At 61.6% G+C, this 55194-nt stretch carries 58 protein-coding genes and 1 tRNA gene (1 of these 59 only partly in view); 27 read left to right on the top strand and 32 right to left on the bottom strand.

What is annotated here, in order from left to right:
- The 4 genes in view from glp to DXY02_RS07565 are tightly spaced (at most 52 nt apart) and all read right to left on the bottom strand, a layout consistent with a single transcriptional unit that may run on beyond the window.
- Window positions 1-923: the 5' portion of a gephyrin-like molybdotransferase Glp gene (gene glp / locus DXY02_RS07580; RefSeq protein ID WP_114988771.1), read on the bottom strand. It extends 328 nt beyond the left edge of the window; the window shows 923 of its 1251 coding nt (coding positions 1-923); it begins with the start codon at window positions 921-923; the stop codon falls past the left edge of the window.
- Window positions 907-1383: a cyclic pyranopterin monophosphate synthase MoaC gene (gene moaC / locus DXY02_RS07575; RefSeq protein ID WP_114988770.1), complete on the bottom strand. Its 477-nt coding sequence runs from the start codon at window positions 1381-1383 to the stop codon at window positions 907-909. Before moaC ends, glp begins: the two co-directional genes overlap by 17 nt.
- A complete protein-coding gene (locus tag DXY02_RS07570; protein WP_114988769.1) occupies window positions 1380-2081 on the bottom strand; it encodes a carbonic anhydrase in 702 nt (233 codons plus the stop codon). Before DXY02_RS07570 ends, moaC begins: the two co-directional genes overlap by 4 nt.
- A gap of 52 nt (window positions 2082-2133) precedes the next feature.
- Window positions 2134-2445 (bottom strand): hypothetical protein, encoded by a 312-nt coding sequence (locus tag DXY02_RS07565; protein ID WP_114988768.1) that lies wholly within the window; start codon window positions 2443-2445, stop codon window positions 2134-2136.
- Window positions 2446-2723: 278 nt separating this feature from the next.
- Between DXY02_RS07565 and DXY02_RS07560 the strand changes: the two genes are divergently transcribed.
- Window positions 2724-3191, top strand: coding sequence for a nitrate reductase associated protein (locus tag DXY02_RS07560; RefSeq protein WP_114988767.1), 468 nt, complete (start codon window positions 2724-2726; stop codon window positions 3189-3191).
- Here DXY02_RS07560 and DXY02_RS07555 read toward each other — a convergent pair.
- Both DXY02_RS07555 and DXY02_RS07550 read right to left on the bottom strand, forming a co-directional pair.
- The gene (locus DXY02_RS07555; protein ID WP_114988766.1) at window positions 3172-5403 is read right to left on the bottom strand and encodes a nitrate reductase; all 2232 of its coding nucleotides are present in this window, start codon (window positions 5401-5403) and stop codon (window positions 3172-3174) included. The genes DXY02_RS07560 and DXY02_RS07555 overlap by 20 nt on opposite strands.
- Window positions 5404-5485: 82 nt before the next feature.
- The gene (locus DXY02_RS07550) at window positions 5486-7027 is read right to left on the bottom strand and encodes a NarK family nitrate/nitrite MFS transporter (protein WP_114988765.1); all 1542 of its coding nucleotides are present in this window, start codon (window positions 7025-7027) and stop codon (window positions 5486-5488) included.
- Between the two features lie 262 nt (window positions 7028-7289).
- On the opposite strand from DXY02_RS07550, the gene DXY02_RS07545 reads away from it, so the two are divergent.
- The 3 genes from DXY02_RS07545 (at window position 7290) to DXY02_RS07535 (ending at window position 9497) form a co-directional block, all read left to right on the top strand.
- Window positions 7290-7886, top strand: a complete 597-nt coding sequence (locus tag DXY02_RS07545; RefSeq protein ID WP_256377310.1) for a molybdenum cofactor guanylyltransferase — start codon at window positions 7290-7292, stop codon at window positions 7884-7886.
- Window positions 7883-8926 carry a GTP 3',8-cyclase MoaA gene (locus DXY02_RS07540; protein ID WP_114988763.1) on the top strand — a complete coding sequence of 348 codons (1044 nt, stop codon included), beginning with the start codon at window positions 7883-7885 and terminating at the stop codon, window positions 8924-8926. The genes DXY02_RS07545 and DXY02_RS07540 overlap by 4 nt, the downstream gene beginning before the upstream one ends.
- Window positions 8927-9005: 79 nt before the next feature.
- Complete coding sequence (locus DXY02_RS07535; RefSeq protein ID WP_114988886.1) at window positions 9006-9497, top strand: redox protein; 492 nt, start codon at window positions 9006-9008, stop codon at window positions 9495-9497.
- Here the strand turns inward: DXY02_RS07535 and DXY02_RS07530 are convergent.
- Genes DXY02_RS07530 through DXY02_RS07520 form a run of 3 tightly spaced genes read right to left on the bottom strand, consistent with a single transcriptional unit; the run spans window position 9485 to window position 12821 of the window.
- Complete coding sequence (locus tag DXY02_RS07530; protein ID WP_114988762.1) at window positions 9485-10384, bottom strand: transglutaminase family protein; 900 nt, start codon at window positions 10382-10384, stop codon at window positions 9485-9487. The genes DXY02_RS07535 and DXY02_RS07530 overlap by 13 nt on opposite strands.
- Complete coding sequence (locus DXY02_RS07525; RefSeq protein WP_114988761.1) at window positions 10357-11352, bottom strand: alpha-E domain-containing protein; 996 nt, start codon at window positions 11350-11352, stop codon at window positions 10357-10359. Before DXY02_RS07525 ends, DXY02_RS07530 begins: the two co-directional genes overlap by 28 nt.
- Window positions 11346-12821, bottom strand: a complete 1476-nt coding sequence (locus DXY02_RS07520; protein ID WP_114988760.1) for a circularly permuted type 2 ATP-grasp protein — start codon at window positions 12819-12821, stop codon at window positions 11346-11348. The genes DXY02_RS07525 and DXY02_RS07520 overlap by 7 nt, the downstream gene beginning before the upstream one ends.
- Window positions 12822-13137: 316 nt before the next feature.
- Here DXY02_RS07520 and DXY02_RS07515 point away from each other — a divergent pair, with 316 nt between their 5' ends.
- The 6 genes from DXY02_RS07515 to DXY02_RS07495 all read left to right on the top strand — a co-directional run bounded on the left by DXY02_RS07515 (window position 13138) and on the right by DXY02_RS07495 (window position 20079).
- Window positions 13138-14568 (top strand): sodium:solute symporter family protein, encoded by a 1431-nt coding sequence (locus tag DXY02_RS07515; RefSeq protein WP_114988759.1) that lies wholly within the window; start codon window positions 13138-13140, stop codon window positions 14566-14568.
- Between the two features lie 17 nt (window positions 14569-14585).
- Window positions 14586-14714, top strand: a complete 129-nt coding sequence (locus tag DXY02_RS13080; protein ID WP_256377309.1) for a hypothetical protein — start codon at window positions 14586-14588, stop codon at window positions 14712-14714.
- Window positions 14715-14874: 160 nt separating this feature from the next.
- Window positions 14875-15990 carry an aspartate carbamoyltransferase gene (locus DXY02_RS07510; protein ID WP_114988758.1) on the top strand — a complete coding sequence of 372 codons (1116 nt, stop codon included), beginning with the start codon at window positions 14875-14877 and terminating at the stop codon, window positions 15988-15990.
- Between the two features lie 9 nt (window positions 15991-15999).
- Window positions 16000-18024: an asparagine synthase (glutamine-hydrolyzing) gene (asnB, locus tag DXY02_RS07505; protein ID WP_114988757.1), complete on the top strand. Its 2025-nt coding sequence runs from the start codon at window positions 16000-16002 to the stop codon at window positions 18022-18024.
- Between the two features lie 181 nt (window positions 18025-18205).
- A complete protein-coding gene (locus DXY02_RS07500; RefSeq protein ID WP_244276197.1) occupies window positions 18206-19408 on the top strand; it encodes a Zn-dependent hydrolase in 1203 nt (400 codons plus the stop codon).
- Entirely contained in the window at window positions 19405-20079 is a 675-nt protein-coding gene (locus DXY02_RS07495) for a DUF1028 domain-containing protein (RefSeq protein ID WP_114988755.1), read from the top strand. The genes DXY02_RS07500 and DXY02_RS07495 overlap by 4 nt, the downstream gene beginning before the upstream one ends.
- 84 nt (window positions 20080-20163) lie before the next feature.
- Here the strand turns inward: DXY02_RS07495 and DXY02_RS07490 are convergent, their stop codons facing one another.
- The 7 genes from DXY02_RS07490 to DXY02_RS07460 form a co-directional block, all read right to left on the bottom strand.
- Entirely contained in the window at window positions 20164-20382 is a 219-nt protein-coding gene (locus DXY02_RS07490; RefSeq protein ID WP_114988754.1) for a hypothetical protein, read from the bottom strand.
- 80 nt (window positions 20383-20462) lie between these two features.
- Complete coding sequence (locus DXY02_RS07485) at window positions 20463-20630, bottom strand: DUF4278 domain-containing protein (protein WP_114988753.1); 168 nt, start codon at window positions 20628-20630, stop codon at window positions 20463-20465.
- 191 nt (window positions 20631-20821) lie between these two features.
- On the bottom strand, window positions 20822-21580 hold the full coding sequence (locus tag DXY02_RS07480) for a type 1 glutamine amidotransferase (RefSeq protein WP_114988752.1): 759 nt from the start codon (window positions 21578-21580) through the stop codon (window positions 20822-20824).
- On the bottom strand, window positions 21577-23286 hold the full coding sequence (gene ureC, locus DXY02_RS07475; RefSeq protein WP_114988751.1) for an urease subunit alpha: 1710 nt from the start codon (window positions 23284-23286) through the stop codon (window positions 21577-21579). The genes DXY02_RS07480 and ureC overlap by 4 nt, the downstream gene beginning before the upstream one ends.
- Window positions 23287-23289: 3 nt before the next feature.
- On the bottom strand, window positions 23290-23610 hold the full coding sequence (locus DXY02_RS07470; protein ID WP_114988750.1) for an urease subunit beta: 321 nt from the start codon (window positions 23608-23610) through the stop codon (window positions 23290-23292).
- A gap of 10 nt (window positions 23611-23620) precedes the next feature.
- Window positions 23621-23923, bottom strand: coding sequence for an urease subunit gamma (locus DXY02_RS07465; RefSeq protein ID WP_006851427.1), 303 nt, complete (start codon window positions 23921-23923; stop codon window positions 23621-23623).
- 18 nt (window positions 23924-23941) lie between these two features.
- Window positions 23942-24877, bottom strand: a complete 936-nt coding sequence (locus DXY02_RS07460; protein WP_114988885.1) for an urease accessory protein UreD — start codon at window positions 24875-24877, stop codon at window positions 23942-23944.
- Window positions 24878-24982: 105 nt separating this feature from the next.
- Here DXY02_RS07460 and ureE point away from each other — a divergent pair, with 105 nt between their 5' ends.
- The 8 genes from ureE (at window position 24983) to urtE (ending at window position 31949) form a co-directional block, all read left to right on the top strand.
- Window positions 24983-25435, top strand: coding sequence for an urease accessory protein UreE (gene ureE / locus DXY02_RS07455; RefSeq protein WP_114988749.1), 453 nt, complete (start codon window positions 24983-24985; stop codon window positions 25433-25435).
- On the top strand, window positions 25432-26103 hold the full coding sequence (locus tag DXY02_RS07450) for an urease accessory protein UreF (protein WP_114988748.1): 672 nt from the start codon (window positions 25432-25434) through the stop codon (window positions 26101-26103). The genes ureE and DXY02_RS07450 overlap by 4 nt, the downstream gene beginning before the upstream one ends.
- On the top strand, window positions 26103-26708 hold the full coding sequence (gene ureG, locus DXY02_RS07445; protein ID WP_114988747.1) for an urease accessory protein UreG: 606 nt from the start codon (window positions 26103-26105) through the stop codon (window positions 26706-26708). The genes DXY02_RS07450 and ureG overlap by 1 nt, the downstream gene beginning before the upstream one ends.
- A gap of 109 nt (window positions 26709-26817) precedes the next feature.
- A complete protein-coding gene (gene urtA, locus DXY02_RS07440) occupies window positions 26818-28110 on the top strand; it encodes an urea ABC transporter substrate-binding protein (RefSeq protein ID WP_114988746.1) in 1293 nt (430 codons plus the stop codon).
- A 93-nt stretch (window positions 28111-28203) separates the two neighbouring features.
- Complete coding sequence (locus DXY02_RS07435) at window positions 28204-29358, top strand: branched-chain amino acid ABC transporter permease (protein WP_114988745.1); 1155 nt, start codon at window positions 28204-28206, stop codon at window positions 29356-29358.
- A gap of 4 nt (window positions 29359-29362) precedes the next feature.
- Window positions 29363-30490 carry an urea ABC transporter permease subunit UrtC gene (gene urtC, locus DXY02_RS07430; RefSeq protein ID WP_114988744.1) on the top strand — a complete coding sequence of 376 codons (1128 nt, stop codon included), beginning with the start codon at window positions 29363-29365 and terminating at the stop codon, window positions 30488-30490.
- Window positions 30487-31242, top strand: coding sequence for an urea ABC transporter ATP-binding protein UrtD (gene urtD, locus DXY02_RS07425; RefSeq protein WP_114988743.1), 756 nt, complete (start codon window positions 30487-30489; stop codon window positions 31240-31242). Before urtC ends, urtD begins: the two co-directional genes overlap by 4 nt.
- Complete coding sequence (gene urtE / locus DXY02_RS07420) at window positions 31239-31949, top strand: urea ABC transporter ATP-binding subunit UrtE (protein ID WP_114988742.1); 711 nt, start codon at window positions 31239-31241, stop codon at window positions 31947-31949. Before urtD ends, urtE begins: the two co-directional genes overlap by 4 nt.
- A gap of 33 nt (window positions 31950-31982) precedes the next feature.
- On the opposite strand, the gene DXY02_RS07415 is transcribed toward urtE, so the two are convergent.
- Entirely contained in the window at window positions 31983-32237 is a 255-nt protein-coding gene (locus DXY02_RS07415; RefSeq protein ID WP_114988741.1) for a DUF1830 domain-containing protein, read from the bottom strand.
- A gap of 169 nt (window positions 32238-32406) precedes the next feature.
- Between DXY02_RS07415 and DXY02_RS07410 the strand changes: the two genes are divergently transcribed.
- The gene (locus tag DXY02_RS07410) at window positions 32407-32685 is read left to right on the top strand and encodes a hypothetical protein (RefSeq protein ID WP_371640032.1); all 279 of its coding nucleotides are present in this window, start codon (window positions 32407-32409) and stop codon (window positions 32683-32685) included.
- Window positions 32686-32702: 17 nt separating this feature from the next.
- Here DXY02_RS07410 and DXY02_RS07405 read toward each other — a convergent pair whose 3' ends face one another.
- A complete protein-coding gene (locus DXY02_RS07405) occupies window positions 32703-33953 on the bottom strand; it encodes a glycosyl transferase (RefSeq protein WP_114988883.1) in 1251 nt (416 codons plus the stop codon).
- Between the two features lie 69 nt (window positions 33954-34022).
- Here DXY02_RS07405 and DXY02_RS07400 point away from each other — a divergent pair, with 69 nt between their 5' ends.
- Window positions 34023-35750, top strand: a complete 1728-nt coding sequence (locus DXY02_RS07400; protein ID WP_114988740.1) for an alpha-amylase family glycosyl hydrolase — start codon at window positions 34023-34025, stop codon at window positions 35748-35750.
- Window positions 35747-36538, top strand: a complete 792-nt coding sequence (locus tag DXY02_RS07395; RefSeq protein WP_114988739.1) for an HAD-IIB family hydrolase — start codon at window positions 35747-35749, stop codon at window positions 36536-36538. The genes DXY02_RS07400 and DXY02_RS07395 overlap by 4 nt, the downstream gene beginning before the upstream one ends.
- Window positions 36539-36557: 19 nt before the next feature.
- Here the strand turns inward: DXY02_RS07395 and DXY02_RS07390 are convergent, their stop codons facing one another.
- The 9 genes from DXY02_RS07390 to gcvT form a co-directional block, all read right to left on the bottom strand.
- Window positions 36558-37370: an aminotransferase class IV gene (locus tag DXY02_RS07390; RefSeq protein ID WP_114988882.1), complete on the bottom strand. Its 813-nt coding sequence runs from the start codon at window positions 37368-37370 to the stop codon at window positions 36558-36560.
- An 11-nt stretch (window positions 37371-37381) separates the two neighbouring features.
- Window positions 37382-38680: an anthranilate synthase component I family protein gene (locus tag DXY02_RS07385; protein WP_114988738.1), complete on the bottom strand. Its 1299-nt coding sequence runs from the start codon at window positions 38678-38680 to the stop codon at window positions 37382-37384.
- Entirely contained in the window at window positions 38677-39357 is a 681-nt protein-coding gene (gene queC / locus DXY02_RS07380) for a 7-cyano-7-deazaguanine synthase QueC (protein WP_114988737.1), read from the bottom strand. The genes DXY02_RS07385 and queC overlap by 4 nt, the downstream gene beginning before the upstream one ends.
- Entirely contained in the window at window positions 39354-40208 is an 855-nt protein-coding gene (locus DXY02_RS07375) for an NAD(P)-dependent oxidoreductase (protein ID WP_114988736.1), read from the bottom strand. Before DXY02_RS07375 ends, queC begins: the two co-directional genes overlap by 4 nt.
- Before the next feature lie 68 nt (window positions 40209-40276).
- Window positions 40277-40894, bottom strand: a complete 618-nt coding sequence (locus tag DXY02_RS07370; RefSeq protein ID WP_114988735.1) for a 7-carboxy-7-deazaguanine synthase QueE — start codon at window positions 40892-40894, stop codon at window positions 40277-40279.
- 9 nt (window positions 40895-40903) lie between these two features.
- The gene (locus tag DXY02_RS07365; protein ID WP_114988734.1) at window positions 40904-42553 is read right to left on the bottom strand and encodes a CTP synthase; all 1650 of its coding nucleotides are present in this window, start codon (window positions 42551-42553) and stop codon (window positions 40904-40906) included.
- 64 nt (window positions 42554-42617) lie between these two features.
- Window positions 42618-43751, bottom strand: coding sequence for an RpoD/SigA family RNA polymerase sigma factor (locus DXY02_RS07360; protein WP_114988733.1), 1134 nt, complete (start codon window positions 43749-43751; stop codon window positions 42618-42620).
- Window positions 43752-43853: 102 nt separating this feature from the next.
- A complete protein-coding gene (aspS, locus tag DXY02_RS07355; protein WP_114988732.1) occupies window positions 43854-45683 on the bottom strand; it encodes an aspartate--tRNA ligase in 1830 nt (609 codons plus the stop codon).
- Window positions 45684-45732: 49 nt separating this feature from the next.
- Window positions 45733-46836 carry a glycine cleavage system aminomethyltransferase GcvT gene (gene gcvT, locus DXY02_RS07350; protein ID WP_114988731.1) on the bottom strand — a complete coding sequence of 368 codons (1104 nt, stop codon included), beginning with the start codon at window positions 46834-46836 and terminating at the stop codon, window positions 45733-45735.
- A gap of 130 nt (window positions 46837-46966) precedes the next feature.
- Between gcvT and DXY02_RS07345 the strand changes: the two genes are divergently transcribed.
- The gene (locus DXY02_RS07345) at window positions 46967-47179 is read left to right on the top strand and encodes a hypothetical protein (protein WP_114988730.1); all 213 of its coding nucleotides are present in this window, start codon (window positions 46967-46969) and stop codon (window positions 47177-47179) included.
- A gap of 83 nt (window positions 47180-47262) precedes the next feature.
- Entirely contained in the window at window positions 47263-47658 is a 396-nt protein-coding gene (locus DXY02_RS07340; RefSeq protein WP_114988729.1) for a cyclic nucleotide-binding domain-containing protein, read from the top strand.
- Here the strand turns inward: DXY02_RS07340 and speB are convergent.
- Window positions 47655-48542: an agmatinase gene (speB, locus tag DXY02_RS07335; RefSeq protein ID WP_114988728.1), complete on the bottom strand. Its 888-nt coding sequence runs from the start codon at window positions 48540-48542 to the stop codon at window positions 47655-47657. The two genes, DXY02_RS07340 and speB, sit on opposite strands and share 4 nt — an antisense overlap.
- Entirely contained in the window at window positions 48539-49381 is an 843-nt protein-coding gene (speE, locus tag DXY02_RS07330) for a polyamine aminopropyltransferase (protein WP_114988727.1), read from the bottom strand. The genes speB and speE overlap by 4 nt, the downstream gene beginning before the upstream one ends.
- A gap of 269 nt (window positions 49382-49650) precedes the next feature.
- On the opposite strand from speE, the gene arfB reads away from it, so the two are divergent.
- Complete coding sequence (gene arfB / locus DXY02_RS07325) at window positions 49651-50082, top strand: alternative ribosome rescue aminoacyl-tRNA hydrolase ArfB (RefSeq protein ID WP_114988726.1); 432 nt, start codon at window positions 49651-49653, stop codon at window positions 50080-50082.
- Here arfB and mazG read toward each other — a convergent pair.
- Both mazG and DXY02_RS07315 read right to left on the bottom strand, forming a co-directional pair.
- Window positions 50079-50912 (bottom strand): nucleoside triphosphate pyrophosphohydrolase, encoded by an 834-nt coding sequence (gene mazG / locus DXY02_RS07320; protein ID WP_114988725.1) that lies wholly within the window; start codon window positions 50910-50912, stop codon window positions 50079-50081. The genes arfB and mazG overlap by 4 nt on opposite strands.
- A 32-nt stretch (window positions 50913-50944) precedes the next feature.
- Window positions 50945-51427 carry a metal-binding protein gene (locus DXY02_RS07315; RefSeq protein ID WP_114988724.1) on the bottom strand — a complete coding sequence of 161 codons (483 nt, stop codon included), beginning with the start codon at window positions 51425-51427 and terminating at the stop codon, window positions 50945-50947.
- Window positions 51428-51485: 58 nt separating this feature from the next.
- Here DXY02_RS07315 and DXY02_RS07310 point away from each other — a divergent pair.
- The 3 genes from DXY02_RS07310 to DXY02_RS12835 all read left to right on the top strand — a co-directional run bounded on the left by DXY02_RS07310 (window position 51486) and on the right by DXY02_RS12835 (window position 52780).
- Window positions 51486-51557: transfer RNA gene (locus DXY02_RS07310), tRNA-Val, on the top strand.
- A gap of 391 nt (window positions 51558-51948) precedes the next feature.
- Window positions 51949-52083, top strand: a complete 135-nt coding sequence (locus tag DXY02_RS13075; RefSeq protein ID WP_256377308.1) for a hypothetical protein — start codon at window positions 51949-51951, stop codon at window positions 52081-52083.
- Window positions 52084-52558: 475 nt separating this feature from the next.
- A complete protein-coding gene (locus tag DXY02_RS12835) occupies window positions 52559-52780 on the top strand; it encodes a hypothetical protein (RefSeq protein WP_136987660.1) in 222 nt (73 codons plus the stop codon).
- Between the two features lie 852 nt (window positions 52781-53632).
- Here DXY02_RS12835 and DXY02_RS07300 read toward each other — a convergent pair.
- Window positions 53633-53881 (bottom strand): DUF3104 domain-containing protein, encoded by a 249-nt coding sequence (locus tag DXY02_RS07300; protein ID WP_114988722.1) that lies wholly within the window; start codon window positions 53879-53881, stop codon window positions 53633-53635.
- Window positions 53882-55194 lie beyond the last annotated feature (1313 nt).

Raw genomic sequence — 55194 nt, 5'->3', positions numbered from 1 at the left:
GGATTGCCCGGCAGTCCGAAAAACGGCACGCCCTCACCGATGCTGCCGAAGGCGAAGGGGCGCCCCGGGCGTAGGAACAGTTTCCAGAAGTCCACGGCACCCAGCTCCGCCACCAGTGGTCGGATCCAATCGGTGTCGCCAGCGGAGACGCCGCCGGTGCTCACCACCACGTCGCAGTCATGGGCCAGATCCAGCAGGGCCTGGCGCAGGGCGTCGGGTTGATCGGCCACCACCCGTCGCTGGGTCACCGATTGCCCGAGGGCCCGGAGCATCGTCTCCAGAAGCGTGCCGTTGCTCTCCCAGATGGCACCGGGTTGCCGCGCTGTTCCGGGTGGCACCAGCTCGTCCCCGCTGATCAGCAGCCCGATGCGGGGTTGCTGCGCAACGGTTAGGTCGGCGATGCCGCAGCCGGCGAGGCGTGCGAGATCGGCGGCACCGAGGCGCTCTCCAGCGGCCAGCAGCAGGTCTCCCGGTCGGCATTCCTCATCCTCGGGGCGAATCCAGGGACGATCCGACGCCTCTTTCACCAGCTGGACGCTGGTGCCGTCCACGCTGATCAGCTCCTGGGGCAGCACCCAGCCGGCACCGTCCGGCAGTGGAGCGCCGGTGAGGATGCGGATCGCATCGCCGCTGGCCAGGGTTCCGTTGAAGGGCTGGCCGGCGGCGGAGTGTCCCTTCAGCTGCCAGGTGTCCCCAGGTTTGGGCTGGTGGCTCTGCCCCAGGGCGTAGCCGTCCATGATCGAAGCCCGGAATCCCGGAACGGCCGCGCTGGCCAGCACATCCGCAGCGCTCACCCTGCCGAGGGCCTGCTGCAGCGGCACTGTGTTGCTGGCTGTGATCGGCTGAAGCGCCGCCAGAACCCGTCGACGTGCCTCTTCCAGAGGTAGCCCTTCGCGTCCGTAGGGCTCAGCGTTTCCAGACACCGTTCCTCCCTCCTTCCTTGAACTCCAGCTGGATCGCCTCGATCGTCATGGCTGGATCAACCGCCTTGAGCATGTCGTAAAGGGTCAGCAGCCCGACGGATACGGCCGTCATCGCTTCCATTTCCACCCCGGTCTGACCTGTGGTGCGGCAACGGCAGTGGACCACCAGGCCAGGCAGGGAGGCGTCGGCGTCGATCGACACATCCATGCCACTGAGTGGCAGCGGATGGCACAGGGGAATCAGCTCCCAGGTGCGTTTGGCGGCCTGGATCGCTGCCACCCGGGCGACCGCCAGAAGATCTCCTTTCGGTGTCTCGCCCCGCTGGATCAGGCCGAGGGTTGAGGCGTCCATGCGAATGGCGCCACGGGCATGGGCTTCTCGGTGGGTGGCCGGACGGTCCCCCACGTCCACCATGTGAACCTCGCCTTGCTGGTTCAGATGACTCAGGTCTTGCGTCATTCGATCAAGCTCACAACACCGCTGCTGAGTTGGAAACAACCCACCACCAGTTTCAGCGCACCACTGTCTTTGGCCTCAGCCAGAACAGCGCTGCGTTGAATCAAGGTGGAGGCGCTGGCGAGGGCGTTGCGCTTCACGGCGTCCTCGAGATCGCTGCTGCCGTTGATGTTCTCCCGGATGGGTTGGATCAGTCGCTCCAGGGAGGGGGTCAGCGGGTTGGTGTCCATCGCCGCCGTCACGGCTCCGCAGCCACTGTGTCCCATCACCATCAACAGTGGCGTCTTGAGAACGCTGACGCTGTATTCAACCGAGGCAATGGCTTCGGTGAATGCGGTGTTGCCGGCGTTGCGGATCACGAACAGCTCGCCAGGCGTGGTGTCGAACACCCAGCTCGGCGACACCCGTGAATCAGAGCAGGTGAGCACGGTGGCCCAGGGATGTTGGCTGGTGGCCAACGCCCTGGGGGAGTTGAAGCAGCGCGGGTTAGCGCCCGCCGTTCGGGGTGTCGTTCCGTCGTCTTGTTTGCCCAGGCGCCAGGCCTCGGCAAATCGGCGGTTCCCCTCCATCAGGGCCTCGAGTGGATCATTCGGGCTGCAGAAACCCTCCTCCTCTGCTGCCTCAACGGGGCGCGCTTGGATCAGGGCGGCCAAGGCCAGACCGCCCGTTTGCTGGAGGAAGTGACGGCGCTGAATCCCCATGCCGGCACCTTATGCGGGCCGGCTGGTGGGTTGTGCCACGTGGGCAGTGCGATCAGCGCTCGCCGAAGGGAGCCCAGAGGGTGGCTTCGGAGCCCACAACAGGCTCAACGGCGGGCTGGATGGCAGCAGTGGGTTGGGCTGTTGCGCCTGCGGTGGCACTGGCGATGTCGCGCTCGGCCAAGGGAGCCCAGAGAGCGGCAGGCCCGGCGATCACCGGCTCCACGCCAGCTGCACCGGTCTGAACGGAAGCCGTCTGGCTGCGTACCAGTTGCACGGCGAGGGAACCCACGATGAAGGCACCCAGGAAACCGGCGGCCAGGGTGATGGGGCTGCGGCCGGAAGCGGACGAGATGCTGCTGGTCACGGCAGAAACTCTTTGAACAGAGCTTCAGTATGGAAAAAATTGGTGTGAACGACTACTAAACGGGTTGAATTGTGTAGCGGTATTAACAGTTTCTACGGGATCAAAGCCCTGCATGGGCTGCTGTTGGAGTGCTTCAGCCGTGACCCATCCATGGGACATTCCCAGCAGCATTCCGAGGGAGAGGGCGAAGCGCACAGACCAACATTTGTATCGGAGTAAACATCTCTGTTTTCATGGGCTTTCGTTGTCATCATTGACACCGATCAAGGCTTTGGTTGATGTCCAGCCGTCGTAATTCCGCCTGCCATTGCTTTGCCTTTGAACAGGACTTCATTGGCAACTGGCGCTGCATCCCTCTGTGTGTACGACGCAAATTGGATCTGTGTGGGGTGAAGTTAAAGCTCAACCACTGGCTTGAACTTTCCCAGGAGCAACGTCAAGCCCTGGTGGATTGGCCGGATGGGGCCGATGCTCTTGAGCAGCTTCGCCAACACCTGCGCGATTGCACGCGTTCCATGGCCGATGGCATGGCCAAGGATCTGCCACCGGTGAGTGGTGCCCCCTGGCAACAGCAGGCGGAGCTGCCCGCTGTGGTGCAGGAGGCGGCCACAGTGCGGGGTGTGGCGCTGACCCTGGAGCAGTGGACCCAGCTCAGTGAGCTGGATCGCTTTGCCTTGTGCAAGTTGGTTCGGCCTGGGCACGACCACCACAACCTTGAGGCAGCCTTCAGCGAAGTGCTGGTGTGAGCAGCCGGCGCAGGGCCTCCAATCGTCCTTTCTGTTGTTCAACGGGCTTCACCACCGAGACGGCGGGAGCCACGATCACCGCGCAGGCCTTGAGTTCAGGCTGCTTCGACACAGGGCAGGCCTCGTCGTGCATGAGGGTGTTGGCTTCGCAGGCCTTCTCCTGGGTGAATCCCCAGTGCATCGGCAGGAAGACCGACCCACGCCGGATGCGATCGGTGACTTTCACCGTGGCGGTGAGGTGGCCGCGGCGTGAGCTGATCGCCGCCAGTTCACCGTTGCGCAGTTTCAACTCCTGCGCGTCACCGGGGTGAATCTCCAGCAGCGGCTCGGGATGCTGTTTCATCAGCCGTTCCACCTTGCCGGTGCGGGTCATCGTGTGCCACTGGCCCAGGTAGCGGCCCACCGTCAGCACCAGCGGATAGGTGTCGCAGGGGGGTTCCGCCAGTCCCAGCGGTTGATCGGTGCTGAAGCGGGCGCGTTTGTTGGGGGTGGCGAATTGATGGTCTTCGTAGAGGCGTTTGGCTTCTGTGGTGGGGTTGCTGCCGCTGGGATAGGGCCATTGCTGCGGTCCTTCGCCTTCCAGCAGTTCATGGCTGAGGCCGCTCACATCGCAAAGCCTGCCCTGGGTGAGAGCCGTGAATTCGGCGTACACCTCAGCTGCTGATTCGAAGTTGAACTGTTCGCTGTAACCCAGGCGCCGGCCCACCTCGGCAAACACCTCCCAGTCGGGACGGCTCTCGCCGAAACGACGCCGGTAGGCCGGGCAGTAGGTGACCCGCCGTTCGGAATTGGTCATGGCGCCGGCCTTCTCGCTCCACTGGGCTGCGGGCAAAAGCAGATGAGCGTAGTGGGACGTTTCCGAGTCGGCGTAGGCCTCGCTCACCACCACCAGCGGGCACTTCTGCATGGCTGACTTCACCCGGTCGAGATCCGGGAGGCTCACCAGGGGGTTGGTGGCGGCCACCCACCACAGATCCAGCGCCTCCTGGTCCATGGCTTCGATCTGCTGCCAGGCCGCCAATCCGGGCTTGGCGTTGATTCGTCCTGCCGGCAGCTGCCAGGCCTGCTCCACTTCGGCGCGGTGTTCGGCGTTGGCCACGAGGCGGTAGCCCGGCAGCAGGTGGGCTAGGCCTCCGGCCTCGCGTCCGCCCATGGCGTTGGGTTGGCCGGTGAGGGAAAACGGGCCCGCGCCTTGCTTGCCGATCTGTCCGGTGAGCAGATGCAGATTGATCAATCCCTGCACCACGGCCGTTCCTTCACGGCGTTGGTTCACCCCCATCGACCAGAGGCTGAGCACCTTCTCGCGCCGGTGGAACAGAGCCGCCACTTCCCGCAGGCGTTTTTCGGGGATGTTGCAGAACAGGGCCACCCGTCTTGGGGTCCAGCGGGCGGCGACGTCAAAAAAGGCGTCGTAATTCTCGGTGTGGTCGTCGATGAAGGCCGGATCCTGGCCGTTTTCGCGCAGCACCAAGTGGGCAATGCCGTGCAGCAGGGCAAGGTCGCTGCCCGGTGCTATCGGCAAGTGGATATCGGCGGCTTTGGCGGTGTCGGTGCGGCGTGGATCCACCACCACGATCTTGACGCTGCCGGGGTTTTTGCGTTTTCGCTTCAGCAGCCGCTGGAACAGCACCGGGTGGCATTCGGCCGTGTTGGTGCCGATCAGAAACGCCACTGTGCAGTGGTCGAGGTCCTCATAGCTGCAGGGGGGACCATCGGAACCCAGGCTGCGGGTGTAGCCCGCCACCGCTGAGCTCATGCACAGTCGCGAGTTGGCGTCGAAATTGTTGGTGCCCAGGGCGCCTTTGAGCAGTTTCTGGGCGAGGTAGTAATCCTCGGTGTGGAACTGACCGGAGCCGTACATGGCGATGCCATCGGCGTTGCCGCGCCGGGCCACGCTCGCCTGGATCTGGCTGGTGATTTTGTTCAGGGCGTCGTCCCAGCTGATCGGCGCGAAGTCGTCCTCAAGGGTTGGGCGGAAGAGGGGTTGGCGCAGGCGGCCTGGGGCCAGGGTTTCGCCGACGGTGGCGCCCTTGATGCAGACCTGGCCAAGGCTGGAGGGGTGTTCGCGATCGCCGCGGGCGGTCCACATCGGGTTGCCCTCGGCATCCCGTTTCACGGCCTCACCCTTCACGGCAGGAGGCAAAAGCTCCAGACCACAACCCACGCCGCAGTAGGGGCACTGGCTGCGCACGCTGCGGGGTGAGTTGGTCATGCAGGAACCAAAAAAAGAACAAAACCCGGAGCCGAAGCTCCGGGTCGTTATGCAGCGACAGGGTGCTGCGGAGGGAGATGGATCAGGCGGTTTCGCCTTCGTGCAGGTCTGCGAAGGACCCCTTGGGCTCCTTCAGGAAGAAGAAGCAGAAGAAGGCCACGATCAGACCGGCTACGCCCAGGATCTGGAAGAAGGCACTGTTGGAAGCCGCGATCACCTCGGGGGTGGGTTCGCCGCCGCCGCCCATCCACATCGGCAGGAGGCTGAAGATGGTCAGGTAGGTCACAGCACCAACGTTGCCGTAGGCACCCACCAGGCCGGCCACCTGACCGGTGACGCGACGCTTGACCAGGGGCACCAGCGCGAAGGTGGCGCCTTCACCAGACTGCACGAAGAAGGAGGCGAGCATGGTGATCACCACGGCAACGGCAATGCCGGTGGTGCCGGTGAAGGTGCCGGGCTTGATCATGCTCATCACCAGGTAGCCCACGCCGAGACCGGCGGTGAGGAAGCCCATGGTGTTCTTGCGGCTGCCAACGCGGTCGGAGATCAGACCGCCAGCAGGACGGGCGACCAGGTTCACGAAAGCGAAGCAGGACGCCAGGATTCCGGCGGTGGCCTTCGGCAGATCGAAGGTGGTTTCAAAGAAGGTGGGCAGCATCGAAACCACGGCCAGTTCGGAGCCGAAGTTCACGATGTAGGTGAGCTCGAGGATCGCCACCTGGCGGAACTCGTAGCGATCTTCCTTGGGATAAACCTTGTTGCCGAGGATCAGGTCGCGGTTGGTGCGGATGATTCCCCAGGTCTGGAAGGCAAACCAGACGGCAACGGCACCGAGGGCCAGGGGGTAGGTGCTTGCGGTGAGGAAGCCAACCTTGGACAGGCGCCAGCAGAGCACGCAGAGGATGGCTGCGAAGGGCACGTTCATGCCCAGCAGACCCCAGAAGTCGCGCATCGAGGTGACTTCCAGACCTGCGGTTTTCGCAGGGCGCTGATACGTCTTGCCGGGGGGGGTGTCGGTGACGTTGAAGAAGTAGAAGCAGCCGTAGAAGGCGGAGACGATGCCGGTCAGAGCGATCGCACCGCGCCAGTTCAGAACAGCGCCGGTGGGCAGTTCGAAACCGCCGGAGAAGGAGAGGAAGCCAGCGAGGGCCACCATGGTGAGGGCGGAGAAGGCGGAGCCGAAGTTGCCCCAGCCGCCATAGATGCCTTCTGCCAGGCCGATTTCCTTGGGTGGGAACCACTCGGCCACCATGCGGATGCCGATCACGAAGCCGGCGCCAACGATGGAGAGCAGCAGACGGGCTACCACCAGCTGGTTGAAGTCCTGAGCGGACGCAAACAGCAGGCAGGGAATCGCCGAGAACACCAGGATCGAGGAGTAGGTGATCCGGGGTCCGAATTTGTCCAGCAGCATGCCGATCAGCACGCGCGCCGGAATGGTGAGGGCCACGTTGCAGATGGCCACTGTGCGGATCTGACCAACGGTCAGACCCAGGTCCGCTTTCACGGTGGTGGCCAGAGGGGCCAGGTTGAACCAGACCACGAAGGTCAGGAAGAAGGCGATCCAGGTCAGGTGAAGGGTTCGGTACCTGCCCTGGAACGACCAAAGGTCGCCAAGCATTGAGGAGAAGAGAAGGAACCTCGGGCTTCAAAAGGAAAGGTGCCCGGGGATGGCAAAACGGTCGAAAAGAGAATCCGTTTGACCCGCGCAGTTAATCAATTCGCCGGCCCCTTGTTTGGTCAGATTGGTTACCGATTTGTGTTTTTGTGTTTCCGGGCAAACATCAACGGGGCTGATTGATCGGATCAGGTGATCTTGTGCCGCAGCGGTTTGGTAGCGGTTGCAACTTTTGTGGGTTGTTGGACTTTGCTGGTGCAGATTGTTGGTCGACGATGTGAATCAAGGCTTGCGGGTTTGTGTGCTCAGTGGCGGAAGCAGCCGTCGCATGGGGCGTGACAAGGCCCTCTTGCCGCACCCCTCCGGTGGTGTCTGGCTCACGGCCCTGGTTGACCAGCTGTTGCCGCTCGGTCATCCGGTGCAGGTGTTGAGTCGTCATGCCGCCCACGCAGAGCTGCTGGCCCACCGGCCGGGATGTTCCGTGGTGCTGGAGCCCCCTCCCTGGAATGGCCCTCTGCAGGCGCTGGCCAGGCTGTTGCCGTCTCGGCCTGGGGAGGCTTTGTTGGTGCTGCCGGTGGACATGCCCCGTTTGCGCACCGCCGTTGTCCAGCAGCTGATCGCAGCCTGGAATCGTGCCCCGGATCAAGCAGCGGTGGCCCATGACGGGCAACGGCTGCAGCCGTTGCTGGCGGTGATCCCCTCCGGTTCTCCCTTCCGCTCCTGCCTTGATCAGCAACTGCAACGCGGAGAGTTGCGCTGGATGGACTGGTTGACCTGCGTTCCCCATCAGGCGGTGCGCTTGCCTCAAGAGGCGTTGGTCAATGCCAATTGCCCTGCAGATCTGGCAGCGTTGGAGGGATGAGCACGTCGTTGCCGCTCGCAGACCGCCTCAACCGGCCCATCGGGGTGTTGCGGTTGTCGCTCACGGCCCGTTGCAATCTCGCCTGTCCGTACTGCTGTCCGGATGTGGAGGAGCCCCCTGGCTTGCTCACGCTGGAGCAGCAGATGCGCGTGATTCGTGTGGCCGCGCGCCTGGGGGCACAGACGCTGCGGCTCACCGGTGGAGAGCCGTTGTTGAGCCGGCGCTTGTTGCCGTTGTTGAAGGCGGTGGCCCAGGCCCGGCGGGATCGTTCGGATCCGATCGCTGGTTTGCAGGCCGTGGCGCTCACCAGCAACGGGGTGCTGTTGTCGGAACCGATGGCGCGGGCGTTGCGTGCCGCAGGGCTGGATCGAATCACCATCAGCCTGGATGCGGCGGAAGGGGAGGCAGCGGCGCGCATGGCTGGTCTCCAGGGTGGTGCCGTGGCTGGAGACCGCCTGGTGCGCCAGGTGCAGGACGGCATCGCGGCGGCCTGCGCCGCTGGCTTTGACCCCTCATGCGGTGAGCTCAAGCTCAATGCCGTGATCCAACGGGGGATCAATGACGATCAGTTGTTGCCATTGGCCGGTTTGGCCAGGCAGCAGGGGATGGAGCTGCGTTTGATCGAATACATGGATGTGGGCAACCGCAACCAGTGGATGCTGGACCAGGTGCTGCCGGCGGAGCAGATGGTGGAGCGCATTCATGCTCGTTGGCCTCTTGAACCGCTGGGTCGACCGCGGGGTGGGACGGCCCGGCGTTGGCGCTATGGCGATGGCGCCGGATCCATCGGTGTGATCGCCTCCATCAGTGAGCCGTTCTGCGGGGATTGCAACCGCTTGCGTGTCACCGCCGATGGGCAGGCGTTCACCTGCCTGTTCTCCGCTGAAGGCACCGATCTCAAGCCCGCGCTCGCGTCGGAGCTTCAGCTTGAGCAGGCCATGCGCCAGATCTGGCAGCGGCGTCAAGACCGCTATAGCGAGGAGCGTGATCCAGCCGCCGTTGCGTCAACCCATGCGGAAATGGCGTATTTGGGGGGCTGAACCGTCGTGATCGTCACCGTTTTTGCCTGATGCTCTCGGTACAACTGGGCAGCTGAAGGATCCCGAAGGGTCCATCGACATGTTTGAACTGCTGGCCTACGAGCGCTTCCGCGACACTCCGTCGGTTCGTTTTTTCGACGTCACCGTGAACACCTCGAACGCGCGCGACCTGGTGATTCACAGCGGCCCCGCCGTGTCGCCCCCCAACGATCCGGAGAGCGGAGCCTGGCAGTTCTATCTCCATCCTCATCAAGAAGACAATCTGCTCGCGGCAAGCGGCGGCAGAACCTTCTTTCTGGTGAACCTGGCCTGGGAACAGCCGTTCCACATCGTTCGGCTTGAGAGCGGTGGTGACATCCTTCGCATCCCTCCAGGTACTTTCCACCGCTCGATCTCCGATCCCGATGGTTCCGTCGTTCTGAACCAGGCGGTTCGTGAGGAGGGCGCTTCTCTGGTGAGGGAATTCCGCGTCTACAACAGCGCCGAGATCCCGGCCTTGATGGCAGCCACCCACAGCTCAGCGCCGAAGCCCCAGTTGCACGGTGTGGAACCGTTGCTTCAGGCGGCCTGAACCAGGTTGCGTGAGGGGGTTTCCGGTGCGGAGGCGTCCTCGCTGATCTGAATCTGCCAGTTCAGTTCACTGTTTGTTCCTGCCGGACCGCTGAAGCTGCCGCTCACGGCTGCGGTGAGTTCTGGCTTGGAGGAGGTGGCCAGCACCACATAGCGCTCGTTGACTTCCATCCCGGCACTGGGGTCAAAGCCCCGCCAGCCCGCCCCCGGCAGGTAAACCTCCGTCCAGGCATGCAGGTCGTACTCCTTTGGGGGAGGTTCCTGCAGTTGATAGCCGCTCACAAATCGGGCCGGAAGACCCACCACGCGGCAGCAGGCCACCATCAGCATGGCCAGATCACGGCAGGAGCCGATCCGTTCGCGCAGGGTTCGGCCCGCCGGCCAGGCGGGTCCCACATGGCGTTGGGTGTATTTCACCCGCTCTTGAATCAGTTCAATCAGTTGCTTCAGAAAGGCCAGGGTCTGCTGGTTGCTGCCCATCAGGGCTTCCTGGGTGAGGTCGATGGCCGAGGGTTCGTGCTGGCCGTTGGGCAACCAGCCCTCCAGGGCGCCCTGCAGATCGCTGTTGAGCTGGCCGCGTGGGTAGGGCAGGGGTGGTTCCAGTCCGTTGAAGCAGCTCTCCAGCGGGGTTGCCGGTCGGGTCTCCACCAGGCTGCGGGCCTCAAAGATCAGTTCCTCAGTGCTGCCGAGAAAGCGGAGCCGTTGGATTTCATCGCCGCTGGCGGCCACCAGTTCCCGACGTTGCTCCGGTTCCGGCAGCACGTTGAGTTGGTGCTCCAGCAGGGTCTGAAACCCCTGCCCTCGAGGCCTCAGACAAAGGCGATGTTCCCCGAGGAACACCGGGGCGTCATACCGATACGTCAGGCGGTGAACGATGAGAGCGCGCATGCGGGATCGGTGGGGATGGAATGGAGGTCCGCGCTGGTGAAGTAGCGGGTCTGGATCAGGTTGTGGAGTTGGTTGAGGTCCTGCTGAAGCTGGTCAATGGCTTCATGCAGACCGGCTTCGATCAGGTTGTCGATCCGCACATAGCTCCAGCGGGCCAGGAGCTGTCCGCGCAAACAGTCGAGGTCATCCGGCGTGTCTTGGGTCGGGAGCTGCTGGATCTGTTGCAAGGTGTCGTTGATGCCCTGCAGGCAGTACCGCACCGATCGAGGAAAGCTGGGATCCAGTAGCAAAAAGCGGGCCACAGATGCAGGACTGATCGCTTGCTGCATGCTCTGGCGGTACATCTGATAAGCGCCCGCTGTGCGCAGCAGGGTGATCCACTGCAGTTCGTCCAGCACGCCACCCACCTCCTCAGGGGAGGGCAGCAGCAGGAAGTATTTGACGTCGAGGATGCGGGAGGTTTTGTCAGCGCGTTCGATCAGACGACCCAGCTGGCTGAACAGCCAGCTCAGATCGCGGCTCAGTGTGGTGTCGGTGATCCCGTACACGAGCTGGCAGCCGCGGCGGATGATCCGCAGTTGTTCCTGCACCGGTTCGCGCCAGATGTCTTCGTCGTCCTGCAGGCTCCAGTGCAGATCATTGATCTGCTCCCACATCTCCGTGGTGATCACATCCCGGATCTGTCGTGCGTTCTCCCGGGCCACCGCAATGCAGCTCACGATGCTGTTGGGGTTGCTGCGGTCCCGCAGCAGGAAGTGCACCACCTGTTTGGGCGTGGCATCGGGGTAGGCCCTATCGAAGCGGTGGCGATCCCCCGTCACCTCCACCAGCGGCAGCCAGGGTTCGGCGCTGCCCGGAGGACAGTCCAGTGCCATCGCTTCACTCACTTCCAGAAATCGCGAGATGTTTTCGGCGCGTTCCAGATAGCGGTTGATCCAGTAGAGCGAATCGGCAACGCGGCTCAGCACGGCATCACCTCCTGGGGTTGCGGTGCCGCCATCCGTTGGTTGTCGACGATCCAGGTGTCCTTGCAGCCGCCGCCCTGGGACGAATTCACCACGAGCGAGCCGCGCTTCAGGGCCACGCGCGTCAGCCCCCCTGGACTTACCCAGCTGCTTGCGCCGCGCAGCACGTAGGGGCGCAGATCCACGTGGCAGGGGTAGAGCTCCCCGTCGCTGAGGGACGGCACGGTGGAGAGTTGCAGCGTGGGCTGCGCGATGAAGTTGCGGGGATTCGAACGGATCTTTGTGTCGAAGTCCGCCAGCTCCGTTCGGCTGGCCTGGGGGCCGATCAGCATTCCGTAGCCCCCGGCTTCCGCCACCGACTTCACCACCAGCTGCTCGAGGTGTTCGAGCACGTAGCGCTGGTCGTCCGGTCGGGCACAGAGATAGGTGGGAACGTTCTCGATGATCGGCTCCTCATCGAGGTAATAACGGATCATCGCCGGCACGTGGGCGTAGATCAGCTTGTCGTCGGCGACGCCGGTGCCAGGGGCGTTGGCGATGGCGACCCGTCCTTGACGCAGCACGTCGATCAGGCCCGGCACCCCCAGCATCGAGTCCTGGCGGAACACGGTGGGATCGAGAAAATCGTCGTCGATCCGGCGGTAGATCACATCCACGGGCTTGAGGCCGTTGGTGCTGCGCATCCACACCCGGCCGTCTTCGCACACCAGGTCGCGTCCCTCCACCAGAGGAATGCCCATCTGCTGAGCCAGATAGCTGTGCTCGAAATAGGCGCTGTTGAACACCCCGGGCGTCAGGATCGCCACGCGGGGGGTGTCACTCCAGGGCGCCAGGTCCTGAAGGGTGCGCAGCAGATGGGAGGGATAGGCGTCGATCGGTTGAACGGCACGGCCTTCGAACAGGCCAGGGAACAACCGTTTCATCACCCGACGGTTCTCGAGGAAGTAGGCCACACCGGATGGGCAGCGCAGGTTGTCTTCCAGCACCCTCCAGGTGCCATGGCCGTCGCGGATCAGGTCGAGCCCGGAGATGTGGCACCAACGTGTGAGGGGCAGGCTGATTCCCTGCATCTGAGGTCGCCAACCGGAGGAACTTTCAACGTCTTCCCTCGGGATGACACCGTCGTTGAGAATCTGCTGGGGGCCATAGATGTCGGCGAGGAAGCAGTCGATGGCTTCCAGGCGTTGCAGCAATCCCCGCTCCAGGGTCATCCAGTCGCTGCGGCCAATCAGCCGGGGCAAGGGATCGAAGGGGAGGATTCGTTCGCTGCCTTTGAGCCCGGAATCGTTGAGGCGGAACGTGGCGCCGAGGCGACGCAGCAGCTGACTGGCCGAGGCATGGCTGCGGTTGAGCTCGGGCAATCCCATCTGCCCCAGTGATGTGAGCAACGTGGCCAGTTCGTCACGCGGCCTTGCAGTTTCACCGCAGAAATATTCGTCGAAGCCGACCGTGGGTTTGTAGTCGGTGAACATCCTGATCGCACAAGCGAGATGTATCCAAGGCGTCGCCCCACTCCACTTCGGGTGGTGGTTGCTACACATTCCGCAATTTCAGGCAAGAGGACGCTGATCGCCTGTTGTTTGGGTATCCGTAGGCACCTGAATCGAGGGCACAGGGCCAGGGCAGGCTGCCTCCTTTGCTTATCTGTTTCTGGAGTTCAAACGCTCTTCGCCTTGGATGAATTGCTCTGGGCGCGACTGATCTTTGCCCTTGGTGCCGTTGTGACTGCGGCGACGGTGGTGATGATTCTGCGCGGACACCTGTACTGGAACCGCAGGGGGTCGACGGATGTCCGCTGACTCGGTTCCCTTCCTTCAGCCCGGGATCGCCTGGGCGTTGGTGGTGCTGTTCTCTGTTCTTTGGGTGGCGCTGGGGATTGCCTGGGGCCGGCGTGGTCAAGGCAATGCCGACGACTACATGCTGGCGGGGCGCAACATCGGGCTGGCCCTGAGTACGGCCACGTTGATGGCCTCCTGGGTCACCGGCAACACCACCCTGCTCGCTCCTGAATTCGGCTACGAAACTGGCCTTTGGGGCATGTTCAGCTATGCCCTGGCCGGGCTTGGCCTGATTCTGTTCGCCCCCCTGGCCTCGCGGATCAAGCAGTTGATGCCCAACGGGCGCACCAGCGGCGACTTCATTCGCCTGCGCTACGGGCGTCTGGCCTGGTGGGTGTTCATGTTGATCACCGCGATCTACACCCTGGGCTTTCTGATGACCCAGGCGATGGGTGCTGGCCTGCTGCTGCAGGCCCTTTCAGGCTTCGATTACCACGTGGGAATGGTGGTGGTGATTGGTGTGGCCACCGTCTACACCCTGTTCGGCGGAATGCGGGCTGTGATCGGCACCGATTTCATTCAGTCGCTGTTGATCATGGTGTTGCTGGCGGTGGTGGCGGTGCTTGCCTTCCGTCAATTCCCGATGCCTGAGGTGCATGCCTCCTTGCTGGCCCGGCATCCCGATCGGCTTGATCTGCTGCTGCCGGCGGGCTTGTTGATCGCCTGGAATTCCGCTCTCTTTTCGATGGGCGAGGTGTTTCACAACAACATCTGGTGGTCCCGGGTGTTCGCCAGCCGGCGCTCGGTGGTGATGACCTCCTTCGTGTTGGGGGGAATCGCCTGGATGAGCGTGCCGATGGTGACGGGCTCCATTGGCCTCGTGGCCCTGGCCCGTGAGCTGCCCCTCGAGCAGGTGAACATGGTGTTCCCTGTGATGGCAGCCGATCTGCTCGGGGCCGGTGGCGCTGCTCTGGTGTTTGTGGTGGTGTTTGCCTCGCTCACCTCCACCCTGGATTCGTTGCTGGCATCCACCGCCGATCTGTTGGCAGAGGATGTGTACTTCCGCCTGTTGAGGCCCCAGGCCAGCGACCTGCAGCTCAAGCAGGCGGCGCGGCTGATGGTGGTGGGATTGGCCGTCATCACCCTGGCGCTGTCCTGGCCGCGGCTGGATTCGCTGGCGTCGGTGCTCTTCTTCACCGGTGCCCTGGTGGCCTCCACGGTCTGGCCTGTGGCCTGCGGTTTGTACTGGCGCACGGCCAACCGCACGGCTGCTATTGCGGCCATGCTTTCTGGCAGCGTTGTGGGCTTGCTCGCCTATGTGCTGATCGCGCCCTACTGCGCTGCGGTGTTTTCGGCTGCCGTTTCGGCGGTTGTGATGCTGATGGGCAGTCGGATCTGGCCGGAACGCTTCGACTTCACCTTGCTGCAGGAGGAGGGATGATCCAAACGCTTCCTTTAATGGCCGGCCTTGTTGGTCTGTCTGGCTTTCAGGTTTTGCTGGTGGCCAGTCAGTTAGCCCTGGTGCTGTCGGTGCTCGTGTTGCTGCTGATCTGGTGGGTGGAGTGGCGCAATGGCCGGGTTTGGTGATGTCTCCTTGGCCGTCCACCCCAGCACAATCCTTTCCGGATCTTTGCTTAAGAAGCTGCTTCTTCGTGGACGCAGCAGTGTGGTTGTTGTTACCGGTAAAAGATGTAGTTCCTGGCTTTAGCACTCGGTTTGGCAAACAGAGTGTTGATCCGATCCCGCTATGGCACAGGCCAAAACAGCAGTTGTGGACGCGTCTTCGGTTCAGATTCGGTTTGAGCCGATGGGGCCCGATGTCTACGGGCAGAACCAACCCCAGGAGCTGCTGGCTGCCATTGCTGAAGATGTTGAACCTTTGAAGGATTTGGTGGATCAGCACGTGGTGTCGATCCAACCGTTTCGCCCCGAGGTTTTGTTGCAGGTGTTTCGCCTGGCGGCGAAGTTTGAGAGCAATCCAGATCGCTATTGCCGTCACAACACGCCACTAACCGGCAAGATTCTGATCAACGCGTTTTACGAACCAAGCACGCGCACCCGGCTGTCCTTTGACAGTGCCTGGCACCGACTCGGCGGTACCTCCATCAACATCACCGACAGGGCCACCACAGGGATCGCCAAGGGCGAGTCTCTCGAAGATGTCGCCCATATGTTCAACAACTACGGCGATTGTGTGGTGCTTCGGGATAGCGATCCCGGTGCCGTCTACGCGATGACGTCAACCCTTCGGATCCCGATCATCAACGCTGGTAATGGGATCGATGAACATCCCACCCAGGCGATGGCCGATCTGTACACGATCTTCAAGTGGCGCCCCAAGCTTGCTGAAGCTGAAGTGGCACCCGCTGATCGGATTCGCATTGGGATCGTTGGAATCCCTTCGCGGATGCGAACGGTTCGCTCCCTGTTGAGGATCCTGGCCAAATTCCCGCAGACCGTGGACGAGGTGGTGGTGATTCATGCCCCCGAGTTGGAGCCGGATCAGCCGCTGTTCGACCCAGGACAGTTGGAGGAGCTTGAAGATTGTGGGATGAAGGTGCGCTCCAGCACGGATCTTCAGGCTGAAGTGCCCGACTTGGACGTCGTTTACATCAATGCCATTGCCTGGGTCGGCGACTCCTATGAAGTACACGGCGGAGGATTCCGCCTCACCCGCGACATGCCGTTCAAACCGGAAGCGATCGTGCTCCATCCCTTGGCGCGGGGAGCGGAACTCAGCACCTGCCTGGATGACACGCCCCACAACTGGTATTTCAGCCAGGCCAGGGGAGCCGTGTTCCTGCGGATGGCCCTGCTCACCTGCATGGTGGATCGAGCCGAACGCGTGATGGATGTGATCTGAGGTGGACTGATGTGTGGAATCGGGGGTGTTTTCAATGCCGACCGTCAGCAGACGGTGGATCGCCAGCTGCTGGTCAACATGGCGGCGATTCAGGCCCATCGCGGGCCCGATGGCTTCGGTGTTGAGGTGCTCGATCAGGCCGGCGTCGGCTTCTGCCATGCCCGCCTTTCGATCATTGACCTGAATGAGTCACGGGCCCGGCAGCCCTTCCTCACCGATGACGGTGAGGTGCTGATGGCCCACAACGGTGAGTTCTACGACTTCCAGCGGATCAGGGCTGATCTCACCGCCCAGGGGGTGCGCTTCAGCAGCAAGAGCGATTCCGAGATCCTGCTGCGGCTGTACCAACGCCAGGGTTTGGAGGCGACCCTGCCTCTGTTGCGCGGTGAGTTCGCCTTTGCCTTGTTTGATCGGTCCGAAGACTGCCTTTACCTGGTGCGGGACCGCTTCGGCATCAAACCGCAGTACTGGGCGATGACGCCTGAGGGTCTGGTGTTCGGTTCCGAATTGAAGGTGCTGTTCGCCCATCCGGCGGTGGAGAGACGTTTTACCTCGGAGGGTCTGTTCCACCAGTTGATGCAGACCATGGTTCCCGGGAGCACTGCCTTCGCCGGGGTGCATCAGGTGAAGCCCGGCCATGTGCTGAAGGTGCAACGGGTGAATGGGCATCTGGAGGTGTCGGAGTCGACCTACTGGGACGTCGACTTTCCGCGCAAGGACGAGCGGGACCCCAAGCGAACCGAAGCCGACCACATCACTGCCGTTCGTGCGGCATTGCTGGAGGCCGTTGAACTACGCATGGTGGCCGACGTCCCGGTGGGTTGTTACCTCTCCGGCGGCATCGACAGCTGTTCGATCCTCGGCTTGGCCTCAGCCGTGAGCCAGGCACCGGTGAAGGCGTTCACGATCGGATTTGACGACGCCCGTTACGACGAGTCGCCGATTGCCCGCGAGATGGCCGAAGCCACCGGCGCTGAACAGGATCTGATGCGGCTCTCGGGCCAGGAGCTCTATGGCCACATGGAGCGAACCATCTGGCATGCGGAGAGAACGATCTACAACACCCTGGCGGTGGCGAAGTTCTTGATGAGCCGCCATGTCAATGATGTGGATTACAAGGTGGTGATGACTGGCGAAGGCTCAGATGAGCTGTTCGGCGGCTATCCCGCTTTTCGCCGCGACATGTTCCTCCATGGTCTGGATGACTTGCCGCAGGAGGAGCGCGCCAGCTGGGAAAGCCTGCTGCAGCAGTCCAATGCTCTGGTGAAGGGGGCGATGCTGGCTGAAAACCAGGTGGATGATCCCGATCTGGAAGCGGTGGTCGGCTTCACCCCCAGTTGCCTGCAGCCGTGGCTGGCCTGCGCGCCCTTGGTGCCGGAGCTTCTGGCGCAGTCCCACGCCACAGCCCTGGAGGGTTACTCGCCGGGCAAGGCGATAGCCGCGCAACTGGATGCGGATCAACTGGACGGGCGCCATGCCCTGGATAAGGCCCAGTACGTCTGGATCAAGACCATGCTGGAGGGCCAGATCCTCACCTGGGGTGGCGATCGGGTCGACATGGCCAATTCCATGGAGGCACGACCCGCCTTCTTGGATCACCATCTGGCTGCGGTGGCGGTGCAGGTGCCGCCCGAATTGCGGATCAAGGGGAAAACCGAGAAATACGTGCTGAGGGAAGCCATGGCAGGCCTGTTGCCGGAGGTGCTGTACCGGCGTGAGAAGTTCGCCTTCATGGCCCCGCCAGCCCACACCGAGCCTGAGAAGTGGGAGCAAATGAAGCAGCTCGCCGACGACTACCTCAGTGATGAGGCGATCGATGCCGCTGGTTTGTTGAGCAAAGCCGGTGTGCGCGCCTTGTTTGCCCGTCACGAGGACCCGGCCACCACCGACGCGGAGCGTGTGCAGATGGATGCGGTGATCAATCACCTGCTGGGTGTGCAGATGCTGCACCGCATGTTTGTGGCAGAAGACGTGCCAGCCCTGGCCCGCCGGGAGGCGGACCGTCTGGGCTGGCGGGTGCTGATGCCCGTTTGAATTCTTTGGTCAGGATTAAATCGTTGCGCTAGCTACAGGCTGATCAGCCAGTTCGGGAGAAGGTATTGGTGCGTTTGAACTGAAGGTCACGGCATTGCCAGCGCTCATCTCGGCTTCTCCGACCACCCCTGCAACCGGGATCGAGCCAAGCAAAGTTGTCGCACGTCCGAACCGTGATCGTTTGGTCGCAACGATTGAGCAGCTGGCCAGCATTGGCGCCAAGCCTGACGGCAGCGTCTGTCGGCGTGGGTTTTCGCCGGAGGATGTGCAGGGCCGTGAGTTGCTGGCCCACTGGATGAAGCAGCTCGGCATGCAGGTGCGTGTTGATGCCGCTGGCAATTTGATCGGACGCCTGGAGGGCCTCGATCCCCATCGCCCTGCCTTGGTGACCGGGTCGCACCTCGACACGGTTCCCACTGGTGGACGTTTTGATGGGGCCCTGGGGGTGTTGGCCGGTCTGGAAGCCTGCCGCGCTCTTCAAGACCAGGGCCTGCGCCTGCGGCACTGCATCGAATTGATTGCTTTTGCCGACGAGGAGTCGACCATGGTGGGCTGCAAGGGCTTGGCAGGCACGGCCTCCGATGACCCTGAGAGTTATGCCACCAGCAATGGTCAGCCGATTCAGGACAACCTGGCGCGCATCGGCGGCCATTGGCGCTCCCTGGCCTCAGCTCGACGCTCCGATGAGGCCTATGCCGCTTTCCTGGAGTTGCATGTTGAGCAGGGCGGTGTTCTGGAGCAACGCGGCGATGCCATCGGTGTTGTGGAGGGTGTGGTTGGTCAGCGTCGGTTCAGCATCAGTGTGAAGGGCCAGGCCAATCACGCCGGCACCACACCGATGGGGCTGCGACAGGACGCCCTCGTGGCGGCCTCGCGCCTTGTTCTTGCCGTTGAGGCAATGGCCTCCCGTCATCCCGGAGATCCAGTGGCGACGGTGGGTCGACTAGAGGTTTGGCCCAATGCCGCCAATGTTGTCCCTGGCGCCGTCGCCCTGACCGTTGACCTCAGGGATGTGGATCCCACCGTTCTCGATCAGTTGGTTGAGGAGTTGATGCAGCAGGTGGAACGCATCGGTGTTGAAACCGGCTGCCCGATTGCGGTTGACCCCCAGTTCAGCGTTGATCCCACCCCTGCTGACGCTGTGGTGATGGCCACGATCGCTGAGGCTGCAGCCGATCTCGGCTTGTCCCACAGCCATCTCCCCAGCCGTGCCAGCCACGATGCCCAGGAGGTTGGCCGCCGTTGGCCGATGGGCATGATTTTTGTGCCCAGCCGGGGCGGCCTGAGTCATTCCGCTGCAGAGTTCACCAGTGACGAGCAGTGCTGGGCGGGCACCGCGGTGCTGCTGGAAACCTTGCTGCGGCTCGACCGTCAGCTGCCGTGACTTTTTCGATCCTGGCCCGTGATCCCAGCAACGGTCGCTTTGGTGTGGCTGTGGCCACCTGTCATCTGGCCGTTGGATCCACCGTGCCTCACATCCGCGCCGGGGTTGGTGCTGTCGCCACCCAGGCCCACACAAATCCGTATCTGGGGATTTGTGGTCTTGAGCGCCTGGAGCAGAGTTCGGATGCCGAGAGCGTTCTGGCCAGCCTTCTTGCGGATGATCAACACCGTGACCGTCGTCAGTTTCACCTGATCGATCTGGACGGTCGTACGTCTAGTTGGACGGGGCAGGATTGCGGCCCTTGGGCAGGGCATCGCCATCAGCGTGATCTGTCTGTTGCCGGCAATTGCTTGGTGGATGAGGGCGTGTTGGTAGCCATGGAGCAGGCCTTTCTCACCAGCGACCCCAGCTTGAAACTGGGCCGCCGTCTGATGATGGCTCTCCAGGCCGGGGAAGCGGCTGGTGGTGACCAGCGTTCTCCCTTCTGCACGTCAGCGGCGGTGCAGGTGAGCGGTGAAGCGGCTTTTCCGCTGTTGGATCTGCGCGTTGATTTCCACGAGCGCGCCGTGGAGCAGTTGATGGAGGTGTATGAGCGCAGTCAGGCCCTCTGGGCCCAGGAGTGGCGGGATGAACTTTCGGAATTGCCGATGCTCAACCGCTTGGTGGCTTGAGCCTGCTGCGTCGTTCACGCCATTAAAGAAGCCTTGCAACACAGCCGTGTGCAGGCCTTCTTTAGGGATTCAATTCAGGCGTGTTCAGCTAGGAACGGATGCTTCCCACTCCACGTTCAGGCCGGCCTGACGTGCGTCGGTGATCAGGTCATCAATGCAATCCATGCCAAAGGCGGCTTGTCCAGACAGCAAGGCATCCCATTCCTGAGACGGAAAGTGGGTCTGCAGCCAGAACACGCCATGCACGCTGGAGGGACTCACTTGCACGAGGCCTTGGTCGAGGCGAGAGGCGATGAGATCCAACGTCTTAGCTGAAGCTGGATCTATTACGCCTCAATCCTCGGAAGTGGAATGTTCGAGTTGCTACGGATTGAGAAGTTGGCCTAGCGCGTGTAGCCCACGCCGCGGTAAACGAGCTGCACCGGAGTGCGGTGGTTGTTGATCTGGCGGGCTTGGTACACGTTGCGGCGGTAAACCAGCTGCACCCCGGGCTTGCCCTGAGTGGCGTTGTTTTGCTGGTACTGATGCCCGCGATAGAGAAGGGTGGTCATTGGATGGTCCTCGAAGCAAGCTCAGGTCCCCGTTCCATGGCCTGAGGCGAACTGCGCTTCGCGCGATGCGAAGTGAACGATCGGTAGCTGTTGCTACAGAAATATTGAAGCTCTTGCAAATGCCGAAGTGGTGTTCAGGTTGATACCTCTTCAGAAAAGTTTTTGGTTTTGTTTATTTTTGTGCGTAGGAATTAGTGGGTCTGGCTGATCTCAATCAGTTGATCGAGCACAGCATTGAAGAAGTTTCGGCCTTGTTCCTGGAGCGTGGTGCCCAGCCTGCGCCAGTCCTTCGTCAGGCGATCGGGCCCTTCATCTCCAAGGGCGTTCACCACGTAGTCGTGGTCGTTGGCGATCCAGCTTTCCAGCGCATCGCCGTCGATCTCGAGGTGGCATTGCAGGCCAATGGCGTGGGCTCCGAGTCGAAACACCTGTTCGGCGCAGTGCAGTGAAGAACCCAGCAGGGTTGCATCAGCCGGGAGGTGGATGCGATCACCATGCCAATGCAGCACCAGAGTGCTGCTGGGTTGCCCTTTGAGCAGGGCCTCATCACTGGGATTCGCGACCCAGTGGATCGCGCCGAGCCCCAGTTCCTTCAGTTGCTGCGGTGGTGCTCCCACCTGCAGCGGTTGAACGCTGCCCCCTGCAGCCACAGCCAAGAGCTGCGCCCCGAGGCAGATGCCCAGCACCGGTTGGCGTTGCTGGTGCCAGGCCCTCAACCAGTCCAGTTCCTGCTGCAACCAGTCCATACCTGGTTGGTCGTGATCGTTCACGCTCATCGGGCCACCGAGCACAAGGGCGATGCTGTTGGCACACGCCCTGGGGTCCGGCAGTGGGTCGCCCCGGTCGGGCCTCAGGATCTCGAGTGTCAGGCCCCGCTGCCGCGCCAGCTCTCCCACCAGTGCGGCGTCTTCGTGGTCCACGTGTTGGACCACCAGCAGCGTGGGGCTCAAAGCAGCAGGTAGCGCTGGGCGAGGGGCAGCACCTCGGCGGGCTCACAGGTGAGCAGCTCACCGTCGGCGAACACCTCATAGGTCTGTGGGTCCACGCTCATCTTGGGCAGCGCTGAATTCAGCTTGAGGGCGCTCTTGCCCACGCTGCGGGTGTCCTTCACCGCCATGCAGGTGCGCTCCAGCCCCAGCTGGCGTTGGATGTCGGCATCCATCGCCGCTTCGCTCACGAAGGTGAGACAACTGGGCGCGAGGGCTTTGCCGAAGGCGCCGAACATCGGCCGGCCGTGCACCGGGCCTGGGGTGGGAATCGAGGCGTTGGCATCGCCCATCTGGGCCCAGACGATCGAACCGCCCTTCACCACCAGTTCCGGGCGAATGCCGAAGAAGCCAGGCTTCCAAAGCACCAGATCGGCGAGCTTGCCGGTTTCGATCGACCCCACCTCGGTGCTGATGCCGTGGGCCAACGCCGGGTTGATCGTCACCTTGGCGATGTAACGCTTGAGGCGGTGGTTGTCGTTGCGAGCGGAGTCTTCCGGCAGGGCTCCGCGCTGCACCTTCATCTTGTGGGCGGTTTGGAAGGTGCGGGTGATCACCTCGCCCACGCGGCCCATGGCCTGCGAGTCGCTGGCGATGATTGAGAAGGCGCCGAGGTCGTGAAGGATGTCTTCGGCGGCGATCGTTTCGCGCCGGATCCTCGATTCGGCGAAGGCCACATCCTCGGGGATCTTCGGATCGAGGTGGTGGCACACCATCAGCATGTCGAGGTGCTCCTCGAGCGTGTTGCGGGTGTAGGGCCGGGTGGGGTTGGTGCTGCTGGGCAGCACGTTGACCTCGCCGCAGATCTTGATGATGTCCGGGGCATGACCGCCGCCGGCGCCTTCGGTGTGGAAGGTGTGGATGGTGCGTCCCTTGATGGCGGCGATCGTGTCTTCCACGAAGCCGGCTTCGTTCAAGGTGTCGGTGTGGATGCACACCTGCACATCCATCCGATCGGCCACAGACAGGCAGGCATCGATGGTGGCGGGCGTGGTGCCCCAGTCTTCGTGCAGCTTCAGGCCGCAGGCACCGGCGCGCACCTGTTCTTCCAGCGCTTCCGGGGTGCTGGCGTTGCCTTTGCCGAAGAAGCCCAGGTTCACCGGCAAACCTTCGGCGGCCTGGAGCATCCGTCCGATGTGGAAGGCGCCGGGGGTGCAGGTGGTGGCATTGGTGCCTGTTGCCGGTCCGGTGCCGCCGCCCATCAGGGTGGTAACGCCGCTGGCCAGGGCCGTTTCGATCTGCTGGGGGCAGATGAAGTGGATGTGGGTGTCGATGCCACCGGCCGTGAGGATGTGGCCCTCCCCAGCGATGGCTTCGGTGCCTGGGCCCACCACGATCGTCACCCCTTCCTGGGTGTCGGGGTTGCCGGCTTTGCCGATGCCAACGATGCGGCCGTCCTTGAGGCCGACATCGGCTTTGACGATGCCCCACCAGTCGAGGATCAGGGCATTGGTGATCACCGTGTCGACGGCGCCCTCGGCTCGAGGGGTCTGGGATTGGCCCATGCCGTCGCGGATCACCTTGCCGCCGCCGAACTTCACCTCATCGCCGTAGACGGTGTAATCCTTTTCGACTTCCAGAATCAGATCGGTGTCGGCCAGGCGAACCCTGTCGCCGGTGGTGGGTCCGTAGGTCTCGGCGTAGGCCTGGCGGGAGATGCGGTAGGGCATGGGTCAGGCGTCGAGAGGTCCGTTGATCTGGCCGTTGAAGCCGATGACGCGTCGCGCACCGGCGAAGGGAATCAGGTTCACGTCGCGGCTGTCGCCGGGTTCAAAGCGGATGGCGGTGCCGGCGGGGATGTCGAGCCGTTGACCGCGTGCTGCGGTCCGGTCGAACTGCAGGGCGGCGTTGGCTTCGGCGAAATGGAAATGGGAGCCCACCTGCACCGGCCGGTCACCGCTGTTGGAGACGCTCAGTGTGGTGACGGGCCGGCCTGCATTCAGCTCCAGTTCACCCGGTTCGGGGAGCAGTTCGCCTGGGATGAGAGGTGCCATGGGTTCTGCCTCAGCGAATCGGGTCGTGCAGGGTGACGAGCTTGGTGCCATCGGGAAAGACGGCCTCGATCTGCACCTCATGGACGAGCTCGGGCACGCCCTCCATCACCTGGTCCTGACGCAGCCAGGTGGTGCCTTCCTGCATCAGCTCCGCCACGCTCTTGCCGTCACGGGCGCCTTCCAGCACCAGAAAACTGAGCCAAGCCACCGCTTCGGGGTGGTTGAGCTTCAGGCCACGGTTCAAGCGCCGCTCAGCAAGCAGTGCCGCGGTCACGATCAGGAGCTTGTCCTTTTCCTGGGGACTGAGATGCATGGCGAAGCTCGGTCTTCTTCAGTGTGTCTCCGCTGCAGCCTCGAAAGCGTTCACAATGGACGTTTGTCGGCGCAGAGGCTGTTCCTGCAGGGGCCAGACCCTAGGAATGCGAGGCCGTGTCAGCCCCCGGATCGTTCGCGTTCGCTCCCAGATCCGGCTGAACCAGAAGCGGGCATCACGGCTGGACTCGCCGGAATAGCGGGCGATCAGGCCCTGATTCAGAGCGCCGCAGCGCATTGTGCCCGTCAGGCCTTCGCGGTCGGCCCGCGCTCCCTCCAGCAGTGATGCTGTTGTTTCGGCACCCATGGCCATCGGTGCGGCCCAAACCAGTGTTCCGAACACCGGCGCGCCTCCCAACCCATGCGGGCTGTCCAGACTGGCGCCGCCGAGCTCCACCCGATCCGCCAGCTCCCAGGTTGAGCGGTTGCCTGCGAGGCGCTGAATGGTGAGGCTCGAGCGCCACCGTCCCTGCTGCAGGGTTTCGCCGGCGGCGGTTCGGCCCAAGCGCACGATCTCTGCGCTGAGAAAGGAGGCGTCCTGGGGCAGGGTCACCGTCAGCTGCTGCTCGAACAGGGCATCGGCGTACAGCACCAGTTCCTGTGGCAGCCATTCGAAGTCACTGCCGCTGGCCAGTGAGCAGCGCACCTGTTGATGGGCAAAGCAGCCCTCGGGTTGCAGGCGGCTGCGGCCGATCGATCCGTAAACCTTCTGCGCCGCCACGCTGGTGATCAGCCCGCGGCTGTTGGCCTCAAGCTTGAAGTTCAGGCTGAGTTGATCGCCGCCCACTAGGCCTCCGGCGGTGTGCAGCACCGGCAGCTCGCAGCGTCCGTCTTCACCGCGTTCACTGCGAAGCAGCTTGAACGGAGCCTTGCAGCCCCCCTGGTGTTTGGTGCTGCCGTTGGTGGCACGAAACTGCAGGTCGCAGCGGCCGTGCCAGGGATCGAGACGTTGCATGGCCTCACGCTCCGCCGCCACCGGCTTCAACTCTGTAGCAATGCACACCAAAGCGCTGCTGATTGATCGGCACGCTTTTGTTGTGGAACTGGAGAGGAGCTGCTGGTGACGGATGCGGTGGTCGTGTTGGAGCAGCGCCTTCAGAAAAGCAGTGCCACGGCCACTCTGCAGTTGCCGTTAACGGCCGAAGAGCGCACGGTGCTACGGGGCCGTCGCACCACCTCCTGCGGTCGTCCGGTGCTTCTGCAGTTGCCCCGTGAGGGTTCTCTCCAGCCCGGTGACTTGTTGGGGGATCAGTCCGGTTCGACCGTTGTGGAGGTGACGGCAGCGCCGGAGGCGTTGCTGCGGGTGCAGGGATCGCATCCCCTGGAGCTGTTGCAGGCGGCTTATCACCTGGGCAATCGCCATGTCGCCCTGGAGCTGCATGAGCAGGAGCTGTTGCTGCCGGAGGATTCCGTTCTCGCCACGATGCTGGAAGGGCGGGGATTGACGGTGAGCCGCTGTCAGCAGCCGTTTGCCCCCGAAGGCGGTGCCTATAGAGGCCATCAGCACGGATGACGTCCCTTGCGTTGCTGCAACTGGTCAGCCCTGCCCTGCCCGTGGGTGCCTTCAGCTATTCAGAGGGGCTGGAGGTGTTGATTCAGGCGGGCTCCATCGCCGATGAGCAGGCCATCCAGGCTTGGTTGGAGGCTGAACTGCAACGGGGCGCGGTGCGGCTGGAAGCCGCGGCATTAAGGCCTCTGGCGGAGGCTTTGGTGGGGTGGTCCACCCAGGCCGATGCGGCGGCCAAGGGGCGCCTGATCGATCTTGATGGTTGGCTGTTGGCCACCCGCGAGGCCGCGGAGTTGCGAGCGCAGCAGCGTCAGATGGGGATGTCGCTGCTGCAGTTGATGTCGGATATGGGGCACGACCTGCCTGAACCTGTGGCCCTGAGCTGGCCAGCGGCTTGGGCCTGGGCCGCTGTGCGCCTGTCGGTTTCAGGGGGAGACATGGTGGAGGGGTACCTCTACGGCTGGGTTGCCAATCAGCTCAGTGCCTCGGTGCGACTGCTGCCGTTGGGTCCCTCCCGAGCGCAGGTGCTGCAACAGCGGCTGCTGCCGCTGATTGCCTCCCAAGCGAAGCTGCTCAAGGCGGCCGATCCTCAGCAGCTCTGGAGCAGCGGTGTGGGTGCGGGCATGGCGCAGCTTGCCCATGCTGAGCTGTATTCACGCCTGTTTCGAAGCTGATGAGCAGCAAACTGCGCCTGGGGGTGGCGGGCCCTGTGGGATCCGGCAAGACCGCACTGGTGGAGGCCCTCTGTCGCCGCTTGCGCGACGAGCTCCAGCTCGCGGTGGTCACCAACGACATCTACACCCAGGAGGATGCCCAGTTCCTCACCCGTGCGGGTGCCCTGGATCCAGACCGGATCCGTGGCGTGGAGACCGGTGGTTGCCCTCATACGGCGATCCGTGAAGACTGCTCGATCAACCGAGCTGCCGTGGCGGAGCTGGAGGCGCAGTTTCCGAATCTCGATCTTGTTCTGGTTGAGAGCGGCGGCGACAACCTGGCGGCGAGCTTCAGTCCGGAACTGGTGGATCTCTGCATCTACGTGATTGATGTGGCGGCCGGAGACAAAATCCCCCGTAAAGGAGGGCCTGGCATCACCCGCTCTGACCTACTGGTGATCAACAAGATTGATCTGGCTCCCCAGGTTGGTGCCGATCTTTCAGTGATGGAACAGGACACCCGCCGGATGCGGGGAGACCGGCCTTGGTGTTTCACCAATCTCCACAGCGGCGAAGGCCTGGAGCAGGTGGTGGGGTTCCTGTTGCAACAGCTACCGAATCGTTGATCCGCTGCTGCCGGGCTCGTCATTTAGTTCTTCTTGATACCAAAGCCAGGACGCGCTGATCCGTACCTTCCATCAGCTGCCGTCAGGCACATTCCTGTTTTGGAACACCATGAGCTCTTCTCTCTCTAAGCGTCTGTTCGCCGGCATGGCCGCGGCATCGCTGGGCCTTGCCGTGACCGCATGCGGTGGCGGTGACAAGGCTGCCAACGTTGACTACGACGACAGCGTCACCGTCGGCATCCTGCACTCGCTGACCGGCACCATGGCCATCTCCGAGTCCACCCTGGTGGACACCGAGAAAATGGCGATCGATGAGATCAACGCCGCCGGTGGCGTTGAAGTTGATGGCAAGAAGTACAAGATCGAGTACATCGTCGAGGACGGTGCCTCCGATTGGCCCACCTTCGCTGAGAAGTCCAAGAAGCTGATCGACCAGGACCAGGTGCCCGTGGTCTTCGGTGGCTGGACCTCCGCCAGCCGCAAGGCGATGCTGCCTGTGTACGAGTCGAAGAACGCTTTCCTCTACTACCCGATTCAGTACGAGGGTCAGGAGTGTTCCAACAACATCTTCTACACCGGTGCCACTCCGAACCAGCAGTCGGAGCCTGCCACCAAGTTCATGTATGAGAAGTCGCCTGCCGCTGGCAAGCCCTTCTTCCTCGTGGGTTCGGACTATGTCTTCCCCCGCACCTCCAACACCATCACCAAGGAACAGCTCAAGTCCCTGGGTGGCGAAGTGGTCGGTGAGGACTACCTGCCCCTGGGTAACACCGAGGTTGCTCCGATTATCGCCAAGATCAAGAAGGCCCTGCCTGACGGCGGTGTGATCATCAACACCCTGAATGGTGACCAGAACGTCGCCTTCTTCAAGCAGATCCAGGACGCCGGCATCACCCCCGATAACGGCTACTACGTGATGAGCTACTCCATCGCGGAAGAGGAGATCAGCACCATCGGTTCTGAGTTCCTTGAGGGCCACTACGGCGCTTGGAACTACATGATGTCGATCGACACCCCGGCATCCAAGAAGTTCGCTGCTGACTTCAAGGCCAAGTACGGCGCCGACCGCCAGGTCGCTGACCCTCAGGAGTCGGCCTACAACATGGTCTACCTGTGGAAGAAGGCTGTCGAGAAGGCCAACAGCTTCGACGACGACAAGGTGCGTGAGGCCCTGGTCGGCATCGAATTTGACGCTCCTCAGGGACCTGTGAAGGTGATGCCCAACCACCACCTCTCCCAGACCGTGCGCATTGGCCAGATCACTGCTGACGGCCAGTTCGAGATCCTCGAATCCACCGATGGCCCCGTGGCTCCTCAGGCCTGGAACCAGTTCGAGCCCAGCTCCAAGGGCTTCGCTTGCGACTGGACCGACGCCGCCAAGGGTGAGAAGTACGAGCTCTGATCTTCTGATCACAGCCTGATTGCTCTTCAGGGAGGAGCCCGGTGACGGGCTCCTCCTTTCGTCGTTTCATTGAACGCTTCGTTTCACACGTCCGTGCAACTGCTTCTCGAAAGCCTGTTCAACGGTGTTGCCATCGGCTCGGTGCTGCTGATGGCCGCCCTCGGACTGGCCATTGTCTTCGGCCTCATGGGCGTGATCAACCTCGCCCATGGTGAGCTGATCATGCTTGGGGCCTACACCACCTACGTGGTGCAGCTGATCTTCAAGCTGCCTGCGCTGCAGCCGGTTTACAACGCCTACGTGCTGGTGGCGCTTCCCCTGGCTTTCATCGTCAGCGGTGTGGTCGGCATCCTGCTGGAACGTACCGTGATTCGCCGGCTCTACGGCAACCCGCTGGAGACCCTGCTCGCGACCTGGGGCGTCAGCTTGATTCTTCAGCAGTTCGTGCGGAGTGTTGCCCTGGCCCACGCCGCCGGCCTGATCCTTGCGCTGGTGCTGGGCTTTGGCCTGCCGCTGCTGCTTCCCCCCTCGCTTCTTTCGGGGCCTCGGGCTCGTTTGGTGCGTGCGGGGAGTTGGGCTGTTTCAGCCCTGGGCGGTGTGCTGCTGGCCGGTGGCCTGGCCTCACAAATCAGCCGTATCGCCAGGGCCACCTCCCGCAATGTGGATGTGACGGCACCCAAATGGATGCGCGGCGGGATCGAATTAATGGACATCACCTTTCCCGTGCCGCGCCTGGTGATCATCGTGATCACCATCGTTGCGGTGGTTGGGGTGACGTTGTTCCTCAACAAAAGCGTGTGGGGAATGCGCATTCGTGCTGTGACTCAGAACCGTTCGATGAGTGATTGCCTTGGCATCCCCACCGACACCGTTGATGTGCTCACCTTTGGCATCGGCTCCGGTTTGGCCGGTGTGGCGGGGGTTGCTGTTTCCCTGCTGGGTTCGGTAGGCCCCAACGTGGGCGGCTCCTACATCGTGGGCTGCTTCATGGTGGTGGTGCTCGGTGGCGTCGGAAACCTCTTGGGCACCGTGCTCGCGTCCTTTGCCATTGGCCTGCTCACCGACCTGATCGGTGCTGGACGTCTGCTAACGATTTGGCCTGACATGCCAGCTCCCCTGGCCGGCGCGGTGAATTTCTTCGCCACCACGAGCATGGCCCAGGTGATGGTGTTCGCTCTGATTGTGGTGTTCCTTCAATTCCGTCCCGCGGGTCTGTTCCCGCAAAAAGGACGCATGGTGGAGGCCTGATCTGATGTTCCAAGCCTTTCAACAACGCCGTTGGCCTTTGATCATCCTTTGGGTGGTGATCGTTGCGGCCATCGTTGCCGCGCCCGCTGTTTTGCCGGTGTTTCGGCTGAATCTGTTGGGTCGCTTCCTTTCATTGGCGATCGTTGCTCTGGGTATCGATTTGATCTGGGGCTTCACCGGGTTGCTCAGCCTTGGTCAGGGCATCTTTTTTGCCCTCGGCGGTTACGCCGTGGCGATGTACCTGCAGCTCAACAGCTCGGGTGATCTGCCCAATGGCATTCCCGAGTTCTTCAGCCTTTATGGCGTGGATCGGTTGCCCGCCTTCTGGGAGCCGTTCCATTCCCCGCTGTTCACCTTGGTGGCGATCTGGCTGGTTCCAGCCGTGCTGGCTGCCGTGCTCGGCAACCTGGTGTTCCGTAACCGGATCAAGGGGGTCTATTTCTCGATCCTCACCCAGGCGGCCCTGCTTGTTTTCTTCAATTTCTTCAACGGCCAGCAGAAGCTGATCAACGGCACCAACGGTCTTAAAACCGATGTGACCCAGCTGTTCGGCCAGATGGTGGGTTCCCCGGAGATGCAGCGGGGATTCTTCTGGTTGACCTCTGTGGTGGTGATCCTGGCCTGGCTGTTTCTGCGCTGGGTGGTGCGGGGCCGGTTTGGAGACGTGTTGATCGCCATTCGCGATGACGAACCCCGGCTGCGCTTTGCCGGTTACAACCCAACCCTGTTCAAGACGATCGTCTTCGCCATCGCTGGTGGTTTGGCAGGCATCGGTGGTGCGCTTTACACCGTTCAGTCCGGCATCGTTTCGCCGCAGTACATGACCGTTCCCTTCTCGATTGAGATGGTGATCTGGGTTGCTGTGGGCGGTCGAGGCACGCTCGTGGGAGCGATCCTTGGCGCTGTGGCTATCAACTACGCCAAGAGTTTGGTGAGCGAAGCTCTCCCCCAAAGTTGGCTGTTCATCCAAGGGGGCCTGTTCATCCTCGTGGTGACGGCCTTGCCGGAGGGCGTCATTGGCTGGTTCCGAGGCGATGGCCCTCGCAACTGGCTCAACCGATTCGGCATTGCCCGTCGGAGTGAGACCTATCCACGTCTCGAACTTGAAGGTCAGGAAGAGGTTCAGTCATGAGCACGGCTTTATTGGAGTTACGCCAAATCACCGTCAGTTTTGATGGCTTTTTGGCGCTGCGCGATCTCAACCTCAGCCTTCAGCCTGGGGAGCTGCGCGCCGTGATCGGCCCGAATGGCGCCGGCAAGACCACGTTCCTGGATGTGATCACTGGCAAGACCGCTCCCACGGAAGGGGATGTGGTCTTCAAAGGACGCTCCTTAGTGGGAACGCACGAGCACCGCATCGCGCGCTTTGGCATCGGCCGCAAGTTTCAGAGCCCTCGTGTTTTCGAGAAGCTCAGCGTTCAGGAGAACTTGGCTTTAGCGGTCAGCCAGCCGAAGCAGCCCTGGTCATTGCTGGTGGGGGGCCTGAATGGGGAGCAGCGCGATCGTGTTCATCACTTGATGAGCATCGTCAATCTGCAGAACCGTGCCGATTGGGCAGCTGGGTCGTTGTCCCACGGTCAGAAACAGTGGCTTGAGATCGCCATGCTTGTGGGTCAGGATCCCGACCTGTTGCTGGTGGACGAGCCGGTGGCTGGGCTCACGGATGAGGAGACCGATCTGACGGCGGATCTGCTCAAGTCGTTGGCCGGGGATCACACCGTGCTGGTGATTGAGCACGACATGGAATTCATTCGACGGCTTGAAAGTCCGGTGACGGTGCTGCACCAGGGCCATGTCCTCTGTGAGGGCACGATGGATCAGGTGCAGGCCGATCCCCGGGTGATTGAGGTTTATCTCGGCACCACTGAGGAGGAGAACCAATGACGAACCTGCTGGAGATCCAAGGCCTCAACACCTTTTACGGTGAAAGTCACATTCTTCGGGATGTTGATCTCAGCGTGAAATCGGGGGAGATGGTTTGTCTGATCGGCCGCAATGGTGTGGGTAAAACCACCCTGTTGAAATCGCTGATCGGTCTGTTGCGACCCCGCTCCGGAACCATGGCATTCGACGGTGCTCAATTGGATCGTCAGGCACCGCATCAGCGGGCTCGGGCCGGGATTGGTTATGTGCCGCAAGGTCGCGAGATCATCCCCCAGCTCACGGTGGAAGAAAACTTGCTTTTGGGGATGGAGGCGTTGCCGGGTGGATTGGCCCGGCATCGCCACATTGATCCATTCGTGTATGAGCTATTTCCGATCCTTCAGGAGTTTCTACCGCGTAAGGGCGGCGATTTGAGTGGGGGTCAGCAACAACAATTGGCCATCGCCCGTGCGTTGCTTGGCAAGCCAAAGTTGCTGCTGTTGGATGAGCCCACGGAGGGCATTCAGCCCAACATTGTTCAGGATATTGAAGCTGCTGTTCGGCGGATCATCGCCGACACCGGGATCGGAGTGTTGCTGGTGGAGCAACATCTCCACTTCGTTCGCCAGGCTGATCGCTATTACGCGATGCAACGGGGCGGCATTGTTGCTAGTGGCTCAACCAGTGAACTCAGTGAGACGGTTGTTGATCAGTTCCTGAGCGTTTAGAGCTTCGCTTCTGATGGCTTCTTCTGGGTCAGTTCAGCTGGCCCAGATGGATTCTGTTGCAGGCTCTTCATTCATGGCGTAATCGCTCACGTCGGCACGCACGTGCAGCATCTGCCCTGTCATCGACATTTTCCAGATTTCCAGGCGCGCATCCTCGGGGGCTTCAAACCAAAAGACCTCTGTGGGCATCACCACCTTCTCTCGGTAGAAGTGGTCGGCACCAATGCATTTCACGATCACCATTCGGCTGGTGTCGTTTAGGTAAACACACTCAATCATCTTGAGCATCTGGAATGATGCCAATCTCGTGGTCTTAAGACAAGAGGAGTGTTTGATTGGTCACCGAATCAGCACGCCTTTAGATTTGCTACAGATGAGTTGATACAGAGTCGGTCGATTGTGTATCGACCGTCACGATTTTGCTCTGGGCTTTGAGAAGTGAGCGCCCACTAGCGTTTTGAAGATCGCAAAGAGTGGCTCTTTCGTTTCAGCTGAAACAATTCTTTTTCGCCGCTTTTTGCATGATTGCTTTGTCGATCATGGGGATTGCAGAATGGAGAAAGCGATCGGTTTGAGTGTTTCTCAGCAATTCGATGTTGAGCGGATGAATCGCGCGATCGAATCAACAATTGATCCACAGCAGCTGCAGGTTTTGGCCAAGCAATTGCTTCAGGCGTGGCATTCCCAGCGCGCTGCAACAGTTTGGATTACTCGAGAGCGGGAGCAGCTGGGCTGAGGCTCAATGCGTTGGCTTCAAGCAGCGAGTTCAGAGGCGATGCGTTGCGGGTTGTGATTCGGCCGTTTCAGGGATGTGCGATCTGCCTGTCCTGCTGCGGCCAGATCAGCTTGAAGGGCTGAATTGCAACTGCGCAGTCGCGACCAGCTGGGCAGCTGATGGGCAATCGGCGCTTGCATCAGTTTGGCTAGGCCGGGGCGCAGCAGGCCCGCGAAGTTTTGAACCGCTAGTTCTTCGCCATGGCGGTCGTAGGGCAACCGGTTGATGGCTGAGTCAAGGCCGAACTGCCTCACGCGATCCTCGCCAACCCTTCGGTACAGCACTTCAAGGGTCGGTAGTTGATCCATCGACATCACGCAACCTTCGTGTTCCATCAGGCCGCGCAACACCGTGCCGAAAATTTCGCCCGCCATTCGCTGCAGGCCTTCGCTGGGTTGTTGGCCCAGCTCCTTGTGTTTGTGGTCGAACAACCCCAGATCCACTTGAGCGATTCGGCTGGAGGCCACATGGCGATACACCTCAGACAACAGGCCCACCTCCAGTCCCCAGTCCGACGGGATGCGCAGATTCATCGCTAGATCGGTGGTGAAGGCGAATTCACCAGCCAGGGGATAGCGGAAGGATTGCAGGTACGACAGGTAGGGCAGAGGTCCGAAAATCTGCTCCAGGCTGGCCAGCAGTGGGCCAACAAACAAACGAGTGGCTCGGCCCTGAAGCGCTTGGGTTTCCAGGGAAAGGCGGCTGTAGAACGCCTTCACGTAGGCAATGCCGTGGGACCGATCTAGCAGGGGGCGGAGCATGCGCTCTGGATACGCCGATCCAAAGGTTCTGATGTCGGCATCGAATAGGCCAACCACCTCAGCGTTCTGGCACGCCACACCGAGCCCCTGCCAGACGGCCCAGCCCTTGCCTGGTGGTCCGGTCACGTCGAGCCCCAGTTCGCCGACGGATTCGAGCAACTCCCGTACGGCGGGGCCGTTGGTCCAGTGCACCCGAACGGGGAAGGGCATCCCCTCGAAAAATTTTTCCGCCGCTTTGACGTCCTCTGCGCTCGTGGCTGCCAAAGCCACCACCAGTTCGTTGAGTCCCTTCAGGCCCGAAAGTGTGTCGCGAATCAGGGCGAGGGCCGGGCGGCTGAATTCCTCCATTAGGCAGGGGATCAGCAGGGTTGTGGGTCGCTGACTCAGCTCCTGGTTGAAGGCAACCGCATCGAGATTGCCCAAGCTGTAGTCATGGACGGTGCTGATCAGGCCCTGCTGAAAATCCATGTGGTGTTCGATGCAACAACAGAGGTCAGAGTCCTGCCCCATACCTGAAAGGTCTGGAGGAGGAAGGTGATGCAGCCCCCGCGCGACGAGACGCTGCGGACCCTGCTTGGCGATCTGTACCCGAACGATTCTTCCGGGGATGGCAAGGAGTTGTCGTCGCAATTGCTGCAGATCTTGAGCCAATCGTCAGGAGATGGCGATATGGCAGAACACATCGATCGCTGGGACGGTGGCGATGTGGTCTTGATCACCTACGCCGACACCATTGGTGAGCAGGGTTTTCCTGGGCTTCAGGCCTTGAAGACGTTTGTGAATCGCCATCTGCAGCCCTTCGCAGCTGTGATTCATGTGCTGCCGTTTCTTCAATCCACAAGTGATGGCGGTTTTGCGGTGGCCAGCCACACGACGCTTGAGCAGCGTTTCGGTGATTGGCATGATCTCGCCGCCCTGGCCCAGGGCCGACGGCTGATGGCCGATCTGGTTCTGAATCACGTGTCGGCCTCTCACCCCTGGGTGCAGCAGTTCATGCGGGATGAGCAGCCCGGCCGCTCCTGTGTGCTCGAGGCAGCCCCTGATCCCTGCTGGGTGGATGTGGTTCGTCCGCGCAGTTCCAATCTGTTCACGCAATTGAGGGGCCCCGTTGGTGCTCGTCAGGTCTGGACCACCTTTGGCCCGGATCAGGTGGATCTCAATTGGCGCAGTGCGGAGGTGCTGCTGGGCTTTGCCCGGCTGATGCAACGCATGGCCCGGCATGGGGTGCGGTGGATCCGTCTGGATGCCGTGGGTTTTGTCTGGAAGGAACCCCACACCTCATGCATCCATCTGCCGCAGGCCCATCAACTGGTTCGGGTGCTGCGGCTGCTGCTTGATCAGGTGGGACCCGATGGCGTTTTGGTCACCGAGACCAACGTGCCGGAGCAAGAAAACCTCTCCTATCTGAGGAGCGGTGATGAAGCGCATCTCGCTTACAACTTTCCCCTGCCGCCCTTGCTGCTGGAGGCCAGCGTCAGTGGTCGGGCCGATCTGCTCAATGCCTGGCTGAGTCGTTGGCCCGACTTGCCGCCGCAAACGGGGCTGCTCAATTTCACCGCCTGTCATGACGGCATCGGTTTACGGCCGTTGGAGGGCCTGATGCCCCAGAAGCGCTTGCTGCAGTTGTTGATCGGCTGCGAGCAACGGGGTGGACTCGTCAGCCACAGGATGCTCAGTTCCGGTGAGGAGGTTCCCTACGAGATCAACATCAGTTGGTGGAGTGCCATGGCGGATGGGGGGATTGATCCCACCTATTTCCAACGGGAGCGCTTCCTGCTCACTCAACTATTGATCCTGGCCTTGCCAGGGGTCCCCGCCTTTTATTTGCCGGCGTTGCTGGCGGCTCCCAATGATCTGACCCGCTTTCGTCGCACGGGCCATCGCCGGGATCTGAATCGGCCCCAGTTCACGGCCCAGGCCCTGGAGCGCCGCCTGGCGGATCCCGATTCAGATGTCTCTGCGCTGCTGCCGGTGTTGCGGCGGGCTCTGGCCGAACGAGCTGTTCACTCGGCCTTGCACCCGGATGCCCCGATGACGGTGCTGAGCGGAGACCGGAGTGATTGCGTCATCCTGCGGCGCTCCCGTGGGGGGGAAATGCTGGTGGCTGTCCACAACATCACGGCAGCGCGCCTCAGCTTTCGCCTCAGTGGCCTGGGTGGTGATCTGAACAAGCCCTGGGCCGATTGCCTGAGCGGTCATGTGTTCGAACCACATCAGTCGCATTCGCTAGAGCCTTATGCGGTGCATTGGTTGGTTCAGCCATGACCGCGAGTGTCGAGCCGGCGTGGTGGGTGGTGACTGATCTCGACGGCACGTTGCTGGATCACAGCTACGACTGGTCGCCGGCCAAGGATCTGATCCGTCAGCTGCAACAGCACCGGATTCCGGTGATTCCCTGCACCAGCAAAACGGCCGAGGAAGTGCGCGGCTTTCGCGCCGAGGCGGGGCTGCATGACCCTTACATCGTTGAAAACGGTGGCGCCGTGCATGGGGAAACTCCGGAAGGGGAGCCCTGGGAGCTGGCGTTGGGTCCGGATTGGACGGCGCTGAAACCTCAGTTGCAGCGACTTCAGGCTGAGTTGGGTGAGCCCCTGCGCCCGTTGGATGAACTCAGTGAGGCGGAAGGGCAGCGGTTGTTGGGGCTTGGTGGTGAAGCCTTGCGCCAGGCGCAGCGGCGCTGCTGCAGCGTGCCTTTTGTGCCGCCCTCGGTAGAGGGGCGTCGCCGGCTTGAGGCCCTGGTCCAGCGGATGGGCCTGACGGTGGTGCAGGGCAACCGCATGGGTCACCTGCTGGGGCCAGACATCAGCAAAGGCAAGGCGTTGGCCACCCTGAAGCGACATCTGGGTGCTGAGCAGGTGCAGGTCTTGGCCTTGGGGGATTCCCCCAACGATCTGCCTTTGCTCGAGGTGGCTGACATCGCTGTCGTTGTGCCCGGGCCCGATGGCCCCCATCCCGCGTTGCGTTCCGGGATCGATACTGGGCGTTTCCAGTTGGCGGCAGCCCCCCATGCCAACGGTTGGGATGAGGCTGTGCGCCGGATTCTTCAGGTCTAGGCCATCACTGGCCCCTGGCTCAATCCAGCAAGGATTGCCAGAGCTCCACTGCAGCAGTGGTTGCCGCCATGGGCTGACCGTTGTGGGATGCGATCGGTCGACAGCTGAGGCTGTTGATCAGAACGGCTTGATCGTCGGCATCGAAAGTGGCCGCCAGCTCGGTTTCCACCGCGATGCCCTGGGCCAGTGCACGGCCCCGCATCACCCCTGGGAGGCAGCCGCTGCTGAGGGGCGGTGTCAGCCACTGCCCGCGACGCCGGACCACCAGATTGGCCGCCGTTCCGCAGCACAGGGCTCCAGCCGTGTTCAAGAGCAGAGCGTCGTCGACCCCTTGCTCCTGGGCTTCCCTGCGGGCCTGGATCGATTGCCCGTAGGCAAAGGTCTTGCAACGGCTCAAGCGGCTGGAGGCGTTGCGGCGCTCATGCCGACTGGTGATGGTCGTGACGGCTGAAAATGTTGGCGTGCAGGCCTGGAGCGTGAGCCAAAAGCGGTGGTGCCCTGGGGCCGGCAGTCCGATTCCGCGCTGAGGTGAGCTGCCCCGGCTCCAGTTGAGCCGCAGGGCTCCATCGGCTTCGCTCAGCTGGCTGCGTTGAATCGCGTCTTCAATTAGAGGCTCCAGCGCGTTTTGCTGCGGTGGCTGGTCCATGCCCAGCAGAGCTGCACTGTCGCTCCAGCGCTGCAGGTGCTCCTCCAGGAGTTGCGGCGCACCGTTGCGGATCAGCACCGTTTCAAAGAGGCCGTCGGCCAGGAGCAGGGCGCGGTCGTCGAGGGGAAGCTGCAGGTTTGCTGTTGTTCCCCACTGACCCTCGATCCAGGCGATAGCGGTGCTCATGCCAGCGGTGGTCATGTCAGCGCCTCCAGCAAGGGCTGCAGTTTCCACATCAACTCCTCTGCTTCGCCAAGGGGATCCGAGTCGGCGACGATTCCGCAGCCGGCATGGGCTCGCAGGGTGTCGCCTTGGCGCAGTAAGGATCGGATCAAGATGTTGCTGTCGAAGCTGCCGTCCCAGTCGACCCGCAGCAGTGATCCGCAGTAAGGCCCTCGGCTGGTGGGCTCGAGCTCATGCAGGCGTTGGCAGGCCCGCAGTTTCGGCGCCCCGCTGATCGACCCCCCAGGCCAACTGGCTTCCAGAAGATCGACCCAGCTCAATCCAGCCTGAAGTTGTCCCTCCACGACTGAGGTGAGGTGATGCACGGAGGCATAACTTTCGAGCCCCACCAGTTGGGGAACCTGAATCGAACCCGGCTGGCAGGCACGACCGAGGTCGTTACGCAGCAGGTCGACGATCATCACGTTCTCGGCCCGGTCCTTGTCGCTGCACACGAGTTCCGCGGCGAGATTTGCATCCTGTTCGGGGTCGCCATGGCGCGGCCTGGTGCCTTTGATCGGCCGGGTTTGTACGGATCCATCAGCACTCACCTGCAGAAAACGCTCCGGGGACGATGACAGCAACGCCTCGTTCTGGTCGCTGATGATCAGCCCTGCAAAGGGGGCAGGACAGGCCTGCCTCAGGGTGAGAAACAGCTCGAGGGCGCTGCCTCCCTGGGGCCAGGCTGTGCTGCAACAGGCCGTGAGATTGGCTTGGAAGAGATCACCTGCAGCGATCAGCTCACGGATGCGCTGCACTCCTGCGGCGTACTGCTCGGGTGTGGTGTGGTGACTCCAGGCCGTTAAGGGGATTGATGGGGCCTCGTCTTTGGGCTGCTCAGGGCTGGAGGCCAGCTGTTGGGTGAGGCGTTCCAAAGCAGCCGTGCTGCTGGCTTCGATCCACAGCCTGCGCTTTTGCAGATCAAAGCGAAGCACCGGATCGTGGCGGGCGATCCAAAGCGTGGCCATGCCATCGCTGGCCCAGGGGTTTCCCGGTTCCACCCAGGCGGCGGCTTCATAGTTCAGCCAGCCGCACCAATGCCCTGGGGCAAGCCCCCGTAGTGCCTCGAAGGGATTGCGGGCTCCTGGCTCTCCAGGGAGGCCACGGCAGCAGATGATCTCCTGGGGTGCCACCGCCAGGGTGGCCCATCGGCCCAGGTTGCTGCCGTCGCCATCCAGCCAGACCAGGCCTTCTTCGCCGTAGGCATGGGCCAGTTGGTTCGCGAGCGCTTTGGGCTCCTGCCAGGGCAGTTCAAGCCGTTGGGGGTGGATCATGCCGCTGTTGAACTGCAGAGGTCAGGCCGGCCTGCCTCGCGGAGCGCTGCATTACGGATGCGGCAGCTGTCGCAAACGCCGCAGGGGTGCGTGCCGCCGCTGTAGCAACTCCAGGTTGTTTCGATCGGAACACCCAGGCGAAGGGCTTCCTCAACGATGCGCACCTTGCTCCACTGCACAAGCGGTGCCCAGAGTTGGGCACCATGGCCTTCTCGACCGGCTTTGCTGGCCAGGTCGGCCAGGCCCTGAAAGGCGTTGAGGTAGTCGGGCCGGCAGTCGGGATACCCCGAGTAATCGACAGCATTCACGCCCAGCACCAACCTCTCGGCTCCGCGAGCCTCAGCCAGGCTCAGGCCAATGGAGATGAACACGGTGTTGCGCCCTGGCACGTAGGTGGGCGGAATACGGCCTTCCTCCACGCCATCGGTGGGGATCGAGATGCTGGCGTCGGTGAGGGCTGAGCCCCCCCAGCTGGCCAGATTCACGCTGATGCGGTGATGCTCTGCCAAGCCAAGCTGCTCAGCAACGGCAGCGGCGGCGTCCAATTCGCGGCGATGGCGCTGGCCGTAGTCAAAGGACAGGCCGATGACGCGGTCGCCCTGCTCAAGGGCAAGGGCCGCAGCGGTTGCGGAATCCAAACCGCCGGAGAGAAGCGCGATGGCAGTGCGATGACTCATCTCAGAACCGTGAGTTCGTGCAGGGCGCAGTAGTCCAGCTCATCAAGGTCGGTGTCCTTGGCTTGTTCAAGCAGTGACAGCAAACCGCTCAACCCCTGATCCTGGAGCCCAGCCGTTGTCGCTTCCTCCAGGAACAGGCGCAGGTCTTTGCGTAGCAGGGCGGTGCTGAAGTTGGGATCGGCGTAGCTGTGATCCAGCATCCGTTTCAGCTTCTTGTCGAAGGTGGGGGCGTAGAGCGCAGACGGCCGCAGGATGGCCATGAACGTTTCCACAGGAACGCCGGCCCGCTGAATCAGTTGCAGGGAGAGGGAGAAGCTGTGAGTGAGGCTGGCGATCAACTGATTGAGGGCCAGCTTGGTGGCAGCGCCGCTGCCAACGGGGCCTACGAGCTGGGGCTCTTGGCAGAGATGAGAGAGGAGTGGCCGTTGTTCTTCGAAGACCTGCTCTTCGCCGCCGGCCATCACCAGCAGCGATCCGTTCAGCGCCTGTGGTTTGCTGCCGAGCACCGGGGCTTCCAGATACTGCCCTCCCTGGTCCGCAACCTGTGTGGCGAGCTTGCGACTTTCCTCAACTCCCATGGTCCCCATCGGGACCACCGTTGAGCTCTGCAGATCCCCAATCGTGCCGATCACGGATGCCGTTGCTGCCCCGTCACGCAAAACGGTGATCAAGATGCTGTTGTTTTTCGCGGCTTGCCCCAGATCGTCGATCGCTGTTGCACCCTTCTCCACGAGGGAGACGATGCGGGAGGGGTCGCGATTCCAGACGTGGACGTTGAGACCCTGCTCCAGCAATCGCGTTGCGATCGCCGTTCCAAGGAGGCCTGTGCCCAGAACGGCCACTGAGGTCATGGGCTCAGGTGATCAAATTCTGTTCAACCTCAACGTAGTGGAGCAGACCCTGCCCTCAACGGCCTCCTTCAGCGGATTCCAAGCCATTTGTGGCTTTGCAGGCTGAGGCGCCATTGGGCGTGTTGACGCACATGCTCCACAGCCAGGGCTTCTCCGATGCTGCTCTCCCAGCCCGGTTGCAGCAGCCGCTCTGTGTCGTCCTCGCACTTGCACGCCATGGCTGCAGCGAAGCTGATGTCTTGCGGGCCATGCACCACAACCTTCAGCTCATGGCAGGCCTGCAAAAGCTCTTGCCGTGGGGGGCGGTGGCGTTTTGGCGAGAGGGTGATCCAATCGAAGCGTCCGCTGAGTGGATCCACCCCGCTGGTTTCCAGATGCAGGGGGAGACCGCATCGCGCATCGAGGGCCTGGGTGAGGGGCTGCAGATCGTGATGCAGCGGTTCTCCACCGGTGATCACAACGAAGCTGGCTCCGGCTTCAGCTGCCATCTGGGCGGCATCAGCCAAGGCATTGATGGGTTGCTCAGGGTGCCCTTGGGCCGGCCATGAGTGCTTGGTGTCGCACCACGGACAGCCCACGGTGCAGCCGGCGAGCCGAATGAAAAATGCACTGCGTCCGGCATGGTGGCCCTCTCCCTGCAGGGAATGGAATGTTTCCACCACCGGGAGACGCCGGGAGTCAGCCATCGACGCGGTTCATGGGATCGCAATGTCCCCCTGTTGACGCAGGGCCTGAGCCGGTGAATCCGGAAGGCGTTGTTGGGCTGCTTCGATCAATCCCCGGAACAACGGATGGGGTTGTCCAGGCCGGGAGAGGAATTCGGGGTGGTACTGGCAGGCGGTGAAGAACGGATGCCCTTTCAGTTCGATCAACTCCACCAGGCGTCCGTCCGGGGACGTGCCGCTCACCACATATCCGGATTCCAGGAAAAGATTGCGATAGGAGTTGTTGAATTCGTAGCGGTGGCGGTGGCGTTCGTAGACCACCTCGTCCCCGTAAAGCCTCTGGGCGAGGGTTCCCGGCGCAATCCTGCAGGGGTAAACCCCCAGGCGCATCGTGCCGCCCAGGTCGACCACGTCCTGCTGTTCCGGCAGCAGGTGAATCACGGGATGGGGCGTGTTTTCGTTTAATTCAGCACTGGTTGCCTCGGTGAGGCCGGCCTGGTTGCGAGCCCACTCGATCACAGCGGTTTGCATCCCGAGACAGAGCCCAAGGAAGGGCACCCGTTGTTCCCGGGCCCAGCGAATCGCTGCAATCTTTCCATCGACGCCACGGTTGCCGAAGCCACCAGGCACGACGACGGCGTCCATTCCGCGCAGGAGTGCATCGGCGCCGTCGGCTTCAATCTGTTCGGCGCAGACCCAGTGCAGGTCGAGGGAGGCATCCTGGGCAATGCAGGCATGCTGCAGCGCTTCGACGACGGAGAGGTAAGCGTCGTTCAGCTGCACGTACTTGCCCACCAGGGCAACCTTCACCGACGGGCCGGGATTGCGCAGCTTGTTGACCAGTTGTTCCCATGCCGCCATGTCGCTGTCATGGTCGGTCAGGTTCAGCACGTCCAGCACTTCACGGCACAGACCCTCCTGCTCAAGGATCAGCGGCACGGCATAGATGCTGTCGGCATCCAGAGAGGGAATCACGGCGCGGGTGGGCACCCCGCAGAAGCCGCCGATTTTCCGCTTGAGATCGTCGCTGATGTCGCGATCACTGCGGCAGACGAGCACATCCGGCTGGATGCCGATCGAACGCAGTTCCTTGACTGAGTGTTGGGTGGGCTTGGTTTTGAGCTCGCCGGAGGTGCCGATGAAGGGCAGCAGGGTGACGTGGATGTAGGCCAGGTCGTTGCGACCCACGTCCTCCCGGAATTCACGGATGGCTTCGATGAAGGGCAGTGATTCGATATCACCCACGGTGCCGCCGATCTCCGTGATCACCACATCGGCATTGCTGTTGGAGGCAACCCGGTGGATGCGCTCGCGGATCTCGCCGGTGATGTGGGGAATCACCTGAACGGTGCCGCCGTTGTAGTCGCCGCGGCGCTCCTTGTTGATCACCGATTGGTAGATCGAGCCGGTGGTCACGCTGTTCAGGCGTGACATCGCCGTGTCGGTGAAGCGCTCGTAATGGCCCAGGTCGAGATCGGTTTCGGCGCCGTCTTCGGTGACGAAGACCTCACCATGCTGGAACGGGCTCATCGTCCCGGGATCCACATTCAGGTAGGGATCCAGCTTGAGAATCGAAACGTTGTAGCCCCGCGACTTCAGCAACCGGCCGAGGCTCGCCGCCACGATTCCCTTGCCAATGCTGGACACCACACCACCGGTGATGAAGACGAATTTGGCCATGACCTGCCGGGCGACTCTTCAAATTAGCTGGCGTCGGTCATGGGCTCCAGGGGGAACCGGTGTTTTAGGAATCCAGGCCCTGGATGTAATCCCGGACTTTGCTGCGTCGTTGGGGTTGCCGCAGTTTCAGCAGGGCGCGGGTTTCGATCTGACGAACGCGCTCCCTTGAGAGTTTCAGCTCCTCCCCGATCTGGGCCAGGGTCTGGGGCGTGTCGTCCTCCAATCCGAAGCGCCGGCGCAGGACAGCGGCCTCGCGACTGGTGAGTTCATCCAGGAGATCCTCCAGATCGTTGTGGAGTTCGTCGTGGGTGAGGGTCTGCTCCGGGGTTGCATGGCCGTCCTCGATCAGATCCCCAAGCTGGGTGTCCTGTTCGCGGCCGACACGGGTGTCCAGAGACACTGAGCGGGGCACCCGGGCCAGGGTCTGGCGCACGGTGTCTTCACTGATGCCCAATTCGCGCGCCAGATCCGCGATCGAGGCAATGCGTCCTTCGTTGCTTGCAATCTCCTGCTGGACCCGTTTGATCCGGTTCAGTTTTTCGGTGACGTGAACGGGCAAACGGATCGTGCGGCTCTGGGTGGCGATGGCCCGGGTGATGCCCTGGCGGATCCACCAGTAGGCGTAGGTGCTGAAGCGGAAACCACGGGTGGGATCGAACTTTTCCACGGCCCGCTCCAGCCCGAGCGTTCCCTCCTGGACCAGATCCAGGATTTCCATGCCCCGCTGCTGGTACTTCTTGGCCACCGCCACCACCAGGCGCAAGTTGGCCTGAATCATGTGGTCTTTGGCTCGCCGCCCGTTGCGGAGGGCCAGCTTCAGATCCTTAGCCTCCAGCTGGGCCTGCTCGGCCCAGGCCTGATAGCCCAGGTCAATCCGCTGCTGCAACTCGGGCAAGGGCAGTCCTGCCGCTCGGGCCCATTCCTGCTTGGTTGGCCAGTGGCTGTGCTGGTTGGCTTCCCGGCGTTGCAGTTCTTCGAGACGGTGCAGTTCACCGATGGCGGCATCGCTCTCAGCCAGCTCCCGTTGCTGGAGCAGCAGTGCTTCACGGCGCTGCACCAGGCGGGCCAGGGTGACCTCCTCCTCATTGGTGAGCAGGTCGACCCGGCCGATGTCCTGGAGATAAAGCCGCAGCAGATCCGTTGTGCCGCTGCTGCGGCGCTCACGGGTCCCCCCTGTCCGTCGGGGCTTGCTGGGCAAAAGCTGGCCTTGTGAAGTCCAACTTCAGGGTTCCTCGCCGTTGGCCGCGGTGCGACAAATGCGCTGATTCCCTTCGGGATCTGCTCAGCCCAGTAGCCGCCTTCAGTCTTCCTGGTCGGGCTCAACCCAGGTGCTGGCCACGTGCAGTTCCTCTAGCTGCTTGTCAGCAACGCCCCCTGGGGCACTGGTCATCAGGCAGCGGGCCTGCTGGGTCTTGGGGAAGGCAATGGTGTCGCGGATCGACTCCTCTCCGGCCAGCAGCATCACCATCCGGTCCACACCGAAGGCCAGGCCGCCGTGGGGCGGTGCGCCCACATCAAGAGCGTCCATCAGGAAGCCGAACTGCTCCTGGGCCTCCTCGAGAGGCAATCCAACCGTCTGCAACACCTGGCGCTGCAGGGCGGAGTCATGGATGCGCAGGGAGCCGCCGCCGAGCTCAAGGCCATTGAGCACAAGGTCGTAGGCCTGGGCCCGGGCTCCGGGCAGGTTTTCGGCCCACTTCGATGCATCGCTGCCGAGATCCTCCGCATTGGGCGCGCAGAAGGGGTGGTGCAGGGCCTCGTAACGGTTCTCGTCGCTGTTGAACTCGAACATCGGGAAGTCCACCACCCAGAGGAAGTTCCACTGGTCGTTGTCCCGGTCGGCCTTCACCATGCCCAGCTCCTTGGCCAGGTACTGGCGCACCCTGTCGAGGGCCTTGTTCACCGTGGCGGTGTCGCCGGCACCGAACAGCAGCAGGGTGCCGGGTTTCGCGCCGGTGCGGCTGAGCAGCTCCTGCTTCTGCTCATCGCTGAGGTTGTCCTTGATGGCGCCGATCGTGTCGATCTCACCGCCGTCGCGCACCCGGATGAAGGCCAGGCCACCGGCACCGGCTTTCTGTGCCTCGCTGAACACATCGCCACCCGGCTTGATCCGCACGTTGCTCACCGCATCGTTGCCGCCGGGCACCGCGATGCACTTCACAGCGCCGCCGGACTTCACGGCGCCACTGAACACCTTGAAGCCCATGTCCTTCACGATGTCGCTCACGTTGGTGAGCTCCATGCCGTAGCGGGTGTCGGGTCGGTCGGTGCCATAGCGCTCCATGGCGTCATGCCAGGTCATGCGTGGGAAGGGCCGCGGCAGTTCGATGCCCTTCACGGCCTTCCAGATGGCGCAGATCAGTGATTCGTTCAGCGCCAGGATCTGCTCCTGATCCATGAAGCTCATCTCGATGTCCAGCTGGGTGAATTCCGGCTGGCGGTCGGCCCGCAGGTCTTCGTCGCGGAAACAGCGGGCCACCTGGTAGTACCGCTCGATGCCGCCCACCATCAGCAGCTGCTTGAACAACTGGGGGGACTGGGGCAGGGCGAACCATTCGCCGCCGCAGACCCGGCTGGGCAGCACGTAATCGCGGGCGCCTTCCGGCGTGGAGCGGGTCAGCACCGGGGTCTCCACCTCGATGAAACCGGCGTCTTCCAGGAAGCGACGGGCGGCCTGGATGGTCTGGGCCCGCAGCCGTAGGTTGTCGTTCATGCGCTTGCGGCGCAGATCCAGATAGCGGTGGCGCAGCCGCAGTTCTTCGCGGGTGTTCTCCTCGTCGTGCACCGACACGGGGAAGGGCAGGTTGCCTTTCACGCTGTTCAGCACGGTGATGCCGCTGGCGAGCACTTCCACGGCTCCCGTCGCCAGCTTGTCGTTCAGGGAGTCGCCGGGCCGGGCCCGGACTTTCCCTTCAACCTGCAGCACGGTTTCGCTGCGCAGATGCTCGGCGACGGCGAAGGCGTCGGCGCCCAGATCCGGGTCCACCGTGATCTGCACCGTGCCGCTGCGGTCCCGCAGGTCGATGAAAATCACCCCGCCGTGATCACGGCGTCGATCCACCCAGCCGCACAGTTGCACCTGCTGATCAATGTTCTGTTCGCGCAGGTCGCCGCAACCGTTGCTGCGCATGGGATGTCTCAACTGGAGAAGAGCGAGTTTCCCACAGCAGCGGTGAGCTTCAGGCGCGTTTGTAGAAGGGCTTGCGAACGACCGTTGCCGGCTGGGCCTTGCCGCGGATCTCAACGCTCAGTTCGGTGCCGAGTTTGGCGAGGGACGGCGGCACGTAGGCCAGGGCAATCGCTTCTTCCAAGGTGGGTGACCAGGTGCCGCTGGTGACGATGCCCACCGTCTCTCCGTTGTGCATCACGGGATAGTCGTGGCGGGCGATGGCACGACCCTGCAGCTTGAGCCCCACCAGGCGTTTGGCCGGGCCGGATTCCGCCGCCTGCTCCAGCGCCTGTCGGCCCACAAAATCCACGGGCATTTCCAGGTGCACGAGCCAACCCAACCCGGCCTCAAAGGGGTTGGTTGTGTCGTTCATGTCCTGGCTGTATAGGTGCATGGCGGCCTCCAGCCGCAAGGTGTCCCGTGCCCCCAGGCCGCAGGGCGTGACACCGCGATCGAGCAAAAGCTGCCAGAGCTTCTGTCCGTCGTCGGCGTTGAGCAGCAGCTCGGCACCGTCTTCGCCGGTGTAGCCCGTGCGAGCACTGAACACCGGTTGGCTCAGGCCCTTGAGATTGAGCATCCGGTGGCCGAAGCGGGGCAAGCCGCTGAGGTCTTCGCCGCTCAGCTCCTGCAGCAAACCCATGGCCTCAGGGCCCTGCAGAGCGAGCAGCACACCGTCCTTTTTGATGTCGGTCACCGTCAGGCCAGCGGGCTCCATCTGTTCACGGATCCAGGCGGTGTCGCTGTCGGCGCAGGCGGCATTGATCACCAGCACCAGCGCACCCCGTTCGGCATCAATGGCACCGCAGTCGTAAACGATGAGGTCGTCGCGAATGCCGCCGCGCTCGTTCAGCAGAACCGTGTAGCAGGCTTCGCCGGGACCGATGCGGTGCAGGTCGCTGGGGATCAGCTTTTGCAGCGCATCCTTGGGATTGGCACCTTCGAGGCGCAGCACTCCCATGTGGGAAATATCGAACATGCCGACCCGTTCGCGAACGGCCTTGTGCTCCTGGATCAGGCCGCTGAACTGAACCGGCATCTCCCAGCCGGCAAACGGCACCATGCGGCCCCCGGCGCTGCGGCAGGACTCGAACAGGGGAGTGCGCTGCAGGGACATGGGGGCGGCCGATGAGATGCGCATTCTTATGGAGGGCTTCACGATCCGGAAGGGAACCCGGAACTTTGTCCCTGTCGATGGTCCGTTTCGCAGACCGTCACTAGCTTGAGCGCGTTTCCGGGGCGCTTGTTTGGCCACCAGCTCCTGCTGTCGCAGTTGTCAGTACTGCACCCTGCCGGCAGGTGCCAAGGGGTGGTGCCGTCTGCGCCGGTTGGAGGTGCATGCCGAGATTGCGGATCTGATGGTCTGTCACCACTGGACCCCCCGTTCTCCCAAGCTTCCGGCTCTGCAGAGCAGCAGCGTTGGTGAGTGCCAGCTGGAATTGGATCGCACCTTGAGCTGAGGCCGGATTGGTCCTCGACTCTGATCTCCGTGATGGCCTCCACCGGATGATCACGGGATACTGCACCCAATCACGTCGTTGCCTTGTCTGCCTCAGCTCCGCTGACTCCTCTGGAGCTCATCCAGGAACAGCCTGAGGTGGATCACCTGACGCTTCCCACCGGCGCAACGGTTTTCAGTGCCGGTGAACCTGTGCAGTTCATCCATGTGATTGAACGGGGATGGATGGAACTGAGCAGTGGTCCGTTGAACCGCATTCGCTTTGGTAGCGGCGAATTGTTTTTCTACGAGGATCTGGTGCATGGCATCGAGTGCCACAGCCGTGATGCCACAACGGTGACTCCTGTTTCGCTGTTCCGCCTGAGCCGCACCAACTTTCTGGCACTCATCCACAGGCACCCAACGCTGGTGCTGCAATTGCTCAGCAAACAGCACAGCCGTCTGCGGCAGCAGCGGGCTGATGCCCGTCACTTCTATTAGTCGCGACCCAGGAGCAGCAGCAGGCTGCGGGTCACCTTGGCGGCCAGCACGGCGCTGATGCCGCTGGTGTCGAGTTGTGGGGCCAGTTCCACCACATCGGCCGCCACCAGGTGATGCTCCTTGAGCACCGCGATCAGGCTGGCGAAATCAGACCAGTGGTAGCCACCAGGTTCAGGGGTGCCTGTACCCGGCAGAGCTGAGGGATCAAACCAGTCCAGATCGACGGTGAGATAGATGGGTTTCCCCTGCAAGGGAGCGAGAGCCTGTTGAAGGGCGTCGACGCTGGGCATCAGCCGGCCGCTCTCGTGCAGTTCGGTGAATTCCTCCCGCGTGCCACTCCGGATCGCGAGTTGAAACAGCGTCTGGCTGGGAAGAACCTCTAAACAGCGGCGCATGGCGCAGGCATGGCTGTGGCGGGCCCCCAGCCAGCTGTTCCTGAGGTCGGCATGGGCATCCAGCTGCACCAGCACCAGGTCGGGGTGGCGTTGTGCCACAGCCTCCACGGCACCGGAGCTGATCGAATGCTCCCCGCCCAGCATCAGAGGCCTGAGCCCCAGGCCGAGCACGGCTTCGGTCGCCTGCTTCACCTTGGTGAGAACCGGCTCAGGGTTGCCGAAGGGAATCTCAACGGCACCAAGATCGGCAAAGTCGAGATCCTCCAGATCCAGGTTGAGTTGCGGGCAATAGGTCTCCAGGCCAGCGCTCACCTCTCGGATGGCGGCGGGGCCGAAGCGGGTGCCAGGGCGAAAGGAGGTGGTGCCGTCATACGGCACACCAAATAGACCAACGCGGCAGTCGGCAGGGTTGCGGCGGGATCCCATGAAAATGGTTCCGTCGCTGTCAAACAAACTGTCGAAAAGCCCATTCGGCGGTTGTGCGGTCATGGCTGCAGTTCCCGTTCGACGAAGGCGGGGATGGCGTCCATGGCCCCCCGCTGCCAGCGCGGTGACCAGATCTCGCAGCCTGCGGCGATGGCCTCGCTGCGCTCTGGGTCTGGAGTGCGGTAGCGGGGTGTTGCCATCGCAGCGAAGGTCCAGCTCCACCAGCCGCTGGGGTACATCGGCACCCAGCCATAGAGCGGGTCGGCATGGTCAAACACCTCGCGTAATAGGCGCACCATGGCGATGTGGACATCGCGGAAGGCTTCCGGAGATTCGCTCTGCGTGCCGAACACGCCCCCGGGCTTCAGCATCCGTCGGCAGTTTTCAAAGAAGGCGCGGTTGAACAGGCCTTCGGCGGGTCCGGCGGGATCAGAGCCATCCACCAAGACAACGTCATAGCTCTGGTCCTCAGCCTCAGCGGCCCAGGCGATGCCATCGCCCACTGTGAGCTGGAACCGCGGATCGGCCCAGGCGGATCCGCCGATGTCGGGGAGGTGTTCCCGGCTGAGTTCCACCACTCGTCCGTCAATCTCCACCATGTCCAGCCGCTGGACACCTGGGTGCCGCAGGCATTCCCGCGCGGTGCCGCCGTCTCCGCCGCCAATCACCAGGATCCGCTCGATCGAGCTGGCACTGCATAGGGCTGGGTGCACCAACGCCTCGTGGTAGTGGCGTTCCTGCTGTTCCGCTGTCATCCAGCAGCCATCCAGGAGCAGCCCCCGCCCGTAGCGCTCACTGCGAATCACGCTGATCCGCTGGAACGGACTGGTCTCCTCGACCAGCACTTCTCCCCTCAATCCATAGCGGACGCCGCGGTGCTCTTCGTCAATCCAGCTGCTCATGGGCTGCGGTGGGCATCTCTCCAGCTAAGGATCCGGGGGGCCTGTTACCAAACACCAGATGTAGTGCTCTTGGGATTGACGAACGCAAGATGTGGAGGTTGAATGTGTTTGGTTGGGGAGCTGCTGTGGAAGAGGGCAGCTCCAAAGCCTTTTTCATCAGATCAAGGCTTTCGTTTTACAGATAGGGCTGAGGGTTGATGTAGGTGGTCCCTCTTCGAAGCATCAACCTGGTGGGAGCATCCTGTTGTTCTTGAGCCAGGAGATGGCTGGTGCAAGACCTGGTGGTGAACGAGCGGTTGACCATTCCGTCCAGGGAGCTGCGCTGGCGGTTTAGCCGCTCATCCGGCCCCGGCGGGCAGGGGGTCAACACCACCGATTCCCGTGTGGAATTGCTTCTGGATCTAGCGAACTGTTCCTGTCTGGGTCCATTTCGCCACGCCCGATTGCTGGAGCACTTCCAGCCCCGTTTGGTGGAGGGCTGCCTACGGGTTGTGGTCGCAGAAGAACGCTCCCAATGGCAGAACCGACAGAAGGCTCTGCATCGCATGGGGGAGTTGCTGCGGGAGGGCTTGCAGCCAGCACCGCGTGCCCGAAAGGCCACCCGGCCGGGTCGTGGTGCCGTGAAGCGGCGCTTGGACACGAAGAAAAAGCGTGGTGACCTCAAGCGTCAACGGCGCAGTCGTCCCTCCCTGGACGACTAATCGGATCCAGAGGTGGGCGAGTTTTCTGCTCGGATCGCCGCTTTGGCCTGTTTCCAGAGGGCTTCCAATTCGTTGATGCTGCGGCCCTGCAGATCCCCTTCCAGGGCAGCTTCAACGCGGGAGAAGCGGTCGAGGAAGCGTTGATTCGTGCCGGCGAGACCCTCCTCGGGTTCGATGCTGCACCAACGAGCCACATTCACCAGGGTGAACAGCAGATCCCCCAGTTCCTCCTGGGCATGACCTTTGTCGCCGTTGGCCACCGCCTCCTTCAGTTCGTCCAGCTCCTCATGGACCTTCTCCCAGACGCCGGCCATGTCATCCCACTCGAAGCCGGCTTTGGCCGCTTTCTTGGAGATGGTCATGGCTCCAGCCAGGGCCGGCAGGCCCCGCACCTTGGTTCTGAGCCGGTCGCTGAGGGGGCTGGAGGAGCCCGCCAGTGCCTCGGCCTGCTCCTGGAGCTTGATGGCCTCCCAGCTGCGTCGCACCTCGTCACTGGTGCTGGCGACGGCATCGCCGAACACATGGGGGTGACGGCGGATCAGTTTGTCGCTGATGCCGTCGGCAATCGCATCCAAATCAAAGCGCTGCTGCTCCCGAGCGATCTGGGCATGCAGCACCACCTGCAGCAGCAGATCCCCCAGCTCTTCCTTCATCTCGGCATCGCTGCCCTGGCGGATCGCATCGGCCACTTCATGGGCCTCTTCCAGCACGTAGGGCATCAGCGAGGCATGGGTCTGCTCCAGATCCCAGGGACAGCCCGCTATTGGATCCCTGAGTTGGGCCACAACATCGATCAGTCGCTGGATGGCGTCAGAAGGAGCGTTGGCCATGCCGGGGCAACACTGGGGCAACGCCCACCTTCTCATCGCTGTCGTTTCTTCGACCATTCTTGGGGCCAGGGGTCGCCATCGAGGATCAGGTGGATCCAGGCACTGCCCTCCAAGCCCACAAGCAGAGCGATGAACTCCCGTGGGTGCTGATGCATCAGTTGCTGGAGCGTCGTCAGCAGCACCGCTGGTGAGAGTGCTGGAACCGCCATGCTCACGATCAGGCACCAGGTGAGCAGCACCGCCAGGCGCGCGGTTGTTCCCAGCAGCGGACCATGGGACCAGAGCGAGCGATGGGGAATCAGCAGGCGGTAGGGCCACCAGAGAAAGCCGAGGGCTCCCCAGCGCCGCAGCGCATTGGAGCGGGTATCGAGGTCTGGGGACAGCCATAAACCGCCAGCCAGGCAGCTGGCGGCTGCGATCAAGGCTGCAGCCCATCCCAGCACCAAGCCCACAGCGATGCCGAGCGGGAGACTCATGACCCAGATGCTCTGATCGTGGCGGCGACCCGTTGCCAAGTCTTCGGGGCTCTCGTGCGCCCCCAAGCTGACGCGTTAGGGCAGAATCTGCCTGGTGGGGCGATTAGCTCAGCGGTAGAGCACCTCCCTTACAAGGAGATTGTCACTGGTTCGATCCCAGTATCGCCCATTCCTTCAAAGCAACCACCAGCATTGGCTTTCTGTTCTGAGCAGGGAGGCCACTTTTCTTGATTTTCATCTAGGTGTGCTCCAAAAGGTGCTCCAAATAGTCCTATCGTTGAGTCGGCCCAAAAGTTCGCTTTACCAGCGGCTTTCACGAGTTGATCGGTTATGCCGCGAGCTACCGCAACAGAGACACTGGAGAGAGTCGAACACCTCCAGGGATGATCCTGGAGGGGCAGCCCAATACCGCTTGTCTCAGTTTTGCGAGACAAGCGTGGGGGGTCTCCAGAGCGCAGGGCTACAGGCTTCTGAAGAAAGCATGGACGCAGATCAAGGACGACATCGATGAGAGCGGAATCGACCGGCAGGAGCTGCTGTCGTGGTCAATCCAAACGCTGATGGCCGCGGCTGGGCAGGCGATGCAGCAGAAGAACCCTGGCGCCGTGGTGAGTGCCATCCGCCAGCTTGATCACATGACCGGCACCGGATACAACTCCCACCGCGGTTACGGCATCAACAGGCGCAAATACTGAACAAGCTCCTCATTTGATCGATGACTCAGCACGCAAAAGCCCCGACTTAGTCGGGGCTTTCACTGACCTTGGACGGGTAATTCCTTATAGATCCAATCAAGACAAGTATGTGTAAATCGATTCAAAAGATACTTTTCGAAGTAGCCAAGGGGCCATCTCCTCTTTCGCTAGCCCAGCGAAAGAGGAGAGTGCATTGGCCCGTCGATCCCGTCCAAGGACGACTTATGAATCTTGACCGAAGGTATTCATGTTGGGTGTGATAAATATTTTCAATTGATGTGGCATGCAGCACAAATTATTCTCGCTTATGAAGTCTTAGGGCCGACTTAGCCGAAGATTCAGAGAAATTTCTTGATGCAGTGCGCTTTCTTGCTTATGCCCATATTTTACTCCGGTTAACCAATTGCCTCACATTCTTTGGTTAATTTTGGATGAACTCGATTTCATCAATATTTAGATTACTTTTAGTGCTTTGTTGAAGGTGGTTGAGCCTAATTGGGATTATTTCGTCCATGCACCCTTAGAAGAAGGTGTAGTGCGCTTTGAAACCAAAACCGAGCGTGCACTTTATGCAAAGGTTGTTGCCTCTGAAGCGAACTGGATGGAATCTCAAAGTTGTGAGCGTCTCATAGTCTATTTGAGAGCAAGGCAGGATTTGGAGTCTTTTCGAGAAGGATTTAAAGCCAAGGAAAGTTAGTTCTATAAGTCTAGATATTGCCAAATATATACCTTCTCGCTTGCAAAGCTACTAATGCGCATACCTCGTCTTTTGTTTTTGGTGATTTTCAGGAAGTTTATTGGTGCCCAATGAAGTACGTGATTGGCTATTCGCATATGATTAAGATGCACTTGTCTATTGGCAGACAGCGTGCAATATCTTTTGGTTCAAGGCAGGGTAGAGTTCGACATAGTGATCTTTATTTTAGAAATTAATATGTAGCAAATTTCTCTTGCTATGCATCAAGACTACACCGCTATTGCCCTTCTCCTTTTTACTGCATTACCGCTCTTGTGCGTTGCCGCAGCGGCGTTCTTCTATGTTAAGAATAACGAGCGGAAAACACCGCTTAAGAGGGAAGATTTTTATCGATAAATCTACGACATAAGGGTTCTTCGGTTAGTGGTGATTGATCCTTGAGTAGACTACGTCGACTGAGTTTCTAAATACTGTCTAGAGATGGTTGTTAGAAGGCAATAAAGAATAACTAATTATTATCACTACGATTTCATGTCGCTTTGGGTGTCTGCGCTGCTCGGAGTTGTGAAATCTGGCTATGGAATGATTCTTAGGTCTTAGACCTTGAGGTGCTGCCCGCCTCCAGTTATATAACGCTGAACTGACTTCTCCCGGTCAGAAGAGAAGCCAGCTTTCTTGTCAGCGCCCAATGACCACGGCTTGCCATTGGATGGAGGTTTTGGGGACTCCGAATACATAATCACTTTTTCGTTGAGTGGTCTCTCTTCAGATGAGGCAATGTCGGAGTCCAAATGATTCGCGTCAACGTTCCGAGGTGCAGGAGTTTGCTCATACGCTGTGTATGCCGGCACTTCAGACCCTTGGAACGATGTGAGTCACGAGGTCAGCATTGACCCAGTTGGTGACGTGATTATCCACATATATCACCTGGAAAAACTTTGGAATCTTCGGGTTTTTGGCGCTGCCAATAACGTTAATGACGTCAGCCACGCGCCAGGTCTTGTCAGTGTTCTTGATGATCACCGCCATTCCCGCTTTGACGTGGAGAAAGACCGGATCTGGTTTGGGCGTTGATGCGCCACTTGCATGATCAATTGACATACACCTTTTCAAGTAGGTCTCTACTGCTTCTGGCAGTTAGACGAGTTGCAGCTGCCTATGAAATAACGCTGATCTGACTCCCCGCATCGTCAGAGAGGGAGTCAGTGGTGTTATCAGCGCCCAATGGTCATGCAGGGGCCATTGGATGGAGGTGGGCCTCCAAAGTCACAGTCGCACCGTCTATGGCTATTGCTTGTTCTTAAGAGGAGATGGCAGTGATCAAATGAGCCGCGTCAACGTCCATAGCTGTTCACCTAAATACTGGACCAGCCGCGTTCTCAGGTTGAGCTGGAGGTGCTGGAGCTTTAATCCTGTTGTCTATCCGCAATGGTGAGAACAGCAGAAGGTTTCCGCCAACCAGCCCTGCCGTGACGACAATCGCGGTGACTACTTCCAGCAACTCAGTCGTTTTTCCTGAGGTCAAGTCACCCTTCAGTTAACGCTGAACTGACTCCCCGTCCGCCAAGAAAGGAAGTCAGCTTTTCTGGACAGCGCCCAATGGTCATTGGAGAAACCATTGGATGGAAGTGCCCAGCAACGGAACTTCCAAAGACACGATCAGTTCTATCGTGGGCTGCGCTCTTTCAGATGAAGCGATGGCAGCGACCAAATGAGACGGATTCCTAGATCACCATGGACTGAGCTGCAGCGGATGCTGCGACATAACGCCATTGAGGTTTAGGAGACGTTGCTCACCATCAGTCAGATAACGCTGATCTGAATCTCCCCCTGAGGAAAAAGAGGAGATTCAGTGGTGTTACCAGCGCCCAATGGTCATCACTCCATTGGATGGAGGCTGTGCTGCGCTCCAGTCAAACTATCGCCTCGGCAGGCATCGTGTGCCGTTCCAATGGGGCGAAAGCGGCGTCCAAATGATTCGCTGAAATGTTTTTACGACTGAAAACGCTGAACTGACTCCCCTGGTTGAGGAGAGGAGCCAGGCCGTCACTTGCTATGTCAACGCCGGACTGGATAAGCGTAGACACACACAGCGTCCAATGGAAATTGCCCCTCCATTGGATGGAAGATCCATGCGACTGAACTTCCGCAGATACCATCGCTCCTGCTGGGGGTTCAGTGCAGTTCAGATGAGGCAGTGGCAGTAACTAAATGAGGCACACCAATGTTGTGGCAAGCGAAGACTCTGTACCGACTCCTCCCCTGAAAAACAGGAGCCAGTGCTTCTCGTCAGTGCCCAAAGCTTGCATCAACCCGTTGCGGCAAGCCATCCCAACATTCGCGTAGATGCCATCAAAGGGGCAATGCGCCTTAATGCCGATGACTTTGTGCCCTCAAGGCACAAAAATATGGTC

It is taken from the genome of Synechococcus sp. N19 (genome assembly GCF_900474045.1).
GTDB lineage: Bacteria > Cyanobacteriota > Cyanobacteriia > PCC-6307 > Cyanobiaceae > Parasynechococcus.
Note: the sequence above shows the minus strand (reverse complement) of the source record. Positions and strands in the feature narration are given on the sequence as shown.

Coding starts and splice junctions, on each gene's coding strand:
- DXY02_RS07540 (WP_114988763.1), top strand. CDS start 7,883: ATGAGCACGTCGTTGCCGCTCGCAGACCGCCTCAACCGGCCCATCGGG.
- DXY02_RS07515 (WP_114988759.1), top strand. CDS start 13,138: ATGTCCGCTGACTCGGTTCCCTTCCTTCAGCCCGGGATCGCCTGGGCG.
- DXY02_RS07535 (WP_114988886.1), top strand. CDS start 9,006: ATGTTTGAACTGCTGGCCTACGAGCGCTTCCGCGACACTCCGTCGGTT.
- urtA (WP_114988746.1), top strand. CDS start 26,818: ATGAGCTCTTCTCTCTCTAAGCGTCTGTTCGCCGGCATGGCCGCGGCA.
- urtE (WP_114988742.1), top strand. CDS start 31,239: ATGACGAACCTGCTGGAGATCCAAGGCCTCAACACCTTTTACGGTGAA.
- DXY02_RS07560 (WP_114988767.1), top strand. CDS start 2,724: ATGTCCAGCCGTCGTAATTCCGCCTGCCATTGCTTTGCCTTTGAACAG.
- DXY02_RS07450 (WP_114988748.1), top strand. CDS start 25,432: ATGACGTCCCTTGCGTTGCTGCAACTGGTCAGCCCTGCCCTGCCCGTG.
- DXY02_RS07510 (WP_114988758.1), top strand. CDS start 14,875: ATGGCACAGGCCAAAACAGCAGTTGTGGACGCGTCTTCGGTTCAGATT.
- DXY02_RS07415 (WP_114988741.1), bottom strand. CDS start 32,237: ATGCTCAAGATGATTGAGTGTGTTTACCTAAACGACACCAGCCGAATG.
- DXY02_RS07555 (WP_114988766.1), bottom strand. CDS start 5,403: ATGACCAACTCACCCCGCAGCGTGCGCAGCCAGTGCCCCTACTGCGGC.
- DXY02_RS07465 (WP_006851427.1), bottom strand. CDS start 23,923: ATGCATCTCAGTCCCCAGGAAAAGGACAAGCTCCTGATCGTGACCGCG.
- queC (WP_114988737.1), bottom strand. CDS start 39,357: ATGAGTCATCGCACTGCCATCGCGCTTCTCTCCGGCGGTTTGGATTCC.
- DXY02_RS07390 (WP_114988882.1), bottom strand. CDS start 37,370: ATGAGCACCGCTATCGCCTGGATCGAGGGTCAGTGGGGAACAACAGCA.
- DXY02_RS07375 (WP_114988736.1), bottom strand. CDS start 40,208: ATGACCTCAGTGGCCGTTCTGGGCACAGGCCTCCTTGGAACGGCGATC.
- mazG (WP_114988725.1), bottom strand. CDS start 50,912: ATGGCCAACGCTCCTTCTGACGCCATCCAGCGACTGATCGATGTTGTG.
- speB (WP_114988728.1), bottom strand. CDS start 48,542: ATGACCGCACAACCGCCGAATGGGCTTTTCGACAGTTTGTTTGACAGC.
- DXY02_RS13075 (WP_256377308.1), top strand. CDS start 51,949: ATGGCCGCGGCTGGGCAGGCGATGCAGCAGAAGAACCCTGGCGCCGTG.
- urtC (WP_114988744.1), top strand. CDS start 29,363: ATGTTCCAAGCCTTTCAACAACGCCGTTGGCCTTTGATCATCCTTTGG.
- ureC (WP_114988751.1), bottom strand. CDS start 23,286: ATGCCCTACCGCATCTCCCGCCAGGCCTACGCCGAGACCTACGGACCC.
- DXY02_RS07460 (WP_114988885.1), bottom strand. CDS start 24,877: ATGCAACGTCTCGATCCCTGGCACGGCCGCTGCGACCTGCAGTTTCGT.
- DXY02_RS07395 (WP_114988739.1), top strand. CDS start 35,747: ATGACCGCGAGTGTCGAGCCGGCGTGGTGGGTGGTGACTGATCTCGAC.
- DXY02_RS07550 (WP_114988765.1), bottom strand. CDS start 7,027: ATGCTTGGCGACCTTTGGTCGTTCCAGGGCAGGTACCGAACCCTTCAC.
- DXY02_RS07300 (WP_114988722.1), bottom strand. CDS start 53,881: ATGTCAATTGATCATGCAAGTGGCGCATCAACGCCCAAACCAGATCCG.
- DXY02_RS07520 (WP_114988760.1), bottom strand. CDS start 12,821: ATGTTCACCGACTACAAACCCACGGTCGGCTTCGACGAATATTTCTGC.
- DXY02_RS07385 (WP_114988738.1), bottom strand. CDS start 38,680: ATGATCCACCCCCAACGGCTTGAACTGCCCTGGCAGGAGCCCAAAGCG.
- DXY02_RS07470 (WP_114988750.1), bottom strand. CDS start 23,610: ATGGCACCTCTCATCCCAGGCGAACTGCTCCCCGAACCGGGTGAACTG.
- ureG (WP_114988747.1), top strand. CDS start 26,103: ATGAGCAGCAAACTGCGCCTGGGGGTGGCGGGCCCTGTGGGATCCGGC.
- DXY02_RS07485 (WP_114988753.1), bottom strand. CDS start 20,630: ATGACCACCCTTCTCTATCGCGGGCATCAGTACCAGCAAAACAACGCC.
- DXY02_RS07365 (WP_114988734.1), bottom strand. CDS start 42,553: ATGGCCAAATTCGTCTTCATCACCGGTGGTGTGGTGTCCAGCATTGGC.
- gcvT (WP_114988731.1), bottom strand. CDS start 46,836: ATGTCCCTGCAGCGCACTCCCCTGTTCGAGTCCTGCCGCAGCGCCGGG.
- DXY02_RS07570 (WP_114988769.1), bottom strand. CDS start 2,081: ATGGGGATTCAGCGCCGTCACTTCCTCCAGCAAACGGGCGGTCTGGCC.
- speE (WP_114988727.1), bottom strand. CDS start 49,381: ATGAGCAGCTGGATTGACGAAGAGCACCGCGGCGTCCGCTATGGATTG.
- urtD (WP_114988743.1), top strand. CDS start 30,487: ATGAGCACGGCTTTATTGGAGTTACGCCAAATCACCGTCAGTTTTGAT.
- DXY02_RS13080 (WP_256377309.1), top strand. CDS start 14,586: ATGGCCGGCCTTGTTGGTCTGTCTGGCTTTCAGGTTTTGCTGGTGGCC.
- DXY02_RS07370 (WP_114988735.1), bottom strand. CDS start 40,894: ATGGCTGACTCCCGGCGTCTCCCGGTGGTGGAAACATTCCATTCCCTG.
- moaC (WP_114988770.1), bottom strand. CDS start 1,383: ATGACGCAAGACCTGAGTCATCTGAACCAGCAAGGCGAGGTTCACATG.
- asnB (WP_114988757.1), top strand. CDS start 16,000: ATGTGTGGAATCGGGGGTGTTTTCAATGCCGACCGTCAGCAGACGGTG.
- DXY02_RS07405 (WP_114988883.1), bottom strand. CDS start 33,953: ATGGATTTTCAGCAGGGCCTGATCAGCACCGTCCATGACTACAGCTTG.
- aspS (WP_114988732.1), bottom strand. CDS start 45,683: ATGCGCAGCAACGGTTGCGGCGACCTGCGCGAACAGAACATTGATCAG.
- DXY02_RS07400 (WP_114988740.1), top strand. CDS start 34,023: ATGCAGCCCCCGCGCGACGAGACGCTGCGGACCCTGCTTGGCGATCTG.
- DXY02_RS07530 (WP_114988762.1), bottom strand. CDS start 10,384: ATGCGCGCTCTCATCGTTCACCGCCTGACGTATCGGTATGACGCCCCG.